The organism is Deinococcus sonorensis KR-87 (assembly GCF_040256395.1).
Lineage (GTDB): Bacteria > Deinococcota > Deinococci > Deinococcales > Deinococcaceae > Deinococcus > Deinococcus sonorensis.
In genome coordinates this window covers 340,001-393,741 of sequence record NZ_CP158299.1, presented here as the reverse complement: position 1 = coordinate 393,741, position 53,741 = coordinate 340,001, and the positions used below count along the sequence as shown (strand labels likewise).

64 protein-coding genes (1 of these 64 cut by a window edge) are annotated in these 53,741 nt (G+C 69.6%); 18 read left to right on the top strand and 46 right to left on the bottom strand.

Annotation, left to right across the window (positions count from 1 at the left end; all coding sequences use genetic code 11):
• Positions 1-127 precede the first annotated feature (127 nt).
• On the top strand, positions 128-1,102 hold the full coding sequence (locus ABOD76_RS07315) for a serine/threonine-protein kinase (RefSeq protein WP_350244145.1): 975 nt from the start codon (positions 128-130) through the stop codon (positions 1,100-1,102).
• Here ABOD76_RS07315 and ABOD76_RS07310 read toward each other — a convergent pair.
• Positions 1,099-1,761, bottom strand: a complete 663-nt coding sequence (locus ABOD76_RS07310; protein WP_350244144.1) for an HAD family hydrolase — start codon at positions 1,759-1,761, stop codon at positions 1,099-1,101. The genes ABOD76_RS07315 and ABOD76_RS07310 overlap by 4 nt on opposite strands.
• Positions 1,762-1,862: 101 nt before the next feature.
• Here ABOD76_RS07310 and ABOD76_RS07305 point away from each other — a divergent pair, with 101 nt between their 5' ends.
• Genes ABOD76_RS07305 through ABOD76_RS07295 form a run of 3 tightly spaced genes read left to right on the top strand, consistent with a single transcriptional unit; the run spans position 1,863 to position 4,836 of the window.
• Positions 1,863-2,498 (top strand): DedA family protein, encoded by a 636-nt coding sequence (locus ABOD76_RS07305; RefSeq protein ID WP_350244143.1) that lies wholly within the window; start codon positions 1,863-1,865, stop codon positions 2,496-2,498.
• A gap of 9 nt (positions 2,499-2,507) precedes the next feature.
• Positions 2,508-4,037 (top strand): Ppx/GppA phosphatase family protein, encoded by a 1,530-nt coding sequence (locus tag ABOD76_RS07300; protein ID WP_350244142.1) that lies wholly within the window; start codon positions 2,508-2,510, stop codon positions 4,035-4,037.
• 19 nt (positions 4,038-4,056) lie between these two features.
• A complete protein-coding gene (locus ABOD76_RS07295) occupies positions 4,057-4,836 on the top strand; it encodes a VC0807 family protein (protein ID WP_350244141.1) in 780 nt (259 codons plus the stop codon).
• A 4-nt stretch (positions 4,837-4,840) separates the two neighbouring features.
• Here ABOD76_RS07295 and ABOD76_RS07290 read toward each other — a convergent pair whose 3' ends face one another.
• Positions 4,841-5,170 (bottom strand): cytochrome c, encoded by a 330-nt coding sequence (locus ABOD76_RS07290; RefSeq protein WP_350244140.1) that lies wholly within the window; start codon positions 5,168-5,170, stop codon positions 4,841-4,843.
• 102 nt (positions 5,171-5,272) lie between these two features.
• Here ABOD76_RS07290 and ABOD76_RS07285 point away from each other — a divergent pair, with 102 nt between their 5' ends.
• Complete coding sequence (locus tag ABOD76_RS07285; RefSeq protein WP_350244139.1) at positions 5,273-5,581, top strand: hypothetical protein; 309 nt, start codon at positions 5,273-5,275, stop codon at positions 5,579-5,581.
• A gap of 7 nt (positions 5,582-5,588) precedes the next feature.
• Here the strand turns inward: ABOD76_RS07285 and ABOD76_RS07280 are convergent, their stop codons facing one another.
• The 3 genes from ABOD76_RS07280 to ABOD76_RS07270 are packed head-to-tail and all read right to left on the bottom strand — an operon-like array spanning position 5,589 to position 7,241.
• Positions 5,589-6,497 carry an ROK family protein gene (locus ABOD76_RS07280; RefSeq protein WP_350244138.1) on the bottom strand — a complete coding sequence of 303 codons (909 nt, stop codon included), beginning with the start codon at positions 6,495-6,497 and terminating at the stop codon, positions 5,589-5,591.
• 14 nt (positions 6,498-6,511) lie between these two features.
• Positions 6,512-6,820, bottom strand: a complete 309-nt coding sequence (locus ABOD76_RS07275) for a hypothetical protein (protein WP_350244137.1) — start codon at positions 6,818-6,820, stop codon at positions 6,512-6,514.
• Positions 6,813-7,241: an acyl-CoA thioesterase gene (locus ABOD76_RS07270; RefSeq protein ID WP_350244136.1), complete on the bottom strand. Its 429-nt coding sequence runs from the start codon at positions 7,239-7,241 to the stop codon at positions 6,813-6,815. Before ABOD76_RS07270 ends, ABOD76_RS07275 begins: the two co-directional genes overlap by 8 nt.
• Positions 7,242-7,341: 100 nt before the next feature.
• On the opposite strand from ABOD76_RS07270, the gene ABOD76_RS07265 reads away from it, so the two are divergent.
• From ABOD76_RS07265 to cmk, 3 genes are all read left to right on the top strand, one after another.
• Positions 7,342-7,749, top strand: coding sequence for a hypothetical protein (locus ABOD76_RS07265; protein WP_350244135.1), 408 nt, complete (start codon positions 7,342-7,344; stop codon positions 7,747-7,749).
• An 84-nt stretch (positions 7,750-7,833) separates the two neighbouring features.
• Complete coding sequence (locus tag ABOD76_RS07260) at positions 7,834-8,328, top strand: DUF4384 domain-containing protein (RefSeq protein ID WP_350244134.1); 495 nt, start codon at positions 7,834-7,836, stop codon at positions 8,326-8,328.
• 36 nt (positions 8,329-8,364) lie between these two features.
• Complete coding sequence (gene cmk / locus ABOD76_RS07255; protein ID WP_350244133.1) at positions 8,365-8,991, top strand: (d)CMP kinase; 627 nt, start codon at positions 8,365-8,367, stop codon at positions 8,989-8,991.
• A gap of 61 nt (positions 8,992-9,052) precedes the next feature.
• Here cmk and ABOD76_RS07250 read toward each other — a convergent pair whose 3' ends face one another.
• Positions 9,053-10,267, bottom strand: a complete 1,215-nt coding sequence (locus tag ABOD76_RS07250) for a vWA domain-containing protein (RefSeq protein WP_350244132.1) — start codon at positions 10,265-10,267, stop codon at positions 9,053-9,055.
• Between the two features lie 96 nt (positions 10,268-10,363).
• On the opposite strand from ABOD76_RS07250, the gene ABOD76_RS07245 reads away from it, so the two are divergent.
• Positions 10,364-10,732 (top strand): DUF2089 domain-containing protein, encoded by a 369-nt coding sequence (locus tag ABOD76_RS07245; protein WP_350244131.1) that lies wholly within the window; start codon positions 10,364-10,366, stop codon positions 10,730-10,732.
• A gap of 16 nt (positions 10,733-10,748) precedes the next feature.
• Here the strand turns inward: ABOD76_RS07245 and ABOD76_RS07240 are convergent, their stop codons facing one another.
• The 26 genes from ABOD76_RS07240 to ABOD76_RS07115 all read right to left on the bottom strand — a co-directional run bounded on the left by ABOD76_RS07240 (position 10,749) and on the right by ABOD76_RS07115 (position 33,729).
• On the bottom strand, positions 10,749-12,365 hold the full coding sequence (locus ABOD76_RS07240; protein WP_350244130.1) for a sensor histidine kinase: 1,617 nt from the start codon (positions 12,363-12,365) through the stop codon (positions 10,749-10,751).
• 70 nt (positions 12,366-12,435) lie between these two features.
• Positions 12,436-13,113, bottom strand: a complete 678-nt coding sequence (locus tag ABOD76_RS07235) for a response regulator transcription factor (RefSeq protein WP_188962220.1) — start codon at positions 13,111-13,113, stop codon at positions 12,436-12,438.
• A gap of 45 nt (positions 13,114-13,158) precedes the next feature.
• Entirely contained in the window at positions 13,159-13,761 is a 603-nt protein-coding gene (locus ABOD76_RS07230; protein ID WP_350244129.1) for an adenylate/guanylate cyclase domain-containing protein, read from the bottom strand.
• A gap of 101 nt (positions 13,762-13,862) precedes the next feature.
• Positions 13,863-14,315, bottom strand: coding sequence for a hypothetical protein (locus tag ABOD76_RS07225; RefSeq protein WP_350244128.1), 453 nt, complete (start codon positions 14,313-14,315; stop codon positions 13,863-13,865).
• A gap of 38 nt (positions 14,316-14,353) precedes the next feature.
• Complete coding sequence (locus ABOD76_RS07220) at positions 14,354-14,608, bottom strand: hypothetical protein (RefSeq protein WP_350244127.1); 255 nt, start codon at positions 14,606-14,608, stop codon at positions 14,354-14,356.
• Position 14,609: 1 nt separating this feature from the next.
• Positions 14,610-15,506, bottom strand: coding sequence for a menaquinone biosynthesis prenyltransferase MqnP (mqnP, locus tag ABOD76_RS07215; protein ID WP_350244126.1), 897 nt, complete (start codon positions 15,504-15,506; stop codon positions 14,610-14,612).
• A gap of 94 nt (positions 15,507-15,600) precedes the next feature.
• Entirely contained in the window at positions 15,601-16,533 is a 933-nt protein-coding gene (locus ABOD76_RS07210; RefSeq protein WP_350244125.1) for an HpcH/HpaI aldolase/citrate lyase family protein, read from the bottom strand.
• Entirely contained in the window at positions 16,530-17,591 is a 1,062-nt protein-coding gene (locus ABOD76_RS07205) for a cysteine protease StiP domain-containing protein (RefSeq protein ID WP_350244124.1), read from the bottom strand. Before ABOD76_RS07205 ends, ABOD76_RS07210 begins: the two co-directional genes overlap by 4 nt.
• Positions 17,578-18,363, bottom strand: coding sequence for a hypothetical protein (locus tag ABOD76_RS07200; protein WP_350244123.1), 786 nt, complete (start codon positions 18,361-18,363; stop codon positions 17,578-17,580). The genes ABOD76_RS07205 and ABOD76_RS07200 overlap by 14 nt, the downstream gene beginning before the upstream one ends.
• A complete protein-coding gene (locus tag ABOD76_RS07195; protein ID WP_350244122.1) occupies positions 18,360-19,517 on the bottom strand; it encodes a phosphoribosyltransferase domain-containing protein in 1,158 nt (385 codons plus the stop codon). The genes ABOD76_RS07200 and ABOD76_RS07195 overlap by 4 nt, the downstream gene beginning before the upstream one ends.
• Positions 19,514-20,599: an ATP-grasp domain-containing protein gene (locus tag ABOD76_RS07190; RefSeq protein ID WP_350244121.1), complete on the bottom strand. Its 1,086-nt coding sequence runs from the start codon at positions 20,597-20,599 to the stop codon at positions 19,514-19,516. The genes ABOD76_RS07195 and ABOD76_RS07190 overlap by 4 nt, the downstream gene beginning before the upstream one ends.
• Positions 20,596-21,342 carry a hypothetical protein gene (locus ABOD76_RS07185; protein WP_350244120.1) on the bottom strand — a complete coding sequence of 249 codons (747 nt, stop codon included), beginning with the start codon at positions 21,340-21,342 and terminating at the stop codon, positions 20,596-20,598. Before ABOD76_RS07185 ends, ABOD76_RS07190 begins: the two co-directional genes overlap by 4 nt.
• Before the next feature lie 100 nt (positions 21,343-21,442).
• Complete coding sequence (locus ABOD76_RS07180; RefSeq protein WP_350244119.1) at positions 21,443-22,510, bottom strand: DUF475 domain-containing protein; 1,068 nt, start codon at positions 22,508-22,510, stop codon at positions 21,443-21,445.
• A complete protein-coding gene (locus tag ABOD76_RS07175) occupies positions 22,510-23,085 on the bottom strand; it encodes a TerD family protein (RefSeq protein ID WP_350244118.1) in 576 nt (191 codons plus the stop codon). Before ABOD76_RS07175 ends, ABOD76_RS07180 begins: the two co-directional genes overlap by 1 nt.
• 111 nt (positions 23,086-23,196) lie before the next feature.
• A complete protein-coding gene (locus ABOD76_RS07170) occupies positions 23,197-23,784 on the bottom strand; it encodes a TerD family protein (RefSeq protein ID WP_350244117.1) in 588 nt (195 codons plus the stop codon).
• Positions 23,785-23,802: 18 nt separating this feature from the next.
• Positions 23,803-25,068, bottom strand: coding sequence for a VWA domain-containing protein (locus ABOD76_RS07165; protein WP_350244116.1), 1,266 nt, complete (start codon positions 25,066-25,068; stop codon positions 23,803-23,805).
• Between the two features lie 25 nt (positions 25,069-25,093).
• Positions 25,094-26,332, bottom strand: coding sequence for a TerD family protein (locus ABOD76_RS07160; RefSeq protein WP_350244115.1), 1,239 nt, complete (start codon positions 26,330-26,332; stop codon positions 25,094-25,096).
• A 61-nt stretch (positions 26,333-26,393) separates the two neighbouring features.
• Positions 26,394-26,969, bottom strand: coding sequence for a TerD family protein (locus ABOD76_RS07155; RefSeq protein ID WP_350244114.1), 576 nt, complete (start codon positions 26,967-26,969; stop codon positions 26,394-26,396).
• Positions 26,970-27,109: 140 nt separating this feature from the next.
• Entirely contained in the window at positions 27,110-27,370 is a 261-nt protein-coding gene (locus ABOD76_RS07150; protein WP_350244113.1) for a hypothetical protein, read from the bottom strand.
• Positions 27,371-27,393: 23 nt separating this feature from the next.
• The gene (locus ABOD76_RS07145) at positions 27,394-28,089 is read right to left on the bottom strand and encodes a Crp/Fnr family transcriptional regulator (protein WP_350244112.1); all 696 of its coding nucleotides are present in this window, start codon (positions 28,087-28,089) and stop codon (positions 27,394-27,396) included.
• Between the two features lie 103 nt (positions 28,090-28,192).
• Positions 28,193-29,926 (bottom strand): helix-hairpin-helix domain-containing protein, encoded by a 1,734-nt coding sequence (locus tag ABOD76_RS07140; RefSeq protein WP_350244111.1) that lies wholly within the window; start codon positions 29,924-29,926, stop codon positions 28,193-28,195.
• Positions 29,923-30,723 carry a histidinol-phosphatase HisJ gene (gene hisJ, locus ABOD76_RS07135; protein ID WP_350244110.1) on the bottom strand — a complete coding sequence of 267 codons (801 nt, stop codon included), beginning with the start codon at positions 30,721-30,723 and terminating at the stop codon, positions 29,923-29,925. Before hisJ ends, ABOD76_RS07140 begins: the two co-directional genes overlap by 4 nt.
• Positions 30,724-30,771: 48 nt before the next feature.
• A complete protein-coding gene (locus ABOD76_RS07130; protein WP_350244109.1) occupies positions 30,772-31,392 on the bottom strand; it encodes a histidine phosphatase family protein in 621 nt (206 codons plus the stop codon).
• On the bottom strand, positions 31,392-31,802 hold the full coding sequence (locus ABOD76_RS07125; protein ID WP_350244108.1) for an acyl-CoA thioesterase: 411 nt from the start codon (positions 31,800-31,802) through the stop codon (positions 31,392-31,394). The genes ABOD76_RS07130 and ABOD76_RS07125 overlap by 1 nt, the downstream gene beginning before the upstream one ends.
• Positions 31,803-31,857: 55 nt before the next feature.
• Entirely contained in the window at positions 31,858-32,160 is a 303-nt protein-coding gene (locus ABOD76_RS07120; protein WP_350244107.1) for a Rho termination factor N-terminal domain-containing protein, read from the bottom strand.
• Between the two features lie 84 nt (positions 32,161-32,244).
• Positions 32,245-33,729: an HD-GYP domain-containing protein gene (locus ABOD76_RS07115; protein WP_350244106.1), complete on the bottom strand. Its 1,485-nt coding sequence runs from the start codon at positions 33,727-33,729 to the stop codon at positions 32,245-32,247.
• Between the two features lie 227 nt (positions 33,730-33,956).
• On the opposite strand from ABOD76_RS07115, the gene ABOD76_RS07110 reads away from it, so the two are divergent.
• Positions 33,957-34,373, top strand: coding sequence for a DUF4383 domain-containing protein (locus ABOD76_RS07110; protein ID WP_350244105.1), 417 nt, complete (start codon positions 33,957-33,959; stop codon positions 34,371-34,373).
• Positions 34,374-34,412: 39 nt separating this feature from the next.
• On the opposite strand, the gene ABOD76_RS07105 is transcribed toward ABOD76_RS07110, so the two are convergent.
• The 9 genes from ABOD76_RS07105 to ABOD76_RS07065 form a co-directional block, all read right to left on the bottom strand.
• Positions 34,413-34,625, bottom strand: a complete 213-nt coding sequence (locus tag ABOD76_RS07105; RefSeq protein ID WP_350244104.1) for a YwbE family protein — start codon at positions 34,623-34,625, stop codon at positions 34,413-34,415.
• 94 nt (positions 34,626-34,719) lie between these two features.
• A complete protein-coding gene (gene purF / locus ABOD76_RS07100; protein ID WP_350244103.1) occupies positions 34,720-36,153 on the bottom strand; it encodes an amidophosphoribosyltransferase in 1,434 nt (477 codons plus the stop codon).
• A gap of 12 nt (positions 36,154-36,165) precedes the next feature.
• Positions 36,166-38,394: a phosphoribosylformylglycinamidine synthase subunit PurL gene (gene purL, locus ABOD76_RS07095; RefSeq protein WP_350244102.1), complete on the bottom strand. Its 2,229-nt coding sequence runs from the start codon at positions 38,392-38,394 to the stop codon at positions 36,166-36,168.
• Complete coding sequence (locus ABOD76_RS07090) at positions 38,391-38,873, bottom strand: DinB family protein (protein WP_350244101.1); 483 nt, start codon at positions 38,871-38,873, stop codon at positions 38,391-38,393. Before ABOD76_RS07090 ends, purL begins: the two co-directional genes overlap by 4 nt.
• The gene (gene purQ / locus ABOD76_RS07085; protein ID WP_350244100.1) at positions 38,870-39,541 is read right to left on the bottom strand and encodes a phosphoribosylformylglycinamidine synthase subunit PurQ; all 672 of its coding nucleotides are present in this window, start codon (positions 39,539-39,541) and stop codon (positions 38,870-38,872) included. The genes ABOD76_RS07090 and purQ overlap by 4 nt, the downstream gene beginning before the upstream one ends.
• The gene (locus ABOD76_RS07080) at positions 39,538-39,909 is read right to left on the bottom strand and encodes a cupin domain-containing protein (RefSeq protein WP_350244099.1); all 372 of its coding nucleotides are present in this window, start codon (positions 39,907-39,909) and stop codon (positions 39,538-39,540) included. The genes purQ and ABOD76_RS07080 overlap by 4 nt, the downstream gene beginning before the upstream one ends.
• Positions 39,906-40,154: a phosphoribosylformylglycinamidine synthase subunit PurS gene (gene purS, locus ABOD76_RS07075; RefSeq protein WP_350244098.1), complete on the bottom strand. Its 249-nt coding sequence runs from the start codon at positions 40,152-40,154 to the stop codon at positions 39,906-39,908. Before purS ends, ABOD76_RS07080 begins: the two co-directional genes overlap by 4 nt.
• 19 nt (positions 40,155-40,173) lie before the next feature.
• Positions 40,174-40,890 carry a phosphoribosylaminoimidazolesuccinocarboxamide synthase gene (gene purC, locus ABOD76_RS07070; protein ID WP_350244097.1) on the bottom strand — a complete coding sequence of 239 codons (717 nt, stop codon included), beginning with the start codon at positions 40,888-40,890 and terminating at the stop codon, positions 40,174-40,176.
• A 265-nt stretch (positions 40,891-41,155) separates the two neighbouring features.
• Positions 41,156-41,632 carry a low molecular weight protein-tyrosine-phosphatase gene (locus ABOD76_RS07065; protein WP_350244096.1) on the bottom strand — a complete coding sequence of 159 codons (477 nt, stop codon included), beginning with the start codon at positions 41,630-41,632 and terminating at the stop codon, positions 41,156-41,158.
• Between the two features lie 82 nt (positions 41,633-41,714).
• On the opposite strand from ABOD76_RS07065, the gene ABOD76_RS07060 reads away from it, so the two are divergent.
• The 5 genes from ABOD76_RS07060 to phnE all read left to right on the top strand — a co-directional run bounded on the left by ABOD76_RS07060 (position 41,715) and on the right by phnE (position 46,417).
• Positions 41,715-41,981 (top strand): hypothetical protein, encoded by a 267-nt coding sequence (locus ABOD76_RS07060; RefSeq protein ID WP_350244095.1) that lies wholly within the window; start codon positions 41,715-41,717, stop codon positions 41,979-41,981.
• A complete protein-coding gene (locus ABOD76_RS07055; RefSeq protein WP_350244094.1) occupies positions 41,981-42,793 on the top strand; it encodes a metallophosphoesterase in 813 nt (270 codons plus the stop codon). Before ABOD76_RS07060 ends, ABOD76_RS07055 begins: the two co-directional genes overlap by 1 nt.
• 164 nt (positions 42,794-42,957) lie before the next feature.
• Complete coding sequence (locus ABOD76_RS07050; protein WP_350244093.1) at positions 42,958-43,833, top strand: phosphate/phosphite/phosphonate ABC transporter substrate-binding protein; 876 nt, start codon at positions 42,958-42,960, stop codon at positions 43,831-43,833.
• Positions 43,834-43,895: 62 nt separating this feature from the next.
• Positions 43,896-44,642: a phosphonate ABC transporter ATP-binding protein gene (gene phnC, locus ABOD76_RS07045; protein WP_350244092.1), complete on the top strand. Its 747-nt coding sequence runs from the start codon at positions 43,896-43,898 to the stop codon at positions 44,640-44,642.
• Positions 44,639-46,417 carry a phosphonate ABC transporter, permease protein PhnE gene (gene phnE / locus ABOD76_RS07040; protein WP_350244091.1) on the top strand — a complete coding sequence of 593 codons (1,779 nt, stop codon included), beginning with the start codon at positions 44,639-44,641 and terminating at the stop codon, positions 46,415-46,417. The genes phnC and phnE overlap by 4 nt, the downstream gene beginning before the upstream one ends.
• A gap of 68 nt (positions 46,418-46,485) precedes the next feature.
• Here the strand turns inward: phnE and ABOD76_RS07035 are convergent, their stop codons facing one another.
• Together ABOD76_RS07035 and ABOD76_RS07030 are read right to left on the bottom strand one after the other, a co-directional pair.
• Positions 46,486-47,553 carry a hypothetical protein gene (locus tag ABOD76_RS07035; protein WP_350244090.1) on the bottom strand — a complete coding sequence of 356 codons (1,068 nt, stop codon included), beginning with the start codon at positions 47,551-47,553 and terminating at the stop codon, positions 46,486-46,488.
• Between the two features lie 228 nt (positions 47,554-47,781).
• The gene (locus ABOD76_RS07030) at positions 47,782-48,474 is read right to left on the bottom strand and encodes a ThuA domain-containing protein (protein WP_350244089.1); all 693 of its coding nucleotides are present in this window, start codon (positions 48,472-48,474) and stop codon (positions 47,782-47,784) included.
• An 83-nt stretch (positions 48,475-48,557) separates the two neighbouring features.
• On the opposite strand from ABOD76_RS07030, the gene ABOD76_RS07025 reads away from it, so the two are divergent.
• Entirely contained in the window at positions 48,558-49,733 is a 1,176-nt protein-coding gene (locus tag ABOD76_RS07025; protein WP_350244088.1) for a lipid-A-disaccharide synthase-related protein, read from the top strand.
• On the opposite strand, the gene ABOD76_RS07020 is transcribed toward ABOD76_RS07025, so the two are convergent.
• Both ABOD76_RS07020 and ABOD76_RS07015 read right to left on the bottom strand, forming a co-directional pair.
• Positions 49,724-50,434: a polysaccharide deacetylase family protein gene (locus tag ABOD76_RS07020; RefSeq protein ID WP_350244087.1), complete on the bottom strand. Its 711-nt coding sequence runs from the start codon at positions 50,432-50,434 to the stop codon at positions 49,724-49,726. The genes ABOD76_RS07025 and ABOD76_RS07020 overlap by 10 nt on opposite strands.
• Entirely contained in the window at positions 50,431-51,681 is a 1,251-nt protein-coding gene (locus tag ABOD76_RS07015) for an MFS transporter (protein ID WP_350244086.1), read from the bottom strand. Before ABOD76_RS07015 ends, ABOD76_RS07020 begins: the two co-directional genes overlap by 4 nt.
• 31 nt (positions 51,682-51,712) lie before the next feature.
• Between ABOD76_RS07015 and ABOD76_RS07010 the strand changes: the two genes are divergently transcribed.
• Positions 51,713-52,432 (top strand): glycosyltransferase, encoded by a 720-nt coding sequence (locus ABOD76_RS07010; protein WP_350244085.1) that lies wholly within the window; start codon positions 51,713-51,715, stop codon positions 52,430-52,432.
• On the opposite strand, the gene ABOD76_RS07005 is transcribed toward ABOD76_RS07010, so the two are convergent.
• The gene (locus tag ABOD76_RS07005; RefSeq protein ID WP_350244084.1) at positions 52,350-53,606 is read right to left on the bottom strand and encodes a glycosyltransferase; all 1,257 of its coding nucleotides are present in this window, start codon (positions 53,604-53,606) and stop codon (positions 52,350-52,352) included. The two genes, ABOD76_RS07010 and ABOD76_RS07005, sit on opposite strands and share 83 nt — an antisense overlap.
• 2 nt (positions 53,607-53,608) lie before the next feature.
• Here ABOD76_RS07005 and ABOD76_RS07000 point away from each other — a divergent pair, with 2 nt between their 5' ends.
• A protein-coding gene (locus tag ABOD76_RS07000) for a YkoP family protein (RefSeq protein WP_350244083.1) crosses the window boundary here: on the top strand, positions 53,609-53,741 show its start. 1,256 nt of this gene lie beyond the right edge of the window; only the first 133 of its 1,389 coding nucleotides appear in the window; its start codon is at positions 53,609-53,611; the stop codon falls past the right edge of the window.

Genomic DNA, 53,741 nt, shown 5'->3' with positions numbered 1-53,741 from the left:
GGTGGCCCACTCCCCCCAGGTGGAGGAGGTCGGCGCGTGAAAATTTGCGCCCGGTGGAACCGGACTCATCCGCTACACTGACCCGAGCCGCAGAACTTTCCCTGCCGGCCCGGAAACGTGAGTGCTGATGACCCAGAGCCCGACACCCCACATGATGAACGGCTATCAGCTGCTGAGCCTGATCGGCCGGGGCAACACGGCCACGGTTTTTCTGGCGCAGAAGCCCGGCGGCGCCCAGCCGGTGGCGCTGAAGGTGCCGTTTACCGAGACCCTGGCCCATCAGGAATCGGCCGAGCGCTTTGCCAACGAGGTGCGGCTCAGCCTGCAGTTCCGGCATCCCCGGCTGGTGGGCGGCCTGGCCGGCACGCCTTTTGGATCGAGCGCCTATCTGGCAATGCCGCATTACCCCGGTGGGCCGCTGGACGAGCTGATGGATCGCCAGCGCCTGACCGTGCCGCAGGCGATTCAGGTGCTGAGCGACGTGGCGGCCGGCATGGAGGAACTGCACCGGCACGAGGCGGTCCACCAGGACATCAAGCCGCAGAACGTCTACCTGGACGCTCAGGGCCGTGCGTCCCTGGGCGACTTCGGCAGCACCTACTTTGTGTCGCTGGGCGGCAAGGTGGCCGGCAGTCCGTTCTACATGGCCCCGGAATGTTACCGGGGTGAACTGGTGGGGCCGCCCAGCGACATCTACAGCTTCTCGGTGATGGCGTACGAACTGTTGACCGGCGAGCGGCCGCACGTGGGCGACAGCTACGACAGCCTGATGATCTCGCACCTGACCCACTTTCCGCCGCCGCTGCACGTGGAGGCGGTGCCGCGCACGCTGCAGCGCCTGCTGGAGCAGGGGCAGGCCAAGCGTCATGAGGCGCGGCCCACGGCGGCGCAGCTGGCCCGCGCCTTCCGGTCGGCGCTGGGGGAGCCGGAGCCCGAAGCCGAAACCGCGCCGGCGCCGGCCTGCTCGGCACCGCCCAGCCGGCTGGGCCGGCATGCCCCGGCCGCCCCGGTTGCCGCCGTCCCGGTGCCGGCCGCTGCGCCGGCCGCCCGCGCTGCCGAGCCGCGGGCCAGCTGGAATCCGTTCAAGCGCCGGAAGAGCTAGCTGCGCTGCCGGGCGACCCCGGCCGCCTGCAGCAGGGCGTCCAAGCCGCCCTCGTAGCCGTCCAGGCGCGGCCACTCCGGCGGGAACGGCTGGGTGGCCGTGACCTCGTTCGGCACCACCACCACCGGCACGCCCGCCGCCACCGCCGCTGTGGCGCCGTTCAGCGAGTCCTCGACCGCCAGACACTCGTGCGGCTGCAGCCCCAGCCGCTCACACGCCAGTGCGTACAGTTCCGGGTCCGGCTTGACCCGCCGCACGTCGTCGCGGGTGACGCGCGCCTCGAACAGTTCGCTCAGGCCGTGCGGCGTGAACCACTGCTCGATCCAGTCGAGCCCGCTGCTGGTGGCCAGCGCCAGCCGCAGCCCCGAATCCCGCGCCTGCTGCAGCACCGTCATCACGCCGGGCCGCAGCTCCGAGGCGGCGATGTCCTGCAGGATGCCCTGATGCAGCACCTCCGCCACCCGCTCGCGGTCCTGCTGCACCGCCTCCGGCAGCCCGGCCCACGGATCGAAGGCGCCCCAGGTGCCGATGCCCTGCTGCCAGTCGCTCAGCGAGAGGTCCAGGCCATGCTGCCGGTACAGCTGGGTCCAGTGCCGGAATTCATGCGTCTCGGTGTCGAGGATGGTGCCGTCGAAGTCGAAGATCAGGGCGCGCAGCATGGCTGTATGGTAACGGGCCCACCCGCTGTCCGGTCCAGGCCTGGGCGCTGGATGAGTCAATCCGCAATGGGGCTCACCCGGCAAACCCGTACCCTGCAGACGTGGCCGAGTGGACGCTGGACCTGATGGACCGCCTGGGATACCTGGGCATCATGCTGCTGATGATTCTCGAGAACCTGTTTCCCCCGCTGCCGAGTGAGCTGATCCTGCCGGCGGCCGGGTTTTCGGCGGCGCGCGGCGACCTGAACCTGATCGGGGTGGTGCTGGCCGGGGCGGCGGGCAGCGTGCTCGGGACGCTGCCACTGTACTACCTGGGCCGCGCCGTGGGCGAGGAGCGGCTGGTGCGCTGGGCCGACCGGTATGGCCGCTGGCTCACGGTGAGTGGCAAGGAGATCCGGAAGGCTGACGACTGGTTCGACCGGCACGGCCAGAAGGCCGTCCTGTTCGGGCGGATGGTGCCGGGCATTCGCAGCCTGCTCAGCCTGCCGGCCGGGATGAGCGACATGCCCCTGCCGCGGTTCCTGCTCTACAGCGCCATCGGCAGCGGGCTGTGGGCCACGCTGCTGAGCGGGGCCGGGTACCTGCTGGGCGACCATTACGACCGGGTGCAGCAGTATGTGGGGCCCATCGGCAGCGGACTGCTGGGACTGCTGGTGGTGCTGGCCGTCGTCTGGGTGGTGCGTCGGCACCGTCAGGGGCAGGCGCCCGCACAGCGTGAGCCGGACCGTGGCTGCTAGGGTGACGGCATGCAGCGTGTGGCGGTGGCCGATGTCGGCACCAATTCGTGTCATCTCCTGATCGCTGAGGCCCGGCCCGGCGGGTTCCGGGTGCTGGACTCGCTCAAGGACCGGACCCGGCTGGGCGAGTGCCTGGATGCTCACGGCATCACCGCCGAGGGCGAGCGGCGGCTGGCCGCAGCGCTCGGCCGTTTCCGTGAGCTGGCCACCTCGCTGGGCGCGCCGGAGCTGAGGGTCTATGCCACCAGCGCCATGCGCGGCGCGCCGAACGGCGAGGCGGTGGCGCGCCGGCTGCGCGAGCAGATTGGGGTGTACCCAGTCATCATCAGTGGGGAGCGCGAGGGCCAGCTGACCTACCTGGGCGCGGCCGGTAGCGTGGAGTTCGGCTCTGACAACCTGCTGCTGGACCTGGGTGGCGGCAGTCTGGAACTGGCGCGCGGCGACCAGCATGTGGCCGCATCGGTGCTGAGTCTGCCGCTCGGCTCGGTGCGGATGCGGCTCGCCCACCTGCACCACGATCCACCCCGCCAGCGTGAGCTGCGGGCCCTGGAAGCCCAGGTCCGGACGGCGCTTACCGGCCAGCTTGACCCCTACCGGGTGCGGGCGGGCACGCGGGTGTTCGGGTCCAGCGGCACCTTCGAGGCGCTGGCGGGGCTGCTGGCGGCCCGGCGTGGGGGGGCGGCCACCGGCATCAACGGCCTGAGTTTCCGGGTGCCGGAGCTCGGCGAGGTGCTGGAGGAACTGCGCGGCCTGTCGCCCACCCGCCGGGGCCGGATGCCGGGCCTGGACCCGCGCCGCGCCGACATCATCGTGGCGGGTGCGGCGGTGCTGCACACGGTCCTGACGGCGGTGGGGGCCAGCACCGTCACGGTCAGCGAAGGTGCGCTGCGCGAGGGCATGCTGCGCGAGGAACTGGGCGAACAGGACCGCTGGAGCCGGGGCCTGAGCGCCCGGCAGCGCAGTGTGCTGGAGATGGCCGAGCGCTTCAGCGTCAGCCTGCCGCACGCCCGGCAGGTCACGCAGCTGTCGCAGCAGCTCTATGACCGGCTGCGTGACCTGGGCCGGCTGCCGGACAGCCCGCACGACCCGCGCAGCCTGCTCAGCACCGCCGCGATGCTGCACGAGACCGGCCTGCTGGTGGCGCAGAGCAGCCATCACAAGCACTCGGCCTACCTGATCCGCCACGCCGGGCTGCGCGGCTACGACCCGCAGCAGCTGGACCGGGTGGCGCAGATCGCGCGGTATCACCGCAAGAGTCCGCCGAAAGCCAGCCACCCGGAGTATGCCGCGCTGCCCCCGGCAGGCCAGCAGCAGGTGGCGCGGCTGGCCGCCATCCTGCGGGTGGCCGACGCGCTGGACCGCAGCCACGCCCAGGCGGTGCGGATCGAGCGGCTGACGCCTCAGGGGCCGGGCCTGCGGCTGACGGTGGGCGGCGCCGGCCCGCTGGAACAGGAGGGGCTGCGCCAGAAGGCCGACCTGTGGCAGCAGGTCTACGGCCCACTGACGCTGGACCCGCTGCCCGGGCAGCTCCTCACCTGAGCGTGCCAGAATGCCTCTCATGACCACGTCCGCCCCGCCGCGCCCGTCCCGCAACAGCCCCGCAAAGACCCTCTGGGACCTGGTGTTCACCCTTCTGATTCCGATTGCCATCCTGAGCCCCAACATCCTGGGCAGCGGGGTCAGCGTGGCGGCGCTGCTGGGCGGCGGCCAGAGCGGCAACGTCCGGTCCTACCTGATCGCGGCGCTGATTCCGGTGGTGTACGTGCTGTGGGACATTCTGGTGCGGCGCAACGTGTCGCCGGTGGCGCTGCTGGGCGGGGCCACCGCGCTGTTCGCAGGGGCGCTGGCGTTCTGGTACGTAGACGGCTTTCTCTACGCCATCAAGGACAGCGCCCGCAGTTACCTGACGGCCCTGTTCGCCTTTCTGAGCGTGCTGACCGCGTATCCGCTGTTCCGCATCTTTCTGGACGCAGCCAGCCTGACCGAGTCGCCGCAGCACCGCGCCGCCACCCAGGTGGCGATGAAGGCCCCTCAGGTGGCGCGCGCCCTGGCACAGGCCACCCTGCTGTTCGGCGTGGTGGACCTGATCGGCGGCGTGGTGAACAGCGTGGTGAACTACCGAATCGTGGTGGCGAAGTTTGGCACAGAAGCCTTCAACGCCCAGGTGGCCCAGGCCAACGCGGTGATGCGCGTGCCGGGCATCGCCATCTCGCTGATCGGGGCGGCGCTGGCCTTCTGGCTGGTGCAGCGCGCCATGACCGCCCGCTACGGCCAGGGCGCCAGCCTACTGGAACCGGAGAAACTGGAAGCCCGCCTGCGCGAGGCGGGCGAGCTGTGAAGCGTTATTTCAGCGTCTTGAGGTAAGCCTGCAGGTCATGCATCTCGGCGGCGGTGGGCGCCGTGCCGTGATCGCCTTTGAAGCCGATCTTGCCCCACACCGGGATCGGAGGCTGGAGCGCCATCCCCTTGTCGTCCCTGGAATGCAGGATCGCGCGGCTGAACAGGGCATACTTCCAGCCGGCCGCCTCATGTAGGTTGGACCCCAGCTGACCCTGGACCCTGCTGCCACGGCACCCAGCGCAGTTGGTGGTGTAGATGCTCTGACCGGGCCCGACATTGGCGGCAGAGGCGGAGCCCAGCAGGGCCAGGGCCATCAGGATTCGGGTGTGCATGGCACAGCGTCACCAACCGTGGTCTGGCCCGGGTAAGACCCTGGCCGGCGGCAGCCTGCCACCGCTTACAGTGCGCCTGCGCCCCCGGCTCTAGCCTGGGCTGTGGCCAAGAAATCCCGCCAGCCCCAGCCCACCCCGCCCGCCGTGGTGCAGCTGATGACCATGCCCGGCACCCGCGTCCAGTTCTGGGCGGTGGGGGAGTGCCCGTACTGCGAGGCGCGGCACTACCACCCCGCCGGAGGCCCCCTGGCCGACCCGCTGGAGCGGCTGGGTGAGGTGGCCTCGCCGTGTGGCAACGGGCCGTACGTGCTGACGCTGCCGCCGCGCCCGGCCCGCAAGAAGGGCAAGCGCGGTCAGCGCCGTGACCGCTGGGACGAGCGCCTGGGCGAGCCGGACGACGCCGACTGGTAACCCCCGCTCAGCGCACCGGAGTTGGTTCCAGCTGGGCGGAGACCGCCGCGCCGATCACGCCCGCCTGGGCACCCAGCTGAGCTGGCCGGATCTGCACCGCCGCGAAGCCCTCGGCGCCCTCGTCGGCAGCGGCCTGCACGTGCTCGAAGAAGTATGGGCCCACGCCCGCCACCCCGCCGCCGATCACGAACACTTCCGGGTCCAGCATCTTCTGCAGGTCGGCCAGCGCCAGCCCGATGCGGTACATCGCGCCGCGCACCACCCGTCCGGCGATGCGGTCGCCCGCCTGCGCCAGCGCGAAGGCTTCGGCGGTCGTCACGTCGCGGTTCAGCGCGAAGCTGGCGTCACGCGCGATGGCCGTGCCGCTCGCCACTGCCTCCAGGGTGCCGGACTGCCCGGCGCCGCTCACCGCCGCCCCTGGCACGCTCACCACGTGCCCCAGCTCACCGGCGATGCCGTGCTGACCGCGCCAGAGCCGCCCGCCGATCACGATGCCCGAGCCGATGCCGGTGCTGACCGTGACGTACACGCTGCTCTGGCTCCCGCGTGCGGCGCCCAGGGTGGCCTCGGCCAGCGCGGCGGCCTTGGCGTCGTTTTCCAGGCTCACATGGACGCCCAGCCGCTCGTAGAGACCTTCCACAAGAGGTACGTCAGTAAAGCCGTAGATATTGGGCGCGAACTTTACCCGCCGCCGGTCCTGGCTGATCGGGCCGGGAATGCCCACACCCACCGCCCGCGCCTGCGGATGGCGCTGCTGCATCAGGCGCACCTGACCGGCCAGCGCGTCCAGCACGGCGGGCCAGCCGGACTCGGGGGTCGGCTGGGTATGAAAGTCGCGCAGTTCCTCGCCGTACAGCACGCCCACCGCAATTTTGGTGCCGCCCACGTCCACGCCGATACTGACCTGATTGTCCAAGAGTTGTCCCGCTGTCACTGCTGTGCCTCCATGTCTGTGGCGTCCGGCTCTGCGGACGTGTCGCCTTCGAGAATCTGAACCGCTTCCGCTTCCTGCACCTGTGGAACATACAGCGCCACGTCGCCCATGTACCCGCCAGTTTCGATCTCAATGACCGGCGTACTCATCACCCACTGGAAGGGCGTGCGGATTACCGACACCACGCCGCGCTCCGACAGCAGCCGCCGATAGCTCTCCGCCACCAGCCGGGGCATCTCGGCCAGCTGTACCCACACGTCGCCCTGGTAGCGCACCTGATGGTCATAGCGCGGCGGGTCAGCCATGCGGACCGCCCGCCACCAGCGGCAGCTGCGCTTCCAGGGCCTCGCGCAGCGGGCCGGGCAGCGGTGCGCCGCGCCGGGTGAGGGGGTCCAGATGCACCTGCACGCTCAGGCCGTCGGCGGCCAGCTGACCGTCAGCCAGAATGCGGAACAGGTACTGCCAGCTGCTGCGGCCCACCGCGCCGGTCAGCAGCTCGACCTCCACCTGCTGGCCCAGGTGCACCTCGCGGCGGTAGTTGAGGTCCAGGCGGGCCAGCACCACCGGCAGGGCGCTGCCCTGAGGCTCCGGCAGCAGCGACTGCATGTATAGGATCCGCGCCGTCTCCAGAAACTGCGCGTACGCGGCGTTGTTGATGTGCCCCATCATGTCGGTGTCGCTGTAGCGCAGCTGAATATGGGTGCGGTGGGCACGGCTCCAGTCCATGCCCGCCAGTCTACAGGCTGCTTCCCGCTTCCAGGCTGGGGCAGGATATGCAGCCTGCCTTCCAGCCGGTCCCGGGCAGGGGCGCTATGCTGGAGCGGTCATGACCCAGACCCATTCTTCCCACACCGGCTCCCGCATCGTGCTGTGGCTGGTGCTGCTGCTCAGCCTGCTGCTGCTGGGCGGACTGACCGTGTTTGCCGTCAGCAGAAACCCGCTCTACAGCGATGTGGGGCGCAACAAGCTCAGCAAGTACCGCTTCATTGAGGAGTGCAAAAGCGAGCTGGGCAAGCAGCTGACCGAGATCAACAAGACCGTCCAGGGCGGCGCCATCCGCGCCGACTTCGACCCGCGCCGGCTGGTGGCGGGCGTGGCCAACAACCCGCAGGGTGCCGGCTGGGTGCTGGGCAGCCAGTTCACCGCCAGCCGGGCCGGCGCGCCCAGCCAGGACGTACCGTTCCTGTGCCAGTCGGACGCCCAGGGCAAGGTGCAGCTGCAGGTGGCCCAGTAGGTCGCCCGGTCCGTTAGCACAGCCTCTGCAATTGCTCTACACGCGCTTCAGCTTGGCATCAGGCTGAGGCGCTTATGCTGCTCCATGCGAAGCACACTTCTTCTGGGCACTCTGGCCCTCGGTCTGAGCGCCTGTACCGTCTCCGTTCAGTCCAACCTCGGTGTGGCCGGCAGCACCGACAGCGGCCTGATCTCGGCCCTCAACCCCGACCGGGGCGAGGGGAGCAGCTACTACGTGGGCGAGGCGGTGCGCTTCTACCTGACCACCCGCACGTCCGGCTACGTGACGCTGCTGAGCCTGGACCCGAACGGCAACAGCAACGTGCTGATCCGGGGCGCCTCGGTGGGCGCCGGCACCACCGTGTTTCCCCGCCCGCAGGACGGCGCGGTCTTCAACGTGGCGCCGCCCCGGGGTGTGCAGCGGGTGCGCGCCATCTTCACGCGCGTGCGGCCCAGCGCCGACCTGTACCTGAGCGGGCAGTACAGCAGCGGCAGCTGGAACGCTACCATCCAGCAGCGCCTGGGCGGGTACGCCGTCGCCGACCGCGACGTGCGCGAGACCTTCTTCTACATTCGCTGAACCGCCCGGACCGCCGCTTGGTCTACACTGCGCCTCGTGATTGTGACGATTGATGGGGTGGCGGCCAGCGGCAAGTCCAGCGTGGCGTCCGGGGTGGCGCGGCGCCTGCAGCTGCCGTATGTGAGCAGCGGCCTGCTGTACCGGGCCGCCGCACTCGTGGCGCTGGACGAGGGGCTGCCCACGGACCGGGCGGAGCCGTTGCTGGCTAGCCTGGAGGCGCAGCCGGTGGAGTTGCGCCCGTTACCCGAGGGCAACGAGGTCTGGCGCGGCAGCCAGGACCTGACCGAGCGGCTGCACACCAGCGAGGTGGACGGCAGCGTCAGTGCGGTGGCACAGTTGCAGCCGCTGCGCGAGTGGGTGAACGACCACCTGCGACAGCTGCCGCCACCGTTCGTGGCCGAGGGGCGCGACATGGGCACCAATGTGTTTCCGCAGGCGGAGTACAAGTTCTACCTGACCGCCAGCCCGCGGGTGCGGGCTGAGCGACGGGTGCAGGAACGCACCGCCGATCTGGAGAGCGTGGAGGCCGCGCTGGTGCTGCGTGACGCCCGTGACGCCCGGCAGTCGGCCCCGGCGCCAGACGCCCGGCACATCGACACCGGCCTGGGCAACCTGGAGCAGGTGATCGCTAAGGTACTGTCGTATCTGCCGGACCCGGCCTGAGCTAGACCAAGACAACGCCGCCGCCTCATCTGGGCGGCGGCGTTGTCTTGATGTCAGGGCTTCAGTTCACGACCTTGGTCTTGTTGCTCATGTAGTCCATCAGTACGTACTGGCCGATGTTGTGCGGGGTGGTGAAGTAGGCCTTCCCGCGGGTCATCTCCGAGACGCGCCGCACGAACGCCACCAGTTCGGCGTCGCGGGCCAGCATGAAGGTGTTGACCTGGATACCGCTGCGGCGGCACTGCGCCACCTCGCGCAGCGTGGCGCCCAGCACGTAGGGGTCCAGGCCATAGGCGTTCTTGTAGATGCGGCCGTCCGGCAGCGTGAGAGCCGAGGGCTTGCCGTCGGTGATCATCACGATCTGCTTCATGTCCTTGTTCTCGCGCTTGAGCAGCTGCTGGGCCAGCCGCAGCCCGCCCGCCGTGTTGGTGTGGTACGGCCCGATCTGCGCCTGGGCCAGCTTGGTGACCGGCACCTCCTCGGCGCTGTCGTGGAACAGCACGAACTTCAGGCTGTCGCCGGGGTACTGGGTGCGGATCAGGTGCGCCAGCGCCAGCGCCACCTGCTTGGCAGGCGTGAAGCGGTCCTCGCCGTACAGAATCATGCTGTGCGAGCAGTCGAGCAGCACCACCGTGGCGGCCGAGCTGTTGTACTCGCTCTGCCGGATCACCAGGTCGCTGTTCTCGGCGTTCTCGAAGCCCTTGCTGATCACGTTGCTGAGCGTGGCGGTGGTGTCGAGGTTGAGCGTGTCCCCGAACTCGTAGGGCTTGAGTTCGCCGGTCATCTCGATGCCGCTGGCGTACTCGCGGGTGTCGTGTGCGCCGGCACTGGAGCGCCCCAGGCCGCCCATCAGGTCGCGCAGGCTCTTGTAGCCCAGGAAGTCGATGCTCTTGTCGGTCAGCTGGAAGCGGCTCTCGCCACTCTGGCCGGCCCCACCGCCCTGGCCGTCCTGGTCATCGAATTCCTTGCGGATGAAGCCGTCCTGCTGGAGCTTGTCCATCAGCCGCTGGATCTGCTGTCCCAGCGGCGTGTCCTGGATGTCGCCGGCCTGCATCGCCTCGGCCAGCATCTCCTCCGGAATCATGTTGCGTTCGGCCAGGGCGTTCAGGATCGCATCGAACAGGTCGTCCATGCTGGGGCGGGCGTTGGGGTCCGGGTCGTAGGGATCGTTCATCCCCTGGCCCAGCAGCGCCTCCTGGATCATCTGCATCAGTTCGCTCGAATCCAGTTCGTCGAGGTCGCCTTCAAATTTGCTGTAGCGAGTCAGGCGTGCCATAGAGTCCTCCGGTTCCCTCAGCATGCCGGGTTTTCGCCGCTGCATTTGTAACGCTGCCGGGGCAGCCGCCCCCAGCAGGAACGCTAGCATGGCCGTATGCCCAGATCGCCGCTCCCCCTTCCGCTGCCTTTTCCCGGTGTTCAGGAAGCGCCGCTGGTCACCGAACTGCGCTTTGAGCATGCGGACATCACTGTGAAGGGCGAGTTCCTGCTGAACGAGTTCGCCACCCTGACCCCCGAGAACCTGGATTTCCTGCGGCTGTACATCAAGGTGCGCGGCAACCTCAAGGAGGTCGAGCGCATCCTGGGACTCAGCTATCCCACGGTGCGCGCCCGCTTTGATGGGCTGCTGCGCGCCATCGGCTACGAGCCGGAGCTGCCGGACCCGCGCGACGAGACGCTGCGGCTGCTGGAACGCGGGGAGATCACGCCGGAGGAGGCCACCCGGCGGCTCAAGAACCGCTGAGCCGGAGATGTGCGGCTCAGGCCACGTCCTCGTCGTCCATGTCAGGGATGTTGCCCAGCGGCAGCCAGACGTGCACCTGCGCGCCCTGCCCCGGTTCCGACTCAATCCAGATCTGCCCCTGGTGGGCGTCCACAATACTCTTGACGATGCTCAGCCCCAGCCCGGCGCCGCCCTGGTCGCGGCTGCGCGACTCCTCCACCCGGTAGAAGCGGTCAAACAGCCGGCCCAGGTGCTCCGGGGCGATGCCGGGGCCGTCGTCCTGCACCGTCAGACGCACGCCGCTCACCGCCGGGGTGCCGCGCGGCTCGGCGCGGCTGCTGAGCGTGATGTGCCTGGAGCCAACCTTCAAGGCGTTGGACACCAGGTTGATCACCACCTGCTTCATGCGGTCCGGGTCGCCCTCGAACGCCACCTCGTCGCCGGTGGCATTGAGGGTGGCGCCCTGCCCCTGGGCCAGCGGTCGCAGCTCGCGGGCGGTGTCCTGCAGCAGCAGCAGCGCCAGCACCGGCTGACGGCGCAGCTGCAGCACCCCGCTGTCACTGCGGGCCAGTTCCAGCAGGCTGCCGATCAGCCCGGTCAGCCGCTCGGACTCGTTCTTGATGATGCCCAGGCTCTCCTGCTGCTGCTCGGTCGGCTGGGTACGGCGCATCAGGTAGCTGGCGTGGCCCTGGATGGCCGTCACCGGGGTCCGCAGCTCATGGCTGGCGTCGCTGGTGAAGCGGCGCTGCGCCTCGAAGGACGCCTCCAGCCGGTCCAGCATCAGGTTCAGCGCGTGGGCCAGCGACTGCACCTCGTCGCCGGTCTGCGGCTCCGGAACCCGCTGCGCCAGGGTGCGGCCGCCGATCTGCTCGGCGGCCCGCTGCACCATCCGCAGGGGCGAGAGCGCCTGACCGGCCAGCAGGTAGGCGCTGGCGGCGGCGGTGCCGGCCCCGAACAGGAACAGCACCAGCATGATGGTCTGCAGGATGCTGAGGGTCTTGTAGGTGTCGGTCAGGCTGCGCCCGAAGTAGATCAGCGCCGTGACCTCCCTGAGGCTGTTGTCGGTGTTGCGGCCATACCGGTACGGCGCCAGCTGCACCAGCACGCGCGTCGGGATCGACGACTGGCCGTAGCCGGGAATGTTCAGGGTCAGCAGCAGCCGGTGGTCCGACGCGCTGATGACGCGCAGCAGTTGATCGTCTGTCAGGACGATGGGTGCGTACTGGTCCAGGCCGCTGCTCTGCCGCACGGCGGTCGTCATCCGGCGCAGGTTGTCGAGCAGCTGACGGCGCTGGGCCGCGCTGCCGTGCGCCTGGTCCTTCAGCTGCGCCACGTCCACCCCGATCAGGGTTTCGATCTGCACCCGGAAGTTGGGGAAGGTGCGCCGGATGTAGCTGCTGGTACTGGTGCTGAAGGGGTCGGCCAGGCTGCCGGACGAGGACGTCGACGGGGTCTGCAGGTCGCTGGATGCGAAGGGCCCCAGGCGAAGCTGCTCTGAGAGATTAGTGAACTGCGAGTAGCGTGACTTCAGGTCCTCGTCCACCCCGCCGAGCAGGCTGTTGCGCATCACCGCCAGCACCAGCACGGCCAGCAGCAGCAGCAGCAGCGAGAGCAGCGCCGTGTACAGCAGGGTCAGGCGGGTCCGCAGGGTCACGGGGCCAGTGTAACGGCTGGGCCGCGCCCGGCCATGAGGCGCGGCCCCGGGCCGGGCGTGGTGAATAACGCTACTCCTCGCGCAGGACGTAGCCCACGCCACGTACGGTATGGATCAGCCGCCGCTCACCGCTCTCCTCCAGCTTGCGCCGCAGGTAGCCGATGTAGACGTCCACCACGTTGCTGCCACCGGTGTACTCGGGCCAGACCTTCTCCTCAATCTCAAAGCGGCTGAACACCTTGCCGGGGTTGCGGGCCAGCAGCTCCAGCAGCTCGAACTCCTTGGCCGACAGCTCCACCCGGCGGCCTCCCCGGAAGATCTCCCGGCCGTCCAGATTCATCACCAGGTCGGCCACCCGCACCTCGCCGGTCACGGCCGGATTCACCCGTCGCAGGTGGGCGCGCACGCGGGCCAGCAGTTCCTCGATGGAGAAGGGCTTGACCAGGTAGTCGTCGGCGCCGGAATCCAGCCCCTCCACCTTGTCCTGAATGTTGTCCTTGGCCGTCAGGATGATGATCGGGGTGTTGCTGGTCTTGCGGATGCGGCGCGCCACTTCCAGGCCGTCCAGCACCGGCAGCATCAGGTCCAGGATCACCAGGTCCGGGTTTACTTCGCGGAATTTACTCAGGCCGGTCACGCCGTCGAACGCGACCTCCGTGGCATACCCTTCAGCCGCCAGTTCCAGTTCAATAAAGCGCGCGATGTCTTTTTCATCTTCAATGACGAGCACGAGCGGCTTGCGTTCCATACCCCCAGCCTAGAAGCCTTCTCATGAGAAGGCAGGCCCTTCGACTTAACCAGTTTTCATCTGGAACGCCGCGCCACCGGTGTTGGCCCGCACCTGCGACAGGCCGCAGGGGGCCACGAACCCGCGCAGCCCAGTCACTTCGCGCTCCATCAGCACGGCGTCGCCGGCCAGGGCGCGCACCGTGTCGCACACCACGGTCTGCCCGGGCTGCGCGGCGGCGGCCACCCGGGCCGCCAGGTTGACCGGCAAGCCGTAGGCGCTCGGGATCCCGCCCACCATGCCCCGGATCACCTCGCCCGCCGCCAGCCCGACCCGCAGGGCCAGCGGTTCGCCCAACACCTCAGCCAGCTGTAGTCGAGCGGCCCGCTGATGCGCCCCCAGGCCCGCCTGAACCGCCTGAGGCGTCTGGGCCAGCGGCCACAGACACACCACCGCATCGCCCTGATGCTGCAGCACCTGACCGCCGTACGCCTCGAAGTGCAGGATCAGCAGCTGAATCAGCTCGGCCATCAGCGCGGCATAACTGGTCAGCGGCAGGCGCTGAGCCAAGCCGGTGCTGTCCACCAGATCGGCAACCAGCAGACACGCCTGCTGAGCGCCCGGTGAGTGCACGCTGGAGGGGAGGGGAAGCAGCTGATCGTTGGGCATGGGACAGGGTTTGGGCCGACACAGCACCCATACGTCTTCAGCATAAGCCGTGCCATGCCTTGAGGGGAATCCCATGATCCGCACATTTATTTAGCGGACCTTTACTTTCCGGGGTAGAGGGTTGGGTGGTCCGCCGGGCTGACCAGAAAGCCGTGCAGCGGCGCCTCGGTCCCAAAGCTGATCCAGTCACCCACCTGCACCGGCAGCGGCCCGAAGCTGGACAGCACCAGCGGCAGCCGCGCCTGCACCACGGCCGTGTGCGGCCGGGGCCGCTCCAGCACCCGGCCCACCCCTTCCAGCGCCGAGACCCCCACCACCGACAGCTGTTCAGCCTGCACCTCGGCCGGAGCCCAGCGGTTCAGGATGCCGTGGACAATCACGCTGGCCTCACCCGGCCGCTGAGAAAAGGGGCCGGTGCGGTCGAACAGATACAGCACCCGCCCGCCAGCCGCGAACTCCATCAGCGGGCTGCCTTCCGGCTGCGGATACACCAGCCCCCGCGCCGCGTGGGCAACGTGGCGCTGAATAAACTCTTCGGGGGTGGTTTCGAGCATGCCCGGATTCTAAAGGACCGGGCAGCACTCTGTCTGTCTCAGTCGTCCAGCAGTTCCAGCCCCGGACGAGGGCGCTGAAGCCGCTCCAGCAGCGTGTCGGCGCGTTCCAGCGCGAAGGTGCCCTCCACCTCACGCTGCATGCTGATCAGCACCAGACCGCACAGCCGTTCCAGAATGGCCCAGCCTTCCGATCCGGCCGGTTCGGCGTCTCGGGCGCGGCTCAGCAGCGTTAAGGCCAGCCGCTCGTCGCCGTCCTGCCACGCCTGCCGGGCGCCGTCCGGAATCAGCGGCATCTCAGGTAAGGGTACGCCACGTCACGTCGATAATCACGCCGGCCAGCATGGTCAGGGCCAGCCACATGTTCGCGTCGAAGAAGGCGATGTTGGCGCGGGTCAGGTCACGGGGATTCACGATGCGGTGCTCGTACAGCAGAATGCCGCCCATCGCCAGCACCGCGAGGTAGTAGAAGCCGCTGGCCCCCACCGCCAGACCGGTCGCGATCAGCAGCACGAAGGTCAGGGCGTGGCTGACGGCCGCCACCCGTAGCGCGCGCGCGATGCCGAAGCGGGCCGGAATGCTCTGGATGCCGTTCTTCCGGTCAAAGTCGTAGTCCATGGTGGCGTAGATGGTGTCCAGCCCGACCATCCAGCAGATCACCACCAGCCACAGCAGCCACGCCCCGGCCCCGAAGTGCCCGGTGACGGCGATCCAGCCGCCGGCCGCCGCCGCCCCGTCGGTGACGCCCAGCCACAGGTGGCACAGCCAGGTGTAGCGCTTCATGTACGGGTAGCCGATCAGGAACAGCACCGCCACCGGCATCAGCGCCAGACACAGCGGGTTCAGCTGCCACGACGCCACCGCCATCACCAGCAGGCTGACCACCACCAGCGCCCAGGCCTGCGGCACGCTGACCTTGCCGGCCGGAATCTCGCGGCCGGCGGTGCGTGGGTTGCGGGCATCAATCGCCCGGTCAATGACCCGGTTGGCGGCCATGGCGGCGGTGCGCGCGCTCGCCATCGCCACCGTCACCCACAGCAGCACGCCCAGGCCGGGCCACCCGGTGCCGCGCTGCAGCATGCTGGCCAGCAGCATGCCGGCGTAGGCGAACGGCAGGGCAAAGACGGTGTGCTCGAACTTGACCAGCTCCAGCAGGGTGCGGGCGGTGGAAGGGCGGGCGGGGCTGACGCTCATTTCAGCGAGCATAGCGCGGGTGGGCGGACCGCAGCTCAGCCGATCTCACGAAGTGGAGCAGGCACGATGCCGCCTGGCGTGCCGCGTTGGCCACTCAGGCAGGCGCCGCATCGGGCTGAACTCCATACAGCTGGGCCATCCGCAGCACCTGGGCGGCCCAGCGGCCGTGGGTGGCCGGTTCGCACATCGCGCCGTCCCGGGCGAACACGGCCGGGGCCTGGGGGTCCAGCACAGCGCGGGCCTGCCGCAGTTCGGCGGCCGTGACCTGGTAGGCAGCGGCCACCACCGCCACCTGGACCGGATGAATCACGGTCTTGCCGCACAGGCCGCGCTGCCGGTCCTGCTGTACCTCGCGCGCCAGGGTGGACGGGTCGCCATACACCTCGTACACCGGGCTGGACAGCTGGAAGCCCCACGGCACGAAGGTCGAGACCAGCATCTGGAGCGTGCCGGACAGTGGTCCCTCGTGCACCGTCTGGCCGGGGGTGCGCCGCAGCCCGAGCAGGCTCAGCAGGTCGTTGCCACCCACCCGTAGGCAGGCGACGCGGCCGGCAAAGCCGCTGTCCAGCAGGAAGTCGCGCAGGCCCTCCATGCGGCGCTGGCTGAACACCTCGCGGGTCTCCAGGGTGGGCAGGGCGCTCAGCTCCGGGGGCAGCAGCTGCAGGTACTCGCGCAGGTTGCTGCGGCTGACCTTCGGCAGTACCACGCCGTGCAGCGCGCTTCGGCCCTCAAAGCCCAGCACTGTTTCCAGCATGCGGGGACTGCGAACCCGCACGAACCGCAGCGGGCCGGTGCCCTGCCGCAGCTGCGGCAGGGCGGAACGCAGCCGCTCCAGCGCCAGCGGCAGCTCGTCGTCGCGCACCGCGTCCTCCAGGCAGTAGATCAGCGAGTGTGGGTTGATGGCCTTCTCCCCGTTCCCCAGTGCCGCCAGATCGGGACGGGTGGCGGGCGCGTACAGGCTGGCGCCCAGCGCCAGCGGGTCGAAGGTGGGGGCGGCGGACGGCAGGCGGCTGGCGGGTCTGGTCATGCGTCGTCTCCTTCGATCAGCGCCATGGTGGCGTAGGGCAGCTCCGGGCAGAGCGTGACTGGCACACCGTGCTGCTGAGCCAGCTCGTTCAGGTGCCGGGTATCGGGGGTGTGCGCCTGCAGCACCAGCCGGGCCGGGCGCCGCCGCAGGAACACGCGGGTGGCTTCGCCCACCGAGGGCTTGGCGCGGTGCGGGTCGGTACAGCCCAGCGCGCGGGCCAGCTGCACGGCGCGATCCGGGGCATGGACCGGCCGGTTGGCGGGCACGGCGCTGGCTTCGGCCTGCTGCACCCGCGTGTCCAGGGCGTCCACATAGGTGCGGCTGACGTCCCACGGCTCCAGGTGATCCAGCCGCTCGGCGGCGTGGGTGCCGTCCGGCCGCAGGAAGGTGCGGCTCAGCAGGCCGCTGACGGTCGCGTTCAGGACCGCGTGCGGCAGCAGCCGGTCGTGGTGGCTGCCGGCCAGATCGGCCACCCCGGCCGGGTCATACAGGGCCGCCAGGGTGGGCGCCACACCGCTGCCGTCCAGGCTGCGCCGAAGGGTCGTGCGGATGCTGCCCTTGCCGGTCCAGCCGTCCACGAACACCACCCGGCTGCCGGGCCGGGCCTGCAGGAGCTGTTGCAGCGCCGTGCGGTCCAGCCCCACGCCCCGGATGATGCTCAGGCCGCCGTGAACGGTCTCCAGGCCTCGCCGCCGCAACTCGCGCTGCAGCAGGATGCCCACCGGAAAGCCGGCGCGGGCCAGCGATACGAGCGTCAGCGGATGCCCGCCGGCGTGCTGCTCCAGCTGCCGGGCCAGGCCCTTCAGGTCGGCAGCGATGGCCGGGCCATTGCGGTCCAGCGTCTGCTGATAGGTGGCCTGCTGCAGGGCGGTGGGCGCGGCTTCTGGGGTCAGGAAGTGTCCGTACGACTCGCCCGCCCCGATCCGCGCTTCCTTCTCGGCCAGGGTCACGGTGGGCGCGGCGGCACGGGCCAGCCACAGGGTCAGGTCATCGGGGGCGTAGCTGGTGGGGAAGGGGGCCACGGCCCACGCCGGCCCGGCGGCACTACCGCTGCTCAAGCTCGGCCTCCTGCACCGCCCGCATCAGCTGACTCTGGCCGGGGGTCAGCGCGAAGTCGCACAGCGCCATGAACGGCACGTCCGCCACGCTGTCGCCCAGGCCCAGCGTCAGCAGCGTCTCGGCCTCCGCGTCCGCCTGCTCCTGCAGGTCCTGCAGCACGTAGCGCACCGCCGCCTCCTTGCTCACCTCCGGCGCGATTAGGGTCAGGTTGTTGCCGTTGGCGAAGGTGCGCAGCTCGATGCGGGTCTCCTGCAGCCACTCGCGCAGCTGAGCGGCCATGCTGTCCAGGCTGCTCTGCAGGGCATACGGATGCTTGATCACCACCATCAGCGGCAACTCCTCGGCGCCGGAGACGCGGTGCAGCCGCACCTCGCAGTCCAGGTTGCCCAGCTGGCTGATGTGCCGCGCCGCCTGGGCCGCCAGTTCCAGCGCCCCGGTGTGCTCGGCCAGCACCTCGGCCATCACAGTGCTCCAGGCCTGGTCCGGGCGTCCGCCGGGCCGCAGCACGGTGGCCCCGTGGTCCAGGATGGCCCAGCTGTCAAACTGCAGCTGCAGCCGCCCGTAGGCGTCCGGGTCGCGCCCGGTCACCGGAATCAGCGTGGCGCCCTCCAGCAGCCGGTCCAGCAGGTACACCTGGGCGCGGTTCATGTAGCTGTGCGGCTCGCCGCTGCGGTCCACGGTGGCCACCCGCACCCGCAGCGCCTCCTCCAGCTTCCGCCCGGTGAAAAACAGCGTGTCGTCCAGATCGCAGAACGCCACCACCCGGGTCATGCCAGCCTCAGGGCGGTGGCGTTCAGGGTGGCGAGCAGCTGCGGGTCCGGGCCCGCCTCGCCCTCGTGAGCCACGTAGACCCGGGCGAACTGGCCGGGCGCCACGTTGTAGAGGTAATTGGGAATGCCGTCCTGATAGTTGTCCATAAAGTCCAGTCGGTGCGCGATGGCCTCTCCCGGCAGGATGGGGCTGCGGGTGGTGGCCGAGGTGAGCAGGCGGAGGTGCGGGCAGGCGACTTGCAGCTGATGGGCCAGCCAGAACGGGAGGTACTGGAACTCGCCGCTGCCGAGCAGCAGTACCGAACTCCCGGAGGGAAGGCCACTTAACTCTTGCCCCAGCCGAGTCTGCGCCGCCCGCATCAGCGGCGTATCACGGGCGTCCAGGCCCAACCGGGCGCTGTGCGGGGCCAGCAGGCTGGTCTTGTCCTGGCCGTTGCCGGACACGGCCGGCAGGACGGGCGGATGGTAGCCGGGGTCGGGCGTGAAGTGGTGGGTGCCCTGCAAAAGGCTGACACTCTGCACCGGCACCCCCAACTGCCGCTCGAACTGGCCCCGTTCCCCACACCAGTCGGTCAGGCTGACCACCACCACCCGCGCCACGGCCGGATTCAGCTGCAGGTAGGCGGCGGCCAGATTCAGCAGGGTGGTGCCGGTGGACACCTCGTCGTCAATCAGCAGCAGGGTGCGGGCCTCCCGGAAGTGCCGCTGGCCCTCCGGGCTGGCCGGCAGGTAGACCCGGTGGGCGGTGGCGTGCGAGTGCGGTTCCTCAAAGTGCAGTGCCAGCGGCGCCTGGAGGTGGTAGCGGGTGCTGTGCAGGAAGGTCAGGTCCGTCCGGCCAGTGCGCTGCTGCCACGTGCGCGCCACCCCCTCGCCCAGGCCGGTGGCGGTCTCGGCCAGCCCGATGGCCAGCACTGGCCCCGGCAGGTCCAGGCTCAGCTGGTCGGCCAGCAGCCGGTGCACCTCGGCCATCCGCAGCGGCGACACCGGCAGGTGTTTGCCCAGCACCCGGCTCACGAACAGAAAGCCCCGGCGCGGATTCTGGCGCACGGCGTAGCCGAGCAGCTGTTCCAGCGGCAGCAGGGTGTGGTCAATCTGCAGCGTCAGGGTGCCGCTGGCCAGCCGCTTCCGGTGGACCTGGGGGGCGGCAGTTGTCATGGCTGTGCCGCCCCGGTCAGCAGGGAAGGGGCGGCTTCCCGGACCACCCAGGCGCTCTTCTCCTCGGCCACCACCAGCCCGGTGGTGGGGCGGGGTGCCTGATCCGGGCGCAGCAGCCCCAGGCTCAGCTCGGCCGCGAGCTGGGCGAAGTTGATGCCGGCCGCCATGCTGTAGCGCAGGCCGCCCGAGGCGCGGGCATTGATCTCCAGCATGTGGGGCCGTCGCTGCCGGTCGTCCTTGGTCTGGAAATTGAAGACGCCGCTCATCCGGTAACGCTGCGCCAGCGCCCGGGCCGCCTCCAGCAGGTCCGGGCGGTCCTCGATCAGCTGGCCGCCCTGCCCCGCCGGTTTGCGCCGCACCACCGCCGCCGCCAGCGTTCCTTCCCAGGCCACGCAGTCCACGCTGCGCTCGGCCCCTTCCAGGGTGTGCATCAGCAGCATGGTAGGCAGCCGCTCACCGGCCTGCTCCGCCTGGGCGAACATGACCCGGGCCTCCGCGTGACTCATCTGGTACAGCTCGCCCTGCAGGAAGCTCTTCAGGTCGCGGCCCTCGGTCAGCACCCGGAACCCGGAGGCGTAGATGCCGCGCGCCGGTTTCAGGCACAGCCGGGTCTGGCCCGGCACCCAGTCCGGGTGCGCCTGCAGCTGTTCCACAGCAGCGTCGAACGTGGCGAGGTCATGGAAGGTGGTCCAGGCGGGAATCGGCAGGATGGAGGAGTCCCAGCCGCGCAGGAAGGCGTCCTTGTGGTCCAGTTCGCGCAGCACCGCCCGGCTCGCCGCCACCACCACCCGCACCCCCAGCCGCTCGAAGTCGGCGCGGCGCGGCGCCACGGCCGCCGCCTCCTTGCCCACGATGAACACCGCCGGGCGGTGCTGCCGGCAGGTAGCAAGCAGCCACTCCGCGTAGGCGTCGCCCAGCAGGCCACGCGGCTCGGTCAGCTGGTGGTCGGCGGCATGCAGCATCACGTTGCTGGGGTCCGAGTGGCTGGCCAGCGTCTCGAACTGGCCCACCTCCCGCATGGCCCGGATCTGCGCCGAGGTCACCGAGAAGTTCTTGTTGAAGTACACGGTCGGCCTGTTCAAATGGGCTCCTGTCCGGCGCTGCGGCCCAGCCGCCGGGCCGCCTCTGAAAGCTGCTGCTCCAGCTGCGGCAGACGCTGGGCCATCACGGTCCGTAGCCGGCTGAGTTCGCCGGGGCTCAAGCGGGCCAGCACCGCGTGCTCCGGCGTGTCCTGGACGGTGGGGCGCCGCCGGGTCAGGCCCTCCACCACCCCGGCGATGAATTCGGCGTCCAGCCGGCTGCTGGCCCGCACGTGCCGCTCCGGGCGGCTGAGCGTCCAGGCGTGCTGCAGCGCGAGCCGCCGGATGCTCTGGGTGATCGGCAGCACGTCGTGCTCGATCTCGGCCGGGTCCAGCTCTCGGCCCGCCTGGGTCAGCAGCGCCGCGTCGATGTCCGGGTCGCCGGATTCATGCGCCCAGCCCACCGCCCGGCTCTGCACCAGCAGCGGCACCGAGATGCGCGACAGCACCCGCGCCCGCTCCGGCGGCGTCAGGTCTTCGGCCTCGATCAGCTGCAACAGGGCCGCCTCCTGGTCGGGGGTGCCCAGCTGGGCCAGCAGGCCCAGGCTGGCGCGCCAGTTGTCCAGGGCTGCCGGATCCTGGCTGTGCGGCAGGCCCGGTTCCAGCTGGTCCAGGTAGAGGTCATGCTGGGTCAGCAGCCGCCGCAGCGCGCCGGCCGCGGCCTGCCGCTCGCCGCCCTGGGCACCCCGGTACAGTCCCAGCACCCGGCGGGCCTTCTGGCGGATATCGGTGTTCGGTTCAGTCATGAAGGGTTCCGGCCATCTGGAGTCTCAGCATAGGCGAAGGGGTGGGGAAACGGGCGGCGGGGAGAACCGCTGCCGGCCCTCCCCGCCTGTCCAGGCCCACTCAGACGCGCTGGGTGGGTTTCTGGTGGGCCTCACGCCGGTTGGCGACCAGGCTGGTCCACACAGCCAGGCCGATGAAGCCGGCGCCGATCAGTCCGGTCACCACTTCCGGGATGTGGATGTTGGGGCTCATGCTCAGCAGCATGATGGTGGCCAGCGCCCCGATGCCGTAGTGCGCGCCGTGTTCCAGGAAGCGGTAGGCCTCCAGTGTGCCGCTCTTGACCATCATCACGGTCAGCGAGCGCACGAAGATGGCGCCGATGGTCAGGCCCGCCGCGATGATCACGATGTCGTTGGTCAGCGCGAAGGCCCCGATCACCCCGTCCAGCGAGAAGCTGGCGTCCAGCACCTCCAGGTACAGGAAGCTGGCCAGTCCGGCCGCGCTGGCCTTGGCCGCGATGTTGTCCACGTTGAACAGGTTGGAGATGGCGTCCATCAGCAGGTACACCAGGATGCCCACCACGCCGGCGGTCAGCGCAGTCAGCTGCTCCTCTTTCGGCACCAGGAAGTGGGTGGCCAGCAGCAGCACCACGCCGGTGATCACCACCTGAATGGTCTCCAGCCGACCGATCCGCGCGAACACCCGCTCGATCGGGTCAATCCAGTGCAGTTCCTTCTCCGGGTCCATCAGGTACTTCAGGAACACCAGCATCAGGAAGCTGCCGCCAAAGGCGCTGATCGGCACGTGCGCGTTGACCAGGTTGCGGGCGTAGGTTTCCGGCTCGCTGAAGGCCTGCTGCACCACCTCGATGAAGCCGAGCCCGGCCGTCAGCGACACGATCACGATCGGGAAGATGAAGCGCATGCCGAACACGGCGATCAGGATGCCCCAGGTCAGGAAGCGGCGCTGCCACTTGGCGTCCATGTTCTGCAGCACGCTGGCGTTGACCACCGCGTTGTCGAAGCTGAGGCTCAGCTCCAGAATGCCCAGCAGCACGGCGATGGTCAGCGCCGAGAGCGCCACGCCGATCACCCCGCCGCTGCGCAGGTAGCCGTCCACGGTGGCCACGGCGATGCAGATCAGCGAAACGATCAGCGCGAAGCCGAAATTGCGGGTGAAGCTCTGCATCAGATCATCACGCCGTAACTGTTGCACAGCGCCTTGAGGCCGCCGGCGTAGCCCTGGCCCACCGCGCGGAACTTCCACTCGCCGGCGTTGCGGTACACCTCGGCGAAGATCACGGCCGTCTCGGTGCTGAAGTCCTCACCCAGATCGAAGCGCACCACCTCGGCGCCGGTGTCCTCGTTGACCACCCGCACGAAGGCGTTGTGCACCTGCCCGAAGTTCTGGCGGCGCTGGTCGGCGTCGTGGATGGTCACGGTGATGGCCACCTTGTCCACGTCGGCCGGCACGCGGCTCAGGTCGACCTTGATCTGCTCGTCGTCGCCGTCGCCGGCCCCGGTGCGGTTGTCGCCGGTGTGCTCCACGCTGCCGTCCAGGCTCTTGAGCTGGTTGTAGAAGATGAAGTCGGCGTCGCTGCGGGTGCGGCCTGCACTGTTCAGCAGAAAGGCGCTGGCGTCCAGATCGAAGTCCTGGCCGTCGGTGCTGCGGGCGTCCCAGCCCAGACCCACCACCAGCCGCTTGAGGTTGGGGTCCTGCTTGCTGAGCGAGAGATTGCCGCCTTTTTGTAGGGTCAGTGCCATATCGGTGTTGCCTCCAGAGAGAAGTACGGGGTGACCGGGCCGCGGGTTGCTGCCTAGGATCTTAAGCCATTCTTGGCCGGAAGTGCCGCTCCATACAGGGGTGCGGCGGCCTCAGAGGTGCTGACGGATGTCGCCCATCATGTCCTGAAAGGTGCGGCCGCTGCTGACCTGCCCCAGCGCCTGCAGCTGCCAGTCGCCGCCCTGCCGGTACAGCCGGGCCATGATCTGCCCGGTATGCGCTCCGCCGCTCGACAGGTTGTAACGGGCGATCTCGGCGCCGCCCCTGTCGTTGATCAGCCGGCAGTAGGCGTTCTCCACCCGGCTGAAGTCCTGGCCGGTGAAGCTGTTGACCGTGAAGACCAGCGTCTGAACGGTGGCGGGCAGCCGTGAGAGGTTCACCCGGATCTGCTCGTCGTCGCCGTCGCCGGCCCCGGTGCGGTTGTCGCCGCTGTGCTGGATGCTGCCGTCCCGGCTCTGCAGCTGCCGGAACCACACCTGGTCCTGCAGCTGGCCCTGGGCGTCAAACAGCAGCACGCTGGCGTCCAGGTCAATGCTGTCCTGACCGCCGCCCATCAGCCGGCCCAGAAAGCCCTTGGGTTTGGCCACGTCCCAGCCCAGGCCCATAGTCACGCTCTCCAGGCGGCTGCCGACGGTCTTTTCCAGGCTGATGGTCTGATTCTTGGTGAGGCTGAGTGCCATACATACTCTCCTTTGTGGTCAGCGCAGGCCGGCCCGGCGGCTGTCGCGGTCCCAGCTGTCCAGCTCGTTGACCAGCAGCTCGAACAGCTCGGCGTCCGGCAGGCGGATGGGGCTCTTTACCTTGAAGAAGTCGGCGTTGTCCACCACCCGGCCCGGCAGATCGTCGAGCTTCTCCAGGAATTCGAAGTCCACCCGCCCCTGCTCGATGCCCATGAACTTCCAGAACAGCGGCTCGCGGGAGGCGTCGCGCATCTCCTGCTCGGCGGCCTTGCGGTTGCTGGTGGCGCCGTCGGTGATGAACAGCACCAGCGCCGGATAGGTGCTCGACTCGGTCCGGCTGTCCTCGCGGACCATCCGCATCACCGGCGAGTAGTGGGTGCCGCCCTCGAAGCTGAAGCGCAGCCCCGGCACGAAGCCCTGCACGTTCTCCAGCGACACCTGCCCGGCCCGCTGCGGCCGGATGCCGAACAGGTACACGTCCACCTGACCGTCGTCGTCCAGGCGGGCGGCCAGCGCCAGGGCGCGGCGCACCAGATCGTCCACCGCGCCACTGCGGTATTCGTCGGTCATGGAGGCGCTGATGTCCAGCACCAGCTTCACCCGGTAGCGTGCCTCGCCCAGCCCGCGCTTCTCCAGGCTGACCGCCGCCGTCTTGATCAGGTTCACCATGCCGGGGGTGGCCTCGGCCTTCTGGAGCAGCACCGCCTGCCGCTGCTTGACCAGCGACACGGGGGCGGCCGCAGCGGCCACGGGTGGGGGAGGCGCCGTCTCCGGCTCGGCCTCGCCGCCGAAGTACTCCAGCAGCGCCTTGAGGCCGCCGTCAAAGCCCTGGCCCACCGCCGACACGCGCCACTCGCCCTGGTGCCGGTACAGTTCCAGCAGCATCAGGGCCCGCTGCTGCCCCAGCGCGGCGCGGTCCAGCGGGTAGCGGGCCAGCGGCTGCCCGCCGGCCAGCAGCGTCACCTCGCCGCCCTGCATCGCGGCCACCGGCTGACTGTCGCTGGTGGCGGTGAACATCAGCCGCGAGATGCTGGCCGGCAGGGCGTTCAGGTCCACCTCGAAGGTCCGCGCGGTGGCTGAGCCGCTCATCCGCAGGGCGCCTTCCGGGCTGGCCGGCTGGTTGAAGAACACGAAGTAGCGGTCGTCGCGCAGCTGACGCTGGTCATCCAGCCCGAACACCGAGAGGTCCAGGTCCGGGTGCTGCACATTGACCTGGACCGTGAGCTGAAGGCGTGGGGTGAGGTCTGTCAGCTTGAGTTTCTGGCCAGTATTGAGCTGAATCATGGGTTCCGTTCTGTACCCGGCCGTCTCACGATTTGCGCCCGGCCGTCCACTGGAAGCCGAAGCCGTAGTGGCGGTCGCAGTCGGGGTGGCCCTGGAAGTAGCGCTCCTCCTTGCTCACCTCGATGCGGCCGCCCACGTTCCGGAACAGCGCGATGGCACAGAAGGTGTGGCGCGGATCGGGGTTGTTGAGGCGCATGAAGATCTCGTTGCCCTGGACGTCCTGAATGTTCAGCCGCCCCTGCACGCTGCTGAAGGTGCTGGTGCCCTCGTAGATGTACGCGAACACCAGCACCTGATCGATCAGGTCCGGCCGCTGCACCACCAGGTTCTCGCCGTCCTGGGCGCTGCCGCTGCGGTCGTCCTTGTCCAGATGGATGTAGGGCGGGGCGTGCTGCGCGCCGAAGCGGTTGCCCAGCGCCTGCACCACGCCTGCCTGCCCGTCTTTCAGGCGGTACATGCAACCCAGGTCCAGGTCGGCCTCGGCGGACCCGCCGCCCAGCAGCCCCAGCAGGCCACGCCGCGGCGCCACGGTGTTGCGTTCCCAGTTGAGGTTCACGCGCACCGGCTGCACCCCGCCGGTCTTGCTCAGGCTGATGCTGGCCGTCTGCCCCTGTTTCTCCAGCGTCACTTTGCTGAGGCTGACCCGGGAGGTGGGGGCGGTGGCGGCTGCGGGCCGCGACACGTCCACCCGGCTGGGCGGCGGTGGCGGTGGGGCCGGGGTGGGTGGCTGCGGGCGCGGTGCCGGCGCGCTCACCTCACCGCCGTAGGCTTTGACCAGCGCGTCCAGCCCGCCCGCGAAGCCCTGACCCACCGCCGAGAAGCGCCAGCCGTCCCGGAAGTACAGCTCGCCCAGGATCACGGCCCGTTCGGTGCCGAAGTCCTGACCGGCCACCCGGAAGCGCGCCAGCTCCTGCCCGCCCGAGCGCAGCAGCAGGGTGCCGCTGCCCAGCTGGCCGAAGGTGCTGCCCTCCACGCTGGCCGTGATCATCAGGCGCGGCACCGTGCCGGGCAGCCGCGAGAGGTCCACCGCAAAGCGAGTTTCCCCGGCGGCGTTGCCCTGCAGCTGCACCGCGCCTTCCGGGCTGCGCGGCTGGTTATAGAACACCATGTAGCGGTCGTCGGAGAGTTTGCCGGCCTGATCCAGCCCCATGACGCTCACGTCATAGGCCGGGGCGGGGCCCTGCAACTGCACCGCCAGTTCCAGCTGCAGGGCCGGGGTCAGGTCCGCAAGTTTCAGGCGCTGTCCACGAATCACTTCAGGCATGGGGGCTCCCACACGGCAGCCGGCCCACACCCGCTGGGGGTGCTGGGCCGGCGTTCCGTGCTCAGGCGTTGACGCCGTAGCTGCGGACCAGTGCCTGGAAGCCCTCGTTGTAGCCCTGGCCGATGGCCTTGAACTTCCACTCGCTCCCGTTGCGGTACACCTCGCCGAAGATCATGGCCGTTACGGTGCCGGCGTCCTCTGACAGGTCGAAGCGGGCGATCTCGCTGCCGCCCTCGCCGTTCAGCACCCGGATGAACGCCTTGTCCACCATGCCGAAGTTCTGGCCGCGCTCGGTGCCCTCGTAGATCACCACGGCCGCGATCACCCGCTGCACGTCGGCCGGCACCTTCTCCAGGTCGATGTTGACCGTCTCGTCGTCGCCGGAGCCGGCCCCGGTCAGGTTGTCGCCGCCGTGCACCACCGAGCCGTCCGCCGATTGCTTGTTGTTGAAGAACACGAAGTCCTGGTCGCTGCGGACCTTGCCCTGGTCGTTGACCAGGAACACCATCGCGTCCAGGTCGAAGGCCTTGCCGTCGGTCTGACGCGGGTCCCAGCCCAGGCCCAGCGTGATGCGCTTCAGCCCCGGCGCTTCCTTGCTCAGCGAAACGTTTCCACCCTTGCTCAGCGATACGGCCATGTGTTCCTCCTGTGAGAGTCTCTGAAGGGGGCGGCCCTGTGGGGACCGCAGAACGGTGCATCCGGCCAGTGGCCGGGTGTGCAGGCACCAGTGCGCCTGACCTTCAATACGCCGCCCGCCCTCCGGGAGTTCCGCCGCGCTCAGGCCTGCGGCGAGGCCTGCCAGATCTCGGCCACCTCGAAGCTCCAGCTCTTGCACCCGGGCGGCACCCGCAGCGCCGGCACCTCACCCATCCAGCGGCTCTCCAGCAGGCACAGCCCCGGCTGCTCCGGCGAGACGAGCAGCTCGGCCCCCAGAAAGCCGTCCCGGTGGCCCAGCCGCGCCATCAGGTCCGAGAGCTGCGCCTGAATGTCGTCGCCCTGTTCGCGGCGCCCCTCGATGTAATGCACCCGGATGCTCACCCCGTGCCTCCCCGGCTGGTGTGTCAGCTGCCCTTTTCCAGATAGTCGCGCAGCGCCTGCATGTCCACCACGATGGGGGTGCGCGCCCGCACGATGCCGCCTTCCTGCCGCAGTTTGCCCAGGCTGTGACTCACCGTTTCACGGGTGGCGCCCACCATCCGGGCGATGTCTTCCTGGTTGAGTTTCAGGTGCAGTTCCACGCCCTGCGCGTGCGGCTTGCCGAACTCGCGGGCCAGCCGGTAGAGCAGGCTCGCCACCCGCTCGGGCGCGCTGTAGGCACTCACCTCGGCGCTCCAGGCCTGCGCCTCGAACAGCCGCGCAGCCATCAGCCGGATCAGTTTCATGGCCAGGTCCGGTTTGGTGTTCAGCAGTTTCTGCAGCTCATTCCTGGGCAGCACGATCAGGGTGGTGCGCTCCAGCGCCTCGGCCTGGGTGGGCCGGCGCTCCTCCGGCTGCAGCAGCAGCTCCCCGAAGGTGTCGTGCTGGCCCACCACGCCCAGGATCGCCTCCTTGCCGTTCGGGAACAGCTTGCTGATCTTGATCAGGCCGCTGCGCACGAAATACAGGGCGTCGGCCGGGTCATCCATGCGGTAGACCACCTCGCCCGGCTGATACGAGCGGTAGGGCGTCGAGGCGGCCACCCGTTCGAGCTCGTTCAGTTCCAGGTCGGCGAACAGCTCTGTACGTTTGAGGTGCCACACCAGACTGGGATAATTCATGTGCGGCCAGAATACCGCATGCACTGCGGCGTGGGGGCGGTCTGCGTGCGGCCGGACGCACCGGCGGTCTGCAGACGGGGCGGAAGACCTGGGCCGACCCGCTTCACCGGGCCGCCCGCTGCTGTGCAACAAACGTCATAAATTCCCCCTGGGTCATGGTATTGACGACCTGTGTGGGCGTCAGCCCAGCCTTGCGCGCCACCATCACGCCGTAGCGGGTGTCCTGCAACCCCCCCAGACTGTGGGCATCGGTGTTGATGGCGAACTTCAGGCGGTCGCGCCAGCGCAGCGCGACCCGCCAGTCCAGGTCCAGCCGGTACGGGCTGGCATTGATCTCCACCACCGTGCCGCGTTCGGCGCAGGCCTCCAGCACCGCCTCCAGATCCAGGGCGTAGCCGGGCCGCCGCAGCAGCAGGCGTCCGGTGGGGTGGCCCAGCACTGTGACCAGCGGGTGCGAGGCGGCCCGCACCAGCCGCTCGGTCTGGCGGGCGCTGTCCAGGGTGAACAGGCTGTGGACGCTCGCCACCACGTAGTCCAGCTCCGCCAGCAGCTCGTCCGGGTAGTCCAGCGAGCCGTCCTCTAGGATGTCCACCTCGCTGCCGGCCACCAGCGGAATGCCGGCGCCCTGCAGTTCCCGCACCTCGCGCAGCTGGGCGCGCAGCCGGGCCGCGTCCAGGCCGTTGGCGTAGTAGGCGGCCCCCGAGTGGTCGGCGGTGCCCAGGTACTGGTGGCCCAGCCGCAGCGCCTCACGCGCCATGCCCTCGATGCTGACCGCGCCGTCCGACCAGGTGCTGTGGGTATGCAGCATGCCCAGAATGTCGCGCGGCTGGATCAGCTCGCTGGTGGCTGGCAGCCGCTCCAGGCCGTACGCCAGATGCTCGGCCTCCCGGTACTCTGGCGGCACGGCCGGCCAGCCAAGCGCCTCCAGCACGTCGAGTTCCTGCGGGGTGCTGAGACGCTCTTCGCCCCGGCGCAGGCCGCGCCCGCTCAGGTGCAGCCCCAGTTCGTCCGCGCGGGCGCGGGCGTTGTGGCGGTACTGGCTGCCCCCACCGAAGGTCAGGTCCAGCGCGCCACGGGCTTCCGCGTCGGCGTAGCCCACTTCCAGCGGGAGGCCTTCCAGCCGTCCGGTCACCAGCGGCTTGCCTTCCGCCGGCTCCAGCTGCTCCACATGGCCCTGCAGCTGCTCCAGCACCTGCTCGGCCGTGCCGGTGACGGTCAGGCGCAGCACGCCCACCGTGTCCAAGCCGCGCCGTAGCTCGCCGCTCAGGCGCGGCGTCAGGCCCTCCAGCCAGCCGGCCGCCTGCACCCCCAGCGCCAGGGCGGTGTTGAGCAGCTGCCGCGACTGGGACTCCAGCGCGAAATCGGCAGCTTCCAGCAGGGTGGCGGCACTCCTGGCCCCAAAGCCCTTGATGGCCGCCAGCCGGCCGTCGTGGGCCGCCTCGCGCAGCGTTTCCAGCGACAGGATGCCGGCATGCCACAGCGCCTGGATCTTCTTGGGGCCCAGGCCGCGCACCTGGAACAGGCTCAGCACGCCTGGCGGAATCTGGCTGGCGGCCTCCTCCAGCGGCTCGAACACGCCGGTTTCGGTGTAGCGGCTCAGCTCGGTGGCGATGGCCGGTCCCACCTTCGGAATGCCCCGGAAGCTGCGGGCCCGCAACTCGGGAAGCGGAGTGTTCAGGCCCTCCAGGCTACGGGCCGCGCCCCGGAAGGCATTGGCCCGGAAGGCTTCGGCGTTCAGCACGTCCAGCAGGTCGGCGGTGCGCTTGAGCACCGACACCAGCGCCTTGAGGCCCTGGACCACCTCGCCCGTCTCGATGTCCAGCGGCGGCTCGGTCATGCCTGATTGTCCTGCCTGGTGCGTTGCTGATACGTGATGACGCGTCCACCGGCGGCCAGGACGGTGTCCAGCGCCTGCACGAACGCGCTGCCCACCTCACCCGGGCGGTGCGCGTCGCTGCCCAGCACGAACGGAATCTGCCGCGCGGCCGCCGCCTGCAGCAGATCCGGGGCCGGGTACGCCTCGGCGACCGGCTTGCGCAGGCCCGCCGTGTTGTAGTCCAGGCTCAGGCCCTGCAGCGCGATGGTATCCAGCGCCCGAAGCGCCGCCGCACCCTGCGGGTCACGGTGCCCGAACTTCTTGGGCAGGTCCAGGTGCCCGATGGCGTCGAAAAGGCCGCTGCGGGCCGCCCCCTCGATCAGCGCGTAGTAGTGACGGTACAGGGTGCCCAGGTCGCGGCGCTCGTACTCGTCCACAAATTCGGGGTTGTCGAACCCCCAGGCGCCCAGGTAATGCACCGACCCGATCACGTAGTCCCAGGGGTGCGCCTCCAGCACCTCCGCCACGTAGCCCTCGGTGCCCGGGTGAAAGTCGGCCTCCAGGCCCAGCCGCACGTCCAGCCGACCGGCAAACTCCCGCTGCACCTCCTGCACCGTCTGGATGTACTCGTCCAGCTGATCGCGGCGCATCCGCCAGGGCGCGTCGTACCAGCGCGGCATCGGGATGTGGTCAGTGAAGCAGATGCCGCTCAGGCCCGCGTCCAGGGCCGCCTGAGCGTACTCGCGCGGGTGGCCGCTGGCGTGGCCGCACAGCGGGGTGTGCAGGTGCGAGTCGTAGAGTCCTTGCGGCAGCGTCATGCTGCACAGGCTAGCAAGGGGGCTGGAGGGGTGCGCCTTGGGCGTGCCTCAATCTGCCGCGCCGGCCCAGCGTTCCAGGTGGCCGATGTCGTTCCAGGTCTCCAGCGCCCAGCGGCCCTCCTCACGCACCAGCCGGGTGATGGAAGCGTGCAGCAGCCGCAGCGGAAACGGCAGCGCGGCGCCCGGCTGCGCTGCGGTGGGCCACGCCAGCAGCAGGCTGGTGAGCGCCCGCACCGTGCCGCCGTGCGTGAAGGCCACCACCTCCTGCCCGTCCGTCAGCTGCTCGGCCCAGGCGCGGGCGCGCTCGCCCACCGCGCGGAGGCTCTCCCCGCCGGGTGGTGCCTGGGTCCAGCTGTCCTGCTGCCACTGCTCGAACTCGGGGTGCACCCGGTTCTCGGCGTAGGTGTGGCCATCGTACTGACCGAAATGCACCTCGCGCAGGCGAGGATCCAGCTGGGGCGTGCGGCCCGGCAGCGCGAGCTGGGCCGTCTGCTGAGCGCGCTGCAGGTCGCTGCTCCACACCTGATCGAAGTGGGCGTGCCGCAGACGGACAGCCAGCCGCCGCGCCTGGGCCTCGCCCTCCGGAGAAAGTGGGGTGTCGGTGTGGCCCTGCCAGCGCCCCTCACGGTTCCAGGTGGTGATGCCGTGCCGCACCAGGGTCAGGCGCATCAGGGCTGCGGACCGATACGGGCGGGGCGGCCCTCCTCGTCCACATGCACGAACACGAACACGCCACTGGTGGCGAGCTGTTGCTCGCCGGTGGCGAGCGTTTCGCGGTACACGTCCACCTTGACGCGCATGCTGGTGCGCCCGGTGTGAATCACCTCCGCTTCCAGCGCCACCGCGTCGCCGCGCCGGATCGGGAGGTGAAAGTCCACCGCCTCCATGCGAGCGGTCACCACGCTGCCTTTTGCGTGCCGGATGGCGGCCATGCTGGCGGCCTTGTCCATCAGGGACAATACAAACCCCCCGAAGGCCGTGCCGTGGCCGTTCAGGTCCTTGGGGAACACCAGTTCCAGCATGCGCGCGGAGCTGCGCGGCGCCGGCAGGGTGGGGGGAGCAGAGGAATCAGAAGTCATGGGGCGAGTCTAGCCGCTGGCCCGCGCCTCCGGCTGTGCCTCGCCCCGTGACGCTTCAGGCGTGCTGCTTCTGGAGGGCCTGTACCAGGGCGTCCTTGCTCATGCGGCTGCGTCCGCCAATGCCCGCTTCCTTGGCGCGGTTGTACAGCTCGTCGCGGCTCAGGTCCGTGAGGGCGGCATTGGGGTTGCCGGTGCCCTGGGTGCGCCGGTTGGGGGTGCGGCCTTCCTCGCGGCGGTGCTTGTTGACGGTGCGCGCCGCGATCTCCTCGGCCCGGTCCTCAGAGGCCCCGCGCGCCTCTTCGCTCTCCTTGACGTGCTGGTACTGGCGTTCGTCCTTGTTGCTCCAGGCGTCTGGCATGGCTGTGTCCCCCTTGTGTCCGCACGGTACGCGCCACTCTGAGGTGCGGGGTGAAAACAAGCTCAAGCGTGGCCGGGCATGTCTTCAGATGGGCGCCACCTGGAACGGCCCGGGCGTGCTGGTCGGCAGGGCCCAGTCGGGCAACGACGTGGTCCCGAGGTCCAGCGGCGGGAGCTGCAGCCACAGGTCCACGAGGGCCGGGTCGAACATGCGGCCGGCCTCCTCCTGGAGGTGCTGGTTGGCCTGCTGATGGCTCCACGGCTGCCTATAGGCGCGCTGACTGGTGAGGGCGTCATACACGTCCGCAACGCTCAGGATGCGGGCCAGCAGCGGGATGGCGTCTCCCGCAAGCCGGTCCGGGTAGCCGGTGCCGTCCCAGCGTTCGTGGTGCGAGCGGATGATGCCCAGCTCCTCCGGCAGATACCCCAGCTGGCGGCAGCGCTCGTAACCGTACAGTGGGTGCTGCTGAATCTGGGCCCACTGCTCCGGGGTCAGACGGGCCGGGGAGTTGAGCACCTCGTAGGCCACGTTCAGCTTGCCCAGGTCGTGCAGGACGCCGCCCTGGGTGATGGCCCGCAGCGCCTCCGGCCCGCAGCCCACCACCCGCGCCAGCCGCAGCGCCTGGAGGGCCACCCGGTAGCTGTGTCCGGCGGTGTACGGATCATGCCGCTCGGTGGCCAGCACCAGCTGCTGCACGCTGACCGAGAGCCCCGCCGCCAGCAGGTCGTCCGGATCGTTGTTCCACAGACCGCGCACCACCGTGCCCAGCGGCAGCTGCGGTCCGCGCTGCTGGCTCAGCAGTCCCACCACCACGGCGGCGGTCACCCCCACCAGCATCACGTGGTAGAGCCACCACGCGACCGTCCAGGCCGGGGCCAGCGCGATGATCAGCTGGGCGCCGCCCAGCCAGCCGGACGCGTACACGATGGCCAGCTGAACCGGAAACCTGGAGTAGCGCCACGACTGCCAGTACTGCCGGCCCGCCACCCCGCACAGCAGCGTGGTCAGGACCAGCAGTGTGCTGGACCAGACGCCGTCCGGCACCAGCCGGTGCGCCATGCCCGGCACGAACAGCAGGGCCATCAGCGCTGTCAGCACCAGCAGCCACAGCACGCTGAGGGAGCCGCGCAGCCGGGCCAGCCGCCGCAACGCCGGGGTGTCGCTCGCCAGCGAGGACAGCCACAGCCACGTGGCGGTGAGCAGCGCGCCCAGCTGGGCGGCGACCGGCATCATGGGATTGTCGTAGCTGGAGGCCATGGCCATGTCCGACATGCCGTCCATGCCCAGCTCCGGAGCCGCCAGGCCGTGAACGCCGTACACCAGCGTCAGGGAGGCGAACGCCAGCGACAGCAGTGTTACCTGCACGTTGCGCTGCCGGGCGCCGACCTGACCGATCAGCAGCGAGAGCACCACCGCCAGCACCGCCACCGTGCCCACCAGCCCGGCGTGCAGGCCGAACAGCTCCACTTCCGGATTGAGCCCAGGCAGCAGCAGCGCCAGCAGGGCGAGCGTGACCGGCAGCAACAGGGTGCCGAGCATCAGCAGGCGGGAGCGGTGCGGGGGGCGCATGATCCACCGAGTGTAAAAAACTTCTTCTCACCAGAAGATCACCAGGGCGGCTTAGACCCGCTTCAGCCGCGCCGGTCCCAGGCACCGGTTCTCGGGGCGCTCTTGTAATGCAGCGCCTCACCGGAAAGCGCGAGCCTCAAGTCTTTCTGAACCACTCCTGATCCGCTGCCGGTCCCTGCCAGGGTATTTCTGAGAAGTACACAGCTCAACTCACCTGGAGGTCTGGAATGACTGTACGGAACTTTGCACGCTGGATCGGCATCGTCTTTATCCTGGTCGGCATCCTCGGATTCATTCCCGGCATCACGCAGATGATGACCGACTCGTCGGACCTGCGGGTGGACACCAGCAACGGCATGCTGCTCGGGCTGTTCCACGTGAACCTGATTCATAACCTGGTGCACATCCTGCTGGGCCTCTGGGGCGTGGCGTCTGCGGGGCGGACCGACTCCGCCGTCGCCTACGCGCGCGGCATCACCTACATCTACGCGATCCTGGCGGTGCTGGGCCTGATTCCCGCCACCAACACGCTGTTCGGCCTCGCACCCATCGGCGGGGCGGACGTGGGCCTGCACATTGTGCTGGCGGCCATCGCGGCGTACTTCGGCTGGGGCGTGCGCGACTCGTCTACCGCCCGCGCCTGAGGGAAGGCAGAAAGGGGGCACCGAAGAGGTGCTCCCTTTTCATGCCTCCTGCTCGCGGTCCGGACGGATCACCGCCTGCACCCGGCCCACCACGCCGCTGGTCAGCCGTACCTTGATGCCGTGCGGATGGGTGGGCGAGCGCGTGAGCAACTGCGCCACCACGCCACGGGTCAGCCTGCCGCTCGGCTGATCCTGCTTCTGAACGACATCCACGGTCACGCCGGGAACGATCTGGGAACGGGGAGGGGCCATACATAGAGGATAGGCGGGCGACATGGAACGCCCGGCAAGTCAGAAGGCCGCCCCAACTTGGGGCGGCCCCGGCGGTTCAGTGCTCGCTGTTCTCCTACACTTCCAGCGCCAGCTTGTCCACGTCGTTGAGCAGCGGCGTGCCGGCCGGGTACTCACCGTTGAAGCAGGCGAGGCACAGGCCGGGGCCGCCCACCGCCTCCCGCAGGCCCCGCTCCGAGATGAAGCTCAGGGTGTCGGCCCCGATCAGCTCTCGAATTTCCTCCTGGGTATGGGTGCTGGCCACCAGTTCCTTGCGGGCGGCGGTGTCGATGCCGTAGAAGCACGGGTGCTTGATCGCCGGGCTGCTCACCCGGAAGTGCACCTCGGTGGCGCCCGCCTCGCGCAGCAGGTTCACGATCTGGCGGCTGGTGGTGCCGCGCACGATGCTGTCGTCGATCAGCACCACCCGCTTGCCGCGCACCGCGCTGGTGGGGGAGAGCTTCATCTTGACCTTCAGCTCGCGCGCCTCCTGGGTGGGCGCGATGAAGGTGCGGCCCGCGTAGGGGTTCTTGTACAGGCCGTAGTCGAACGGAATGCCGCTCTCGCGGGCATAGCCGATGGCCGCGCCCATGCCGCTGTCCGGCACCGGCACCACGATGTCCGCGTCCACCGGGAACTCGCGGGCCAGCTGCTCGCCCATCCGGATACGGCTCTCGTGGGTGTCGATGCCGTCCAGCTGGCTGTCGGAGCGCGCGAAGTAGATCCACTCGAACGCGCAGGGCGTGGGCACTTTCGGCTGCACCATCAGGCTGTGCAGGCCGCTGCGGTCAATCCACACCAGCTCACCCGGCAGCACGTCGCGCACCAGCCGCGCTCCCACCGCGTACAGCGCGCACGGCTCGGAGGCCAGCACGTAGGCGCCCACCTCGCCGTCCACGCCGTCGCGCTGGCCGATCACCAGCGGTCGCACTCCGTTCGGGTCGCGGAAGCCCAGCAGCGCGGTGCGGCTCATCATCACGCAGGCGAAGCCGCCCTTCAGGCGCTTCATGGCCGCAGCGGTCGCCTCGATCAGGTCCAGGTCCGCCTCCCGCGCGATCAGGTTCAGCATCACCTCGCTGTCGTTGGTGGTCTGGAACAGCGCGCCCTCCAGCAGCATCTCGCCCCGCACCTCGCGGGCGTTCACGAAGTTGCCGTTGTGCGCCAGCCCCAGAATGCCCTTGTTGGTGCGGGTGGTCAGCGGCTGGGCATTGAAGCGCAGGTTGCTGCCGGTGGTGCTGTAGCGCACGTGCCCGATGCTGACGCGGGCGTTCGCCAGCCGCACGCTGTCGAGCCGCCGCTCGTCAAAGACCTGCGTTACCAGCCCCAGATCCTTCTCGACGTGGAAGCGCTCGCCGTCGCTGACGCACATGCCGGCCGCCTCCTGGCCGCGGTGCTGCAGCGCGAACATGCCCAGGTAGGTGAGCCACGCCAGGTCCAGCGGCGTGGGGGTGTACATGCCGAACACGCCGCATTCCTCCTGCGGCTTGTCGGTCTCGGGATCAAAGATCATGGCGCGTCTCCCTCACCCCAGGATCTCAGCGAGGGGCGTGTTGTAGGCGGTCTGCAGTTCCGGCAGGGTCACGCTCAAGTGTAGATTCTGCGCCGGCAGCGAAATGGCGACGTTCTCACCGCCGCTGTGTCCAATGCGGGTGAACGGCACGTCCAGCTCGGTCAGCACCCGCTCGGCCTCCGGCTCCTGGCCCACCGGCACCGCCACCACCACCCGGCTCTGCGCCTCGCCGAACAGGGCGGCGTCCGGGCGCAGCGGCGTTTCGATCTGGACGCTGAGGCCCTGGCCGCCGGCAATCGCCATCTCCGCCAGCGCCACGCTCAGCCCGCCCTCGGCGCAGTCATGGGCGGTGCGGGTCAGGCCGCCGCGAATCAGGGCCAGCGTGCCGGCAATCACCCGCTGCTCCAGCGTCAGGTCCAGGGCCGGCACCTGTCCGGCCTCCAGCCCGTGAATGCTTTCCAGGTACTGCGACGCCCCGAGCTCGTCGGTGAGGCGGCCCAGCAGGTACAGCGTGTGCGGCCCGGGCTTCAGGTCCAGGGTGGCGTGCTGCGACACGTCCGGCAGCACCCCCACCATTCCGATGGTCGGGGTGGGGTGGATGGCCACCGTGCGGCCCGCCTCCACGTACTGGTTGTAGAGGCTCACGTTGCCGCCCGTGACGGGGGTATTCAGCGCGCGGCAGGCGTCCGCAATGCCCTGCACCCCGCGCTGCATCTGGTAGTACACCTCCGGGCGGTGCGGGTTGCCGTAGTTCAGGTTGTCGGTGATGGCGAGCGGGGTGGCACCCACGCAGGCCAGGTTGCGGGCGGCCTCGGCCACCGCGCTCGCCGCCCCCACGTACGGGTCCAGCTGCACGAAGCGCGGGTTGCAGTCGCTGGTGGCGGCCACCCCCTTGCGGCTGCCCTTCACCCGCAGCACGGCGGCGTCGGCGGCGCCCGGCACCACCACCGTGTTGGTCATCACCTGATGGTCGTAGCGCTGGAAGATCGGCCGCTTGCTGGCGATGGTCGGGTGGCTGAGCAGCGTCAGCAGCACCCCCTTCAGGTCGTCCGGCACCGGCACGCCGCTCAGGTCCCGCTCGCGGGCCGCCCGGATCTCCTCGCTCTCGATGCCCTCGCGGGTGTACTTGGGCGCCTCGTTCAACAGGTCCACCGGCAGGTCGCACACCACCTCGCCGCGCCACGTCAGGCGGTAGTTGTGGTGCTCCTCTACCTGCCCGATGGTCACCACGTCCAGCTCCCACTTGGCCAGCAGATCGTTGAGTTCCTGCTCACGGCCCGGCACCGGTACCAGGATCATGCGCTCCTGGGACTCGGAGAGGCACAGTTCCATCGGCACCATGCCGCTCTCGCGGGTGGGGACCCGGTCCAGGTCCATGGTGATGCCCAGCCCGGCGCGGTAGGCCATCTCGCAGGTGCTGCTCACCAGCCCGGCGGCGCCCATGTCCTGCACGCCCGCCACCACGCCCGCCTGGATTGCCTCCAGGGTCGCTTCCAGCAGCAGCTTCTCCATGAACGGGTCGCCCACCTGCACGGCGGGCCGGTCGGCCTGCGAGGCATCACTGAGGTCCGCGCTCGCAAACACCGCGCCGCCCAGGCCGTCACGGCCGGTCTTGCTGCCCACGTACACGATCACGTTGCCGACCTCGCCCATGGTGCCCTTGGCCAGGTCCTCGTGGCGCAGCAGGCCCAGCGCCATCACGTTCACCAGCGGATTCTCCTGGTAGCTGGGATGGAACGTCACCTCGCCGCCCACCGTCGGCACCCCGATGGCGTTGCCGTAGTGGGAGATGCCCTCCACCACGCCGTTCAGCAGGAAGCGGGTGCGTGGGCTGTCGGGGTTCCCGAAGCGCAGGCTGTCCAGCACCGCGAACGGCCGCGCGCCCATCGCGAAGATGTCGCGCAGGATGCCGCCCACGCCGGTGGCCGCACCCTGAAACGGCTCCACCGCCGACGGGTGGTTGTGGCTCTCCATCTTGAAGGCCACGCCCCAGCCGTCCCCGATGTCCACCACGCCGGCGTTCTCACCGGGGCCCTGCAGTACCTGCGGGCCGGTGGTGGGGAAGACGCTGAAGAGCGGGCGGCTGTTCTTGTAGCCGCAGTGCTCGGACCACATGGCCCCCACGATGGCGGCCTCCAGCGCGTTCGGCTCACGCCCGATGCGCGAGACCAGCAGGTCGTATTCGTCGGTGGACAGGCCAAAGGTGCTGGCCCGGTCACGCAGCGAGTGGGTGGCAGTCATCGGCTTCCTTTCTTGCCCAGCTGCACCTGTCCGCGGTGGTAGGCGATGTGACGCAGGTGCTGGCCCAGGGCGGGCAGGCGGGGCCGTTCCCCGCTGGGCGCGCTGGGTGAGGGCACCATGCCGCCAAGCTGCGTCTCGGTGGCGGCCTCCAGGGTGGCCACGGCCCGCGCGCCGATGTCGTCCAGCTGGCCCAGAATGTCGGCCTTGCTGGCCGTTTCACTCAGTGGGGCCGGCGCTGTGCCGAGGCTCCGCACCCACTCTCGGTCCTCCCAGCCCAGGTGGTGGAAGGTGGGCGTGCGGTCTTCCAGCACCGTCACCCGCAGCCACTCCCCGATGTGCAGCGCGTGCCATGCCGGGCTGTGGCTCAGGGTGGCCACGCCGAACTGTTCATCCGGCACCGCGTCCAGCGCCGCACGGAAGGCCTCCAGTTCAGCGCGGTACTGCTCGGCCAGGAAGGCCCCCAGGGTCGGGAGCGTCATGGCCGCACCGCCACGGCCTGCAGGCTCTCGAAGAGGCCGCGGCCGTCCTCGCTGCCCAGCAGCCGCTCCACTGCGCGTTCCGGGTGCGGCATCATGCCCAGCACGTTGCCGCGCTCGCTCACGATGCCGGCAATGTCGTTCAGCGAGCCGTTCGGGTTGTCCAGGTAGCGGAACACCACCCGGCCCTCGCCTTCCAGCCGCTCCAGCACCCCGGCGTCCGCGTAGTAGTTGCCCTCGCCGTGCGCGATGGGAATCTCGATGCTCTGTCCCTCCTGGTAACGGGAGGTGTAGGCGGTGTGCGTGTTCTCCACCCGGAGATGCACCGGGCGACACTGGAAGTGCAGGTCGCGGTTGCGCGAGAGGGCGCCTGGCAGCAGCCCGGCCTCGGTCAGCACCTGAAAGCCGTTGCAGACACCCAGCACGTACCCGCCGCGCTCGGCGTGCTGCCGGACCGCCGTCATGATCGGGCTGCGGGCCGCAATGGCCCCGCTGCGCAGGTGGTCGCCGTAGCTGAAGCCGCCGGGCAGGAACACCAGATCAGTGCCGCTGGGCAGGCCGTCCTCGGTGTGCCACACGAAGCGCGCCTGCGGGTCCAGCGTCTCACGGGCCGCGTGCAGCGCGTCGGCGTCGCAGTTGCTGCCGGGAAACTGAATCACCGCGACCTTCACAGGCGCTCCAGCGTGGCCACGGTGCGCTCGCTCTGCACGTTGCCGGTATTGAGGGTGCTGGCCGGCTCGAACATCATGATCCAGGTCTCCTCGGTTTCGGCCACCGGCTGGTGCTCCACGCCCCTGGGCACCACCAGCAGTTCGCCCTCCTGCAGCACCGCGTCGCCGTCCCGGAAGCGCAGGCGCAGCACTCCGCGCACCACCATGAACAGTTCGTCCTCGTGCTCGTGGTGGTGCCACTCGAACTCGCCGCTGATCTTGGCCAGCTTGACCTGCTGGCCGTTCAGGTCGGCCACCACCTTTGGGGTCCAGTGCTCCTGAAACCGCTCGAACTTCTCCTGCAGGTTCACCCGCTCCGGCACGCTCACGCTTCGGTCAGCTCCCAGCGCACGTTTTCCATCACGGGGTTGCTCAGCACCGTCTCGGCAATCTGCTGCACCTGCGCTTCCACGTCGCCGCGCTCGCCGGACAGCGTCATCTCGACGTATTTGCCGATGCGCACGCCCTCCACGTTCTGGTGCTCTAGGTGGCTGAGCGCCCGCTCGACGGTGCGGCCCTGCGGGTCGAGGATGCTGGGTTTGAGGGTCACGTAGATCTTGGCTCGGTAGGTCATGGTCAGTTGCTCCGGGGGCTCAGCGGGTGGGGGCCTGGGTCACGCGGCGCAGCATCTCCTGATATGCGCCCTCCACATTGCCCAGATCGCGGCGAAAACGGTCCTTGTCCAGCTTCTCACCGGTCTCGGCGTCCCAGAAGCGGCAGGTGTCGGGGCTGATCTCGTCGGCCAGCACGATCTCGCCGCTCTCCAGCGTCCCGAACTCCAGCTTGAAGTCGATCAGGCGAGTGCCGCGCTCGGCGAAGTAGGGGGTCAGGAAGCGCTGCACCTGCAGGGCCAGTTCACGGATGCGTGTGAGCTGCTCGGGGGTGGCCCAGCCGAGCGCCACAGCGGTGTCGGTGTTGATCAGCGGATCGCCCAGGGCGTCACTCTTGTAGCAGTACTCCACCACCGGGCGCGCGAGCGCGGTGCCTTCTTCCACGCCCAGGCGCTTGCTGAAGCTGCCGGCGGCCACGTTCCGCACGATCACCTCCACCGGCACGATGGTTACGGCCCGCACCCGCTGCTCGCGCTCCGAGAGCTGCTCGATGAAATGGGTCGGGATGCCCGCCTGTTCCAGCTGCGGATACAGGTGCGCCGTGATGCGGTTGTTGATGGCGCCCTTGCCGCTGATCTGGTCCTTCTTGACGCCGTTGAAGGCGGTGGCGTCGTCCTTGTACTCCACAACGTATTCCTGGGGGTTCGCGCTGGCATACACGCGCTTGGCCTTGCCCTCGTACCGCAGTTCACCCTTCACGCTGGACCTCTGGCTGCTCAAAGTAGGGCGAGCGCTGCCCCCGCTGGGCGGAGGTGACGCTCGTGTGGCGAAAACTGGTCATGCTGGAGCCTCCGACGCCGCCTCGCGGGCGGACTTACCGCTGCTGGGCAGCGGGGCGTCTCTCAGGACGCGGAAGGAACAGGGCGAATGGAGCTGAAGCAGGCCACAGGGGCCCGGTGTACGCTCCACACTAACACCTGCGGATGTGAGCGACGCCGGGACCGGCCAGACAGGCCGCCGGGGCTCAGCCGGTCCGGCCCTCGCGGACGGTAGCGGCCCAGGCCCTGGCGCTGCGTTCCAGAATCCGGAACATCCGGGTGAAGCCGTCCGGGCCGCCGTAGTACGGGTCCGGCACATCGCCGGGACCTTCCGGGTCGTATTCGCGCATCAGGTGCAGCCGGGCGCGGGCCTGCGGCGGGGCGGCGCGGCGAGCGTCCTCCAGGTTCTGGTGGTCCATGCACAGGATCAGGTCGAAGTCCAGGAAGTCCTGGACCGTCAGCTGCCGGGCGCGGTGGTTCAGGTCCAGACCGTTCTGACGCGCCACGACCCGGCTACGCGGGTCGGCCGGCTTGCCCACATGCCACGCGCCGGTTCCGGCACTCGCCACCAGCGCCTCGAAGCCTGCGGCCTTCAGCTCGCGGCGCAGCAGCACCTCGGCCACCGGGCTGCGGCAGATGTTGCCCATACACAGCGTCAGAATCTTCAGCGATGACTCGGCCATATGTACCGCCAGTGTGCCACGCGGCCCGTCCTGGTCCTATTGTCCTGCCCCGGCGGCCGTCCGGCGCGGCATACTGGAGGTTATGACGCCGGACGCTGGCCTGCTGACCATTGATGTGCTGGACCAAGACACCGGAATGGCGGAGGTCGAGGACGACCAGGGCCGCAGCTTCGAGGTGCCGGCCGCGTGGCTGCCCCAGGCGGCCGAGGGACAGGCCTACCGCATTACCCTGCGACCGGACGGCCCCAGGTTCGAGCTGCTGCAGGGCGGCGCCCGTGAACTGCGCGAACGCAGCAAACAGACGCTGCTGGACTTCCACGACGACCCCGCCGAGGACGGGCGCGACTGATGCGCGAGGTGGTGGTGATTCCGGACCTGCACGGGCGGCTGGACCTGTTGCAGGCGGCCGTGCAGAACTTTGCGGGCGCGCATTTCCTGAGCCTGGGCGACGCCATTGACCGCGGGCCGCGCAGCATGGAAACGGTGGACGCGCTGCTGCGGCTGCACGCCGAGGGCCGCGCCACCCTGCTGATGGGCAATCACGAGCGGATGGCGCTGGAGGGCCTGCGCTGGTACCGCCGGTATCAGGAGACCCAGGACCTGTCCGATTACCGCCGCGCCATGCAGGGCTACGCGTGGTGGATGCAGAACGGCGGCGAGACGGTGCGGCGCGAGGTGCGCGGCGGCGTGACGCTGGAGCACTTCCCGGAACGGCTGGCCCAGTATCTGGACCTGCTGCGCCGGATCGTCTACGTCACGGCCGACGGCGCCATTCACGACCAGCGGCCCGCCGAGCCGAGCGTGCTGGTGGCCCACGCCAGCCCCCCGGTCCGCCACAAGGACCACGAGGACCCGGAAGAGGCGGCGCTGTGGCTGCGGCCCTACGAGGGTCCTTTCCCGCTGCCGGAGGGCGTGGTCTACTCGGTGCACGGGCATACCCCGGTGCGGGTGCCACTGCGGGTCGGGCGGCACGTCTATCTGGATCTGGGGGCGCACGCCACCGGGCGGCTGGCGCTGCTGCCGCTGACGGTTCAGACGCTCAGCGTGGTCACGGTGCTGGTGGGCCCCGGCGACCCCGGACAGGCGGCGCGGTACCCGGTGATCGGGGAGCCGGTCTCGGCCCGCAGCGTCCGGGTAGAGCCGCAGTCGTACCGCCGGTAGCGTCCTGGCGCAGCCCGAGCAGGGGTCGGATTCGGCCGCTGCAGCCATCATTGAGACTCATGGGCAGGTGGTCTATACTGCCGTCCGTTAACGATCGTTCAAGAAACGACGTTGATCTTCAGACTGTCTATACTTCCACTGCCCATCCTGTGTACGAGGTTCACATGAAGAAACTGCTCACGCTCACCCTGTTTGCCACTGTCGCCACCGCCAGCGCCGCCGAGAACTGCCGCGTCATCAACATGGGCTTCAACCCGGCCCAGGACAGCAGCGCCGTGCTGACCAGCGGCAAGGCCATCGCCACCTACCTGGAGAGCAAGATCCGCGGCGTGGAGGTGCGCACCACCGTGGCCCAGGACTACCAGGCCCTGGTGGAGGCCACCCGCAGCGGCAAGCTGGACTTCGCCTGGCTCAGCCCGGTCAGTTACGTGCAGGCGCACGACCAGGCCGGCGCCCAGGTGCTGCTCAAGAGCGTCCGCAACGGCGGCCCCTACTACTGGAGCGCCTTCGTGGTCCGCAAGGACAGCGGCATCAAGACCCTGAACGACCTGCGCGGCAAGACCGTCGCCTGGATCGACCCGACCAGCGCGGCCGGCTACACCTTCCCGCGCGCCCTGCTGGTCAGCAAGGGCATCAACCCCGACACCTTCTTCAGCAAGCAGACCTTCGCGGGCAAGCACGACGCGGCGGTGCTGTCGCTGGCGAACGGCACGGTGGACGCCATCGCCACCTTCAGCAACAACACCCAGGGCACCAGCGGCAGCTGGACCCAGTACCTGCCGGCCGACAAGGCCTCGCAGCTCGCGGTGGTGGCCTACACCAAGCCGATCCCCGGTGACACCCTCTCGGTGCGCTCCGACTACCAGACCGGCTGCGCCGACGTCGTGACCCGTGTGCGTGCCGCGATCATCGGCATGAAGAGCGATCCGGCCGGCCAGGGCCTGCTGAAGAAGCTCTACACCATCGATAGCATGATTCCGGCCAAGGACGCCGACTACAACGTCGTGCGTGACGCCGTGAAGGCCAGCCAGAAGAAGTAAGCAAGTGGCCCTTCAGGGAGGCGCAGGTGGCCTCCCTGATCTTTTTGCCCCGGAGACCTCCCTTGATTCAGGTTCAGCATCTCACCAAGATCTATCCCAACGGCACCCGCGGCCTCGACGACGTCAACGTGGACATTCAGGACGGCGAGTTCGTGTGTGTCATCGGGCTGTCGGGTGCCGGCAAGAGCACCTTCCTGCGCTGCATCAACCGCCTCAACGACGCCACCTCAGGCCAGATCCTGATCGACGGCGAGGACATTGCCTTCGCGCAGGGCGCCAAACTCCGCAGCCTGCGGCGGCGCATCGGCTTCATCTTCCAGCAGTTCAACCTGACCACCCGGCTCACCGCACTGGAAAACGTGCTGGCCGGGCGACTCGGGTATCACAACCGCTTTGCCGGCGCGCTGGGTCTGTACCCCGAGTCGGACATCCAGCTGGCCAAGGATGCCCTGACGCGGGTGGGGCTGGCCGACCGCATGACCGTGCGGGTGGACCAGCTCTCCGGCGGGCAGCAGCAACGGGTGGCCATCGCGCGCGCCGTGGCGCAGCAGCCGACCCTGATCCTGGCCGACGAGCCGATGGCCAGCCTGGACCCCAAGCTCAGCAACGTGATCATGGGGCTGTTGAAAAGCTTCAACCAGGACGGCATCAGCGTGCTGGTCAACATCCACGTGCTGGAGCTGGCCACCGCCTACGCCGACCGCATCCTGGGCTTCAACCAGGGGCGGCTGGTGTTTGACGGCCCGCCCTCGGCCCTGACCCCCGACGTGATTGACCGGATCTACGCCGGCAGTGTGGCGGACCTGTGATCACGGCCCTGATTACCGCGCTGCTGATCGTGGCGTTCATCTGGCTGTCGCGCGGCTCCGGCCGCCGGCTGGGGCTGGTGGGCGTGATCGGCCTGCTGCTGAGCTTTCTGACGCTGCCGTTCGTGGACGTGGTGGGGGCGCGCAGCGACCAGGGGCTGGCCCCCACCGCCCTGGCGCTGGCCTCGCAGTATCCGCAGCTGTGGCTGGCGCCGCTGCTGAGCGTGCTGGCCCTGGTGGTCGTGGCGCTGCGCTCCTCCGAGTGGCTGGGCGGCACGGTCCTGGCGGCCTCGGGCGCCGTCAGCCTGCTGGTGGCGCTGCTGTTCCGCAACGGCCAGGACCGCTTCCTGACACTGGCGCCGGTGCCGGGCGTGCTGGAACTGGGCCTGCCGCTGGCGCTGGCCGCCGGCCTGTATCTGCTGATGCGGGCCAGCCAGCCGACCGGCCGCGCCCGCGTGGCGCTGCTGCTCACCACCGTGCTGGTGCCGCTGGCGCTGGCCGCCCTGCTGTTCTCCTCGCTGGGCGCCAGCCTGTTTCCGTCGCTGCGCGGGTACTATCAGATCACCCGCGCCACCACGGCGCAGCAGACGGGTCTGATCACCCACGACTGGCAGCTGGACGTGCGCGACTACCTGCAGGCTGACGTGGCCAAGCGGGCCAGTGACTGGCAGGCCACCCGGGCCCTGCTGGCCAAGCCCGCCGCCGGCACCGACCGGGCCAAGCAGCGCCGCGACTACTACGGCCTGCAGGACCAGTACGAGCTGTACCGCCGCACCCCCGGCGACGCCACCCCGCTGCCCGCGACCATCACCACGCCGGCCGCCATGCCCTACGGGTACGCGCCGGGCCCGGACTCCAGCAACGCCGGGGTGCGCCGCACCATCGCGCGCGCTCAGGAGTATGGCTACCAGAGCTGGGTGCTGTTCTCGGTGCTGGCGCTGGGCGGCGGCCTGATCGCGCTCAGCCGCCGCACCCTGGTGCTGGAATCGGGCGCGGCGGCCACCCGGCGCCGCGCCGAGCTGGGCAGCGCGCTGCTGCTGGCGCTGGTGGTGGTGGTGGTGGCCTCGGGCCTGCACAGCACCGGCTTCAACTTCCGCGACCTGTGGGTCAACTTCCCCTGGATCGTGGACTTCCTGGACCGGGCCACCCCGCCGGACGCCACCTTCCTCTCGGACGTGATGCGCGAGATGCTGATCACCATCAACATCGCGCTGATCGGGACGGTGGTGGGCGCGGCCTTCGCGCTGCCGCTCAGCCTGCTGGCCGCCCGCAACCTGACCCAGAACAGCCCGCTGACCCGCGCGGCCTACTGGATCACCCGCACCTTCTTCAACGTGGACCGCAGCGTGGACACCCTGATCCTGGCGCTGATCCTGGTGGCGGCGGTGGGCCTGGGCCCGTTCGCCGGCGCGCTGGCCATGGCGGTCCACAGCATCGCCGACCTGGGCAAGCTGTACTCGGAGGCCATCGAGAACGCCGACCGGGGCCCGATCGAGGCGCTGGAGTCGGCGGGCGCGCCCGGCACCAGCGTGGTGCGCTGGGGGCTGCTGCCGCAGGTGCTGCCGCTCTTCCTGAGCTACACGCTCTACCGCTTCGAGATCAACTTCCGCGTCAGCATCGTGCTGGGCTTCGTGGGCGCGGGCGGCATCGGCTTCATCCTGAACGAGACGATGCGCGGTGGCCAGTACCCGAAAGCGGCGGTGGCGCTGCTGGTGATCGTGCTGGTGGTCAATGTGCTCGACAGCATCAGCTCGATCATCCGTCGCCGGGTGATCTGACCCGGCCAGGACCAAAATGAAGGGGGCCGCTGCTCAATTGAGCAGCGGCCCCTCCGATTGGTGTGAGCTCAGTGGCCGGACAGGGCCACCATCAGCTCCTGCAGGGTGGTGGTGACCAGTTTGCCCTCCTTCACATACTTCACCTGCACCTGATCGCCCGGCAGCAGGTCCAGGTCGCTGCCGTCGGCAAGCGAACCCGCAGCACGCATGCTGAGGTGTCCGTTGTGGGTCAGGCTGGCGCTGAGGGTGCCGCCGATCTGGGCGAAGGGATGCTGAGCCTGCAGGGCACTCTGACTGAAGGTCAGGTTGCTGAGGCTGCTCAACTTCAGGCTGGTCACCACGCTGTTTCCGGGCACGCTGGCGCTGGCGTCGAAGCTGAGGCTGGTCGGAGTGAAGCTCAGGCCGGTGTCGCAGCGGTGCTGCGTGGTGCCGGGTGCCGCCAGATTCAGGCTGGTGGAAGCCGTGCCCTGACCGGTCTGCAGCGTGGCGTTGCCCTGCAGAGTCAGGCCGGTGCTGTCCCAAGCGTAGTTCAGCGAGCCTTTCAGGGCCGGGTTGGTCTGGTTGCCGGCCCACAGGTTCAGGGTCAGCGCGTCGGGGCCGGTCTGTTCCAGGCAGGCGCCGGGCGTCATGCCGAAAGTGAGGGCGCCTATCGTCGCGCTGCCCTTCTGCACCGACATGGCGGCCTTCGTGGGCAGTTCCATCCGCGTCAGGTAGGGCTGACCGGACAGGTCCGCACCGGTGAACCGGGTGATGAGCACGCTCGGTGCACCGCCGACATGCCACTGGGCGGTCAGGGTGCTGCCGCGCTGAGCGTCCGTGATGATCATGCCGTCGGTGGGCGTCTGGCTCACCGGCGTCAGCTGACCTTGGGTGTCGCGGCTGTAGGTGCCGGTAGGCAGCAGCTGGTCTGGCAGCGTGGTGCTGAGTGCCTGGAGCTGCCGCGGGCGAGGCGTCAGGGCGCGGCCCAGTATGGCCGGCGAGAACTGCTTCAGGTTCTGCGCGGTGATCGGTGCCGGGATGAGCACCGCAGGGTCTGCCCCAATGGCGGCCAGCACGTCCTGCAGTTCGGCGGGCAGGGCGCTGCTGCTGAGCATTTTCAGCAGTTGGCCCTGCGCCTGCTGGGCCGCGGCTGGCATGTCGTTCACATCAGTGGCGGTCCCCACAACCGGGTCGGCTGGAGGGGTTGCCCCACGGTTGTCAGGCACGGCGGTGTTGGTGCAGGCCGTCAGGGCGAGGGTCAGCAGGCCGAGTGTTCCGGCAGTCCTTAGGAGGTTCATCATATTGTTCTCAGCTATAGCAGACCGGCAGGCCAGGACGGCCCACACATGTGGTCCCTGGGGCGGTTCTTTGAGGGTAGCCGCGCCTTACAGCAGCCCAGCCGCCCACAGCAGGCCGCGCTGCGTGAGTTCCTGCGCCTCCGGCACCTCGAAGTCACTCAGGGTATGGCCCAGCGCGCAGACATACACCCGGCCCTGGCCCCAACGCCGCTTCCAGGCCACCGGCATTACGGTGCCCTGGACCCACGGCTGGTGCTCGCGCACGTAGGCGCCGTCGAAGGTGGTGGTGGCCAGCACCTCGTTGCCGGGGTCGGTGTGCAGGTAATACTGCTCAGACTGGATCTCGAAGTCGCTGAGCCCCTGGGTGATCGGGTCGCCGGTCGGCAGGATCTGCACCGGGTAGCGGATGATGTTGCCCGGATGCGCCACCCACTGCCCGCCGACCATGTACTGGTAGTCCGGGCTGGCGCGGAAGGCATCGGTCACGCCGCCGTGCCAGCCGCCGAACCCTACGCCCCCCGCCACGGCGCCCAGCAGGCCGCGCTCCTGCTCGGCGGTCAGGCTGCTCATCGTGACGCACTGGACGATCAGGGCCTGCGCCTGCAGCCGCTCGGCGTCCCGGTACACGTCCAGGTCGTCCGTGACGCTGACCTCCAGCCCGGCTTGCTCCAGCAGGCGGGCGAAGTGACGGGTGGTCTGTTCCGGCTGGTGGCCGGCCCAGCCGCCCCAGACCATCAGGGCGCGGCGAGGGGAGCTGTCCTGCTGAGATGTCGGGTTCACCCGGTCACTCTACGGCTGAGGCGGCCCCGACGGGAAGCGGGCCTCTGCTAGCCTGGGGCGTGCAGCAGAACGGCGGTCCTGTCTTGCTCGTCTCCAACGGAGGCGCGGAAGACCTGATCGGCGCGGCGCTCGCGCGTGAGTTGCGGGTGCTCGGCATAGAGCAGCTGAGGGCGCTGCCGCTGGTCGGGCCCGGTGAGGCGTATCAGGGCGTGGCCGAGCGGGTAGGACCGGTGCTGGCGCTGCCATCCGGCGGCTTTCCCTTCGGCAGCCTGAGCAACCTGCAGGCGGACCTGCGGGCTGGGTTGATTGGCACCTCGCTGCGGCAGGGGCAGGCGGCCCTCCAGCAGGGGAGTCGGGCAGAGCAGGTGATCGTGATCGGGGACGTGTACGCCCTGCTGGTCGGCACGCTGGCGGCGCGCCGGAAGCCCGGCGCCGGACCACGCCTGCCCCTCACCCACCTTCAGCCGCTGGTGTCGCGCCTGTACGCCGAGGGCATGACGCTGCCGGATCATCTGCGCGAGCTGAACGCGCTGGGGGCCAACCGCTTCATGCCGTGGGAGATCGCGCTGGGCCGACAGGCCCGGCGGGTCTACACCCGCGACCGCGCCTCGGCCGGGTATCTGGCGCGCCGGGGCGTGAACGCCGTGTACCGGGGCAGCTTCGCGATGGACGTGCTGCCGGCCCCCGACGACACGCTCGCCCCGCTGCTTGACGGTCGTCCGGTGCTGGCGTTGCTGCCGGGCGGCCGGGGCGACGCCCGCGAGTCGCTGCCGATCATGCTGGCGACGGCGGCCGGGTGTCCTGAGTTTCAGGCGCTGGTCGCGTGGCCGCGGCCGTGGGACGAGCTGCCGGAGCTGCCCGGCTGGAGCGTGCAGGTGCAGAGCGACGGACTGGCGCAGGCGTGTGCTGCAGGCACCCGCGTGCTGCTGCTGCGCGGCGCCTTCAGCAGCGTGCTGCACACGGCGCGGCTGGCGGTCGGCACGGCAGGGACGGCCAGCGAGCAGGCAGCCGGGCTGGGTGTGCCGGTGGTGGCCTTCCCGACACACGGCCCGCAGTACACGCCCGGTTTCGCCCGCCGGCAGGCCCGGCTGCTGGGCGCCGCCCTCACGGTGGTGGCGCCCGATCCGCTGGCGGTGACGGCGGCGCTGAGGGCGCTGCACAGGCCACAGGCCCACCTGCACGCGGCGCTGGTGGGTCGGGACCGCATCGGAGCTCCCGGAGCGCTGCCTCAGATTGCGGCGGAACTGCTTCAGCCCTGACGCCACATCTGGCGGGCCCGCCGCCAGCCGTCCGACCAACCGATCCGCTGTGGCGACAGGTCGTCCAGCCTGACCGCCTGCAGTCCACGGGCCTCGAGTTCCGGAAGGAGCCGCTCCAGCAGGGCCAAGGTCCGTTTCGGTCCGTCGTGCAGCAGCAGCACGGCACCTGGGCGTAGCTGGGGCCGCAGCCGATCCAGCAGTGTTTCCGGCGCGAGATCCAGCCAGTCGCGTGACTCCGCGGTCCACAGCGCCACCTGCACGCCAGCCCGGCGCGCCAGCCACCGGGTGAGCAGCGAGTGGCCCCCCCAGGGCGGGCGGTACAGCCGGGCTGTCCGGGCCGGCTCCGGGTGCCAGCGCAGGTGGGGCCACTCCTGCCACGGCAGCAGCAGGGCCGCGTGCCGGTGCGTGTAGCCGTGCGATTCCAGCTGATGTCCAGCGGCCCGCAGCCGCTCCACCAGTTCCGGCTGCGCCTCGGCCCGCTCGCCGGTCAGGAAGAAGGTGGCACTGGCGTGGTGCTGGGCCAGCAGCTCCAGCAGCCGCTCAGTCTGCGGGCCGGGACCGTCGTCGAAGGTGAGGGCCAGCCGGGGCCGCTGCGCCGGGCCGCCGCCCAGGGCACCCAGGCCCAGCTGCCGGCCCAGCACATCGGTCAGCAGGGCACCCAGCAGAAGGCCCAGCCCGGCCCGGATGACCCGGCGCCTCACGTTCCGCTCCGGCGGCTGGGCCACAGGTACACGGCGGCCGTCAGCAGCAGCAGCACCATGCTCAGCAGAAAGGGCGCCCGCAGGCTCACCCCCGCCGCCACGGTGCCGAGCAGCGGGCCGGTGGCCATGCCCGCGTTCTCCACCGTCATCACCATGCCCCAGCTGGCCGCACGGTTCTCCTGCGGCAACAGGCTGGCCACCAGCCCGCCCCAGCCGGGCAGCAGACAGGCGTAGCCGGTGCCTAGCAGCACGGCCAGCAGCACGTAGCCCCACAGCGGCGGCAGCGTGGCCATCAGCCCCATGCCCAGCGCGGCCAGCAGCAGACCGGCCACCAGCAGCGGCTGCGCGCCGTAGCGTCCGGCCAGCCGGGAGGTGTAGCCCAGCAGCAGGTAGGCACTCAGGGCGCCGGCGGCCATCACGCCGTTGAGTCCCCACTGCCCCAGGTGAATGTCGTCCGCGAAGTTCCGGATCACCAGCGCCAGCACGCTCAGCGCCAGCGTCTGAATCAGAGCGGCCGGCATCAGAAACAGCAGGGTGCGGCGCAGCTGGGCGGGTGGAGCAGCCCGCGCCGGTTCCCCGGTGTGCAGCCGCACCGCGCTGAGGCCGAGCGTCAGCAGCAGCGCCAGCGTCTGGGCCAGCAGCAGAATGGCCAGCGGCCAGCCGCCCAGCGTGTGCAGGCGCGAGTCGGCGCCACTGGCGAAATGCAGGCTGCTCAGCGTGCCGATCCCCAGGAATCCGAGCCCGGTGAAGGGACCGGCCGCCGCGCTGACCACGGCCACCGCCTTGGGCTGCTGATCGCTGTCGGCACGCACGCTGCTGAGCGTCATGACCGCCGGCCACAGCGGGCTGAGGGCCGCGCCGTGCAGGGCCGCCAGCGGCACCAGCAGCCACGCGTAGGGCACCAGTTGCATCAGCAGGACGCATAGCAGGCTCACTGCGCAGCCGATCAGCAGCACCCGGCGCAGGCCGTAGCGTTCCACCAGATGTCCCCCCGGCGAGCGGCAGAGCGTGTCAGAGGCGTAGTGGACGGTCCAGGCCAGCCCGGCGGCGCTCAGCGGCAGGCCGTGGGCGGCCAGCTGCTGTGGCAGAAACCCGACGTACAGGCCGGTGCGGACCAGCTCGCACAGGCCCAGCAGCAGCACCGCGCGCAGCATCAGCCCACGGTTCGGCTGCGGCCAGGGGAGAGCGTTCTGAAGGGTGCGGGTCAGGGTCATGATCGGGCGCTTCGGAGTGAGGACGCGCCGCACGCCGGCCCTGAGCTTACGCTAGCCTGCGGGGGTGCGTCTCAGTGTCGTGATTCCCGCCCGCGACGAGGAAGGACAGCTGCCGGCGCTGCTGCGGGCGTTGGCCGCTCAGCAGCGCCCGCCGGATGAGGTGATCGTGGTGGACAATGCCAGCCGCGACGCGACGGCCCGGGTGGCGCGTTCGCTGGGGGCCACGGTGCTGCCGTGTGTCCGGCCGGGGGTGGCCTACGCCCGCCAGTGTGGGCTGGAGGCGGCGATTGGAGATTGGGTGGTCAGCACCGACGCCGACTCGGTGCCGCCGCCCGACTGGCTGCTGCTGCTGGAAGCCGCCATGCAGCCGGGGACGGTGTGCGTGTACGGGCCGCTGCGGCTTCAACCCTGGCCGCGCCGGGTGGGCCCGCTGGGGTCGGCGCTGAGCGAATGGGGCTACCGATTGTTTCTGTACGTGATGAGCGGGGTGGGGCGGCCGAACACGGCGGGTGCCAACATGGCGGTGCAGCGCGAGGCGGCGCTGCGGGTGGGCGGGTACCCGGCGGTCGAGGCCCGTGAGGACGTGCTGCTGGGTCTGGCCCTGCAGCGGCTGGGCCGGGTTCAGTACGTGCCGGGCGCACTGGTCCAGACCTCGGCGCGGCGGCTGCAGCGCGGGTGGCTTCCTTTTCTGTGGCAGCAGCTCAGAAACCTCGCAGGCCGTACTTCCGGCTATTTTGAGCCGCATGCACCGAGGGCTCCAGGTTCCGGGCAGCCTGAAGAGTGAGCGGCGTGCCCGCCACGCTGTCCCAGGCCACCCGCGGCCGGGCGGCGCTGAGCGCGTAGCTGTACAGGTCCAGCATCTGCTCGGCCATTTGAGCAGCGCTGAACTGCGCGGCGAAGGTGTGGGCTTCCCGCCGAAAGGCGGCGTGCTGCTCCGGATGGGCCAGCAGGGTGGCGGCGTGGTCCGCCAGGGCCGCCCAGTCGCCCGGCGACACCAGATAACCGCTCACCTGATGCTGCACCCCGTTCAGGGTGCCCTGCGCGCCCACTGCCACCACCGGCAGCCCCATCGTCTGCGCCTCGATCAGCACCAGTCCCTGCGTCTCGCTGTCACTGCCGAACATGAACAGCTCGGCCATGCGGTAGTACGCTCCGATGTCGGAGAACGGCACCGGTCCCAGGAAGGTGACGTGATCGCGCAGCCCCAGCGTGTCGGCGTGCGTCCGCAGCGCCGCTTCCTGCGGGCCTTCTCCCAGCACCACCAGATGCGCGTCATGCTGCTCGCGCAGGGCGGCCAGCGCATTCAGTACCAGATCCATTCGCTTCTCGTGGCCCAGCCGCCCCACGCTCAGCAGCCGGCGCGTTCCGGCAGGCCAGGGTGACGGCTGGTCCGGCGCGGCAGCCAGCAGCGCCTCATCGATGCCGGTTGGCAGCACCACACTGGGCCGCAGGATGCCGTAGTCGTGCAGCATACTCTGGCTACCCTCCGAGGGCGCCACGATCAGGTCGGCCGTGCTGTAGAAGCGCCGCACCACCCGGGTCACGAACCCTGCGTGGCGCTCCAGCTGGGTCAGGCCGGGGATGTAGTGGGTATAGCGCTCCAGGTGCGTGTGGAAGGTCGAGACATGCGGCACGTCCCAGCGCCGGGCCAGCCGCGAGCCCCACCAGCCGATGGAGCCGGGGGTATGGGTGTGGATCAAGTCAAACCGGCCAGGCAGCCGTCGCCGGGTAGGAAAGGCCAACCGCTGACGCGGCAGCGCCGGATTCACCACGCTGGGCATCCGCAGCACGCCCTGGTACTCACTGCTGTCACGGTGGCCGGGAAAACGAGGTGCCATGATCACCGCCTGATGCCCGCGCCGGCGCAGCTCACGCTGCAGCAGCAGCACACTGGTGGACACGCCGTTCTGGTCGGGGAAGAAAACATCGGTCAGCAGGCCAATCCGCAGGCTACTCATTTGTGACCCCCCGCCAGACCACGGCACGTGTGGCGCTCGTCTCGCAGATAATGAACTTCAGAACGTGGATCGGCGACCACCTCACCGAGTCTGGGCCTGCTGGATTGGAACTGCCTGAGACAGGCTCCGCCGCCG

Coding starts and splice junctions, on each gene's coding strand:
- ABOD76_RS07225 (WP_350244128.1), bottom strand. CDS start 14,315: ATGCTCGAAACCACCCCCGAAGAGTTTATTCAGCGCCACGTTGCCCAC.
- ABOD76_RS07265 (WP_350244135.1), top strand. CDS start 7,342: ATGACCCAGACCCATTCTTCCCACACCGGCTCCCGCATCGTGCTGTGG.
- ABOD76_RS07175 (WP_350244118.1), bottom strand. CDS start 23,085: ATGGCACTGACCCTACAAAAAGGCGGCAATCTCTCGCTCAGCAAGCAG.
- ABOD76_RS07140 (WP_350244111.1), bottom strand. CDS start 29,926: ATGACCGAGCCGCCGCTGGACATCGAGACGGGCGAGGTGGTCCAGGGC.
- ABOD76_RS07300 (WP_350244142.1), top strand. CDS start 2,508: ATGCAGCGTGTGGCGGTGGCCGATGTCGGCACCAATTCGTGTCATCTC.
- ABOD76_RS07060 (WP_350244095.1), top strand. CDS start 41,715: ATGACGCCGGACGCTGGCCTGCTGACCATTGATGTGCTGGACCAAGAC.
- ABOD76_RS07055 (WP_350244094.1), top strand. CDS start 41,981: ATGCGCGAGGTGGTGGTGATTCCGGACCTGCACGGGCGGCTGGACCTG.
- ABOD76_RS07195 (WP_350244122.1), bottom strand. CDS start 19,517: ATGACAACTGCCGCCCCCCAGGTCCACCGGAAGCGGCTGGCCAGCGGC.
- purS (WP_350244098.1), bottom strand. CDS start 40,154: ATGACCTACCGAGCCAAGATCTACGTGACCCTCAAACCCAGCATCCTC.
- ABOD76_RS07230 (WP_350244129.1), bottom strand. CDS start 13,761: ATGCCCAACGATCAGCTGCTTCCCCTCCCCTCCAGCGTGCACTCACCG.
- ABOD76_RS07110 (WP_350244105.1), top strand. CDS start 33,957: ATGACTGTACGGAACTTTGCACGCTGGATCGGCATCGTCTTTATCCTG.
- ABOD76_RS07310 (WP_350244144.1), bottom strand. CDS start 1,761: ATGCTGCGCGCCCTGATCTTCGACTTCGACGGCACCATCCTCGACACC.
- ABOD76_RS07315 (WP_350244145.1), top strand. CDS start 128: ATGACCCAGAGCCCGACACCCCACATGATGAACGGCTATCAGCTGCTG.
- purF (WP_350244103.1), bottom strand. CDS start 36,153: ATGATCTTTGATCCCGAGACCGACAAGCCGCAGGAGGAATGCGGCGTG.
- ABOD76_RS07125 (WP_350244108.1), bottom strand. CDS start 31,802: ATGACTTCTGATTCCTCTGCTCCCCCCACCCTGCCGGCGCCGCGCAGC.
- ABOD76_RS07290 (WP_350244140.1), bottom strand. CDS start 5,170: ATGCACACCCGAATCCTGATGGCCCTGGCCCTGCTGGGCTCCGCCTCT.
- ABOD76_RS07270 (WP_350244136.1), bottom strand. CDS start 7,241: ATGGACTGGAGCCGTGCCCACCGCACCCATATTCAGCTGCGCTACAGC.
- ABOD76_RS07170 (WP_350244117.1), bottom strand. CDS start 23,784: ATGGCACTCAGCCTCACCAAGAATCAGACCATCAGCCTGGAAAAGACC.
- ABOD76_RS07250 (WP_350244132.1), bottom strand. CDS start 10,267: ATGGCACGCCTGACTCGCTACAGCAAATTTGAAGGCGACCTCGACGAA.
- ABOD76_RS07180 (WP_350244119.1), bottom strand. CDS start 22,510: ATGCAGAGCTTCACCCGCAATTTCGGCTTCGCGCTGATCGTTTCGCTG.
- ABOD76_RS07090 (WP_350244101.1), bottom strand. CDS start 38,873: ATGACGCTCCCGACCCTGGGGGCCTTCCTGGCCGAGCAGTACCGCGCT.
- ABOD76_RS07155 (WP_350244114.1), bottom strand. CDS start 26,969: ATGGCCGTATCGCTGAGCAAGGGTGGAAACGTTTCGCTGAGCAAGGAA.
- ABOD76_RS07185 (WP_350244120.1), bottom strand. CDS start 21,342: ATGACTGAACCGAACACCGATATCCGCCAGAAGGCCCGCCGGGTGCTG.
- ABOD76_RS07275 (WP_350244137.1), bottom strand. CDS start 6,820: ATGGCTGACCCGCCGCGCTATGACCATCAGGTGCGCTACCAGGGCGAC.
- ABOD76_RS07260 (WP_350244134.1), top strand. CDS start 7,834: ATGCGAAGCACACTTCTTCTGGGCACTCTGGCCCTCGGTCTGAGCGCC.
- ABOD76_RS07160 (WP_350244115.1), bottom strand. CDS start 26,332: ATGCCTGAAGTGATTCGTGGACAGCGCCTGAAACTTGCGGACCTGACC.
- ABOD76_RS07295 (WP_350244141.1), top strand. CDS start 4,057: ATGACCACGTCCGCCCCGCCGCGCCCGTCCCGCAACAGCCCCGCAAAG.
- ABOD76_RS07120 (WP_350244107.1), bottom strand. CDS start 32,160: ATGCCAGACGCCTGGAGCAACAAGGACGAACGCCAGTACCAGCACGTC.
- ABOD76_RS07210 (WP_350244125.1), bottom strand. CDS start 16,533: ATGACCAGACCCGCCAGCCGCCTGCCGTCCGCCGCCCCCACCTTCGAC.
- ABOD76_RS07165 (WP_350244116.1), bottom strand. CDS start 25,068: ATGATTCAGCTCAATACTGGCCAGAAACTCAAGCTGACAGACCTCACC.
- purL (WP_350244102.1), bottom strand. CDS start 38,394: ATGACTGCCACCCACTCGCTGCGTGACCGGGCCAGCACCTTTGGCCTG.
- ABOD76_RS07035 (WP_350244090.1), bottom strand. CDS start 47,553: ATGCCAGCCGCGGCCCAGCAGGCGCAGGGCCAACTGCTGAAAATGCTC.
- ABOD76_RS07050 (WP_350244093.1), top strand. CDS start 42,958: ATGAAGAAACTGCTCACGCTCACCCTGTTTGCCACTGTCGCCACCGCC.
- ABOD76_RS07065 (WP_350244096.1), bottom strand. CDS start 41,632: ATGGCCGAGTCATCGCTGAAGATTCTGACGCTGTGTATGGGCAACATC.
- mqnP (WP_350244126.1), bottom strand. CDS start 15,506: ATGAGCGTCAGCCCCGCCCGCCCTTCCACCGCCCGCACCCTGCTGGAG.
- ABOD76_RS07220 (WP_350244127.1), bottom strand. CDS start 14,608: ATGCCGCTGATTCCGGACGGCGCCCGGCAGGCGTGGCAGGACGGCGAC.
- ABOD76_RS07245 (WP_350244131.1), top strand. CDS start 10,364: ATGCCCAGATCGCCGCTCCCCCTTCCGCTGCCTTTTCCCGGTGTTCAG.
- ABOD76_RS07200 (WP_350244123.1), bottom strand. CDS start 18,363: ATGACCCGGGTGGTGGCGTTCTGCGATCTGGACGACACGCTGTTTTTC.
- ABOD76_RS07130 (WP_350244109.1), bottom strand. CDS start 31,392: ATGCGCCTGACCCTGGTGCGGCACGGCATCACCACCTGGAACCGTGAG.
- hisJ (WP_350244110.1), bottom strand. CDS start 30,723: ATGACGCTGCCGCAAGGACTCTACGACTCGCACCTGCACACCCCGCTG.
- ABOD76_RS07235 (WP_188962220.1), bottom strand. CDS start 13,113: ATGGAACGCAAGCCGCTCGTGCTCGTCATTGAAGATGAAAAAGACATC.
- ABOD76_RS07105 (WP_350244104.1), bottom strand. CDS start 34,625: ATGGCCCCTCCCCGTTCCCAGATCGTTCCCGGCGTGACCGTGGATGTC.
- ABOD76_RS07115 (WP_350244106.1), bottom strand. CDS start 33,729: ATGCGCCCCCCGCACCGCTCCCGCCTGCTGATGCTCGGCACCCTGTTG.
- ABOD76_RS07145 (WP_350244112.1), bottom strand. CDS start 28,089: ATGAATTATCCCAGTCTGGTGTGGCACCTCAAACGTACAGAGCTGTTC.
- ABOD76_RS07005 (WP_350244084.1), bottom strand. CDS start 53,606: ATGAGTAGCCTGCGGATTGGCCTGCTGACCGATGTTTTCTTCCCCGAC.